At 71.3% G+C, this 56,564-nt stretch carries 51 protein-coding genes, 1 rRNA gene and 2 pseudogenes (1 of these 54 running past the window's edge); 15 read left to right on the top strand and 39 right to left on the bottom strand.

The annotated features are described in order from the left end of the window. The 6 genes and pseudogenes from ACZ7OO_RS15305 to ACZ7OO_RS15280 all read right to left on the bottom strand — a co-directional run. A protein-coding gene (locus tag ACZ7OO_RS15305) for a S1 family peptidase (protein WP_352220143.1) crosses the window boundary here: on the bottom strand, positions 1–412 show its beginning. It extends 488 nt beyond the left edge of the window; only the first 412 of its 900 coding nucleotides appear in the window; it begins with the start codon at positions 410–412; the stop codon falls past the left edge of the window. A 251-nt stretch (positions 413–663) separates the two neighbouring features. After that, positions 664–1,475: pseudogene (locus ACZ7OO_RS15300) on the bottom strand (DUF1684 domain-containing protein). A gap of 90 nt (positions 1,476–1,565) precedes the next feature. Then, positions 1,566–2,381 (bottom strand): LLM class flavin-dependent oxidoreductase, encoded by an 816-nt coding sequence (locus tag ACZ7OO_RS15295; protein ID WP_471505014.1) that lies wholly within the window; start codon positions 2,379–2,381, stop codon positions 1,566–1,568. Between the two features lie 22 nt (positions 2,382–2,403). Next, positions 2,404–3,165, bottom strand: coding sequence for an amino acid ABC transporter ATP-binding protein (locus tag ACZ7OO_RS15290; protein WP_471505012.1), 762 nt, complete (start codon positions 3,163–3,165; stop codon positions 2,404–2,406). A 39-nt stretch (positions 3,166–3,204) separates the two neighbouring features. After that, on the bottom strand, positions 3,205–4,962 hold the full coding sequence (locus ACZ7OO_RS15285) for an FAD/NAD(P)-binding protein (protein WP_471505010.1): 1,758 nt from the start codon (positions 4,960–4,962) through the stop codon (positions 3,205–3,207). Then, positions 4,959–5,816 carry an amino acid ABC transporter permease gene (locus tag ACZ7OO_RS15280; RefSeq protein WP_471505008.1) on the bottom strand — a complete coding sequence of 286 codons (858 nt, stop codon included), beginning with the start codon at positions 5,814–5,816 and terminating at the stop codon, positions 4,959–4,961. The genes ACZ7OO_RS15285 and ACZ7OO_RS15280 overlap by 4 nt, the downstream gene beginning before the upstream one ends. A gap of 445 nt (positions 5,817–6,261) precedes the next feature. On the opposite strand from ACZ7OO_RS15280, the gene ACZ7OO_RS15275 reads away from it, so the two are divergent. Beyond that, positions 6,262–7,224 (top strand): ABC transporter substrate-binding protein, encoded by a 963-nt coding sequence (locus tag ACZ7OO_RS15275; protein ID WP_471505007.1) that lies wholly within the window; start codon positions 6,262–6,264, stop codon positions 7,222–7,224. 307 nt (positions 7,225–7,531) lie between these two features. Continuing rightward, positions 7,532–7,972 (top strand): cell division protein SepF, encoded by a 441-nt coding sequence (locus ACZ7OO_RS15270; protein WP_351699550.1) that lies wholly within the window; start codon positions 7,532–7,534, stop codon positions 7,970–7,972. Between the two features lie 37 nt (positions 7,973–8,009). Here the strand turns inward: ACZ7OO_RS15270 and ACZ7OO_RS15265 are convergent, their stop codons facing one another. Both ACZ7OO_RS15265 and ACZ7OO_RS15260 read right to left on the bottom strand, forming a co-directional pair. Beyond that, positions 8,010–9,203: an acyl-CoA dehydrogenase family protein gene (locus ACZ7OO_RS15265; protein ID WP_471505005.1), complete on the bottom strand. Its 1,194-nt coding sequence runs from the start codon at positions 9,201–9,203 to the stop codon at positions 8,010–8,012. A gap of 343 nt (positions 9,204–9,546) precedes the next feature. Beyond that, positions 9,547–11,154 carry an MFS transporter gene (locus ACZ7OO_RS15260; RefSeq protein WP_471505004.1) on the bottom strand — a complete coding sequence of 536 codons (1,608 nt, stop codon included), beginning with the start codon at positions 11,152–11,154 and terminating at the stop codon, positions 9,547–9,549. Positions 11,155–11,415: 261 nt separating this feature from the next. Here ACZ7OO_RS15260 and ACZ7OO_RS15255 point away from each other — a divergent pair, with 261 nt between their 5' ends. Together ACZ7OO_RS15255 and ACZ7OO_RS15250 are read left to right on the top strand one after the other, a co-directional pair. Continuing rightward, positions 11,416–12,747 (top strand): mannosyltransferase family protein, encoded by a 1,332-nt coding sequence (locus ACZ7OO_RS15255; protein WP_471505002.1) that lies wholly within the window; start codon positions 11,416–11,418, stop codon positions 12,745–12,747. Between the two features lie 238 nt (positions 12,748–12,985). Then, positions 12,986–14,020, top strand: a complete 1,035-nt coding sequence (locus tag ACZ7OO_RS15250) for a phosphatase PAP2 family protein (protein WP_471505001.1) — start codon at positions 12,986–12,988, stop codon at positions 14,018–14,020. Positions 14,021–14,128: 108 nt separating this feature from the next. Here the strand turns inward: ACZ7OO_RS15250 and ACZ7OO_RS15245 are convergent, their stop codons facing one another. Further along, on the bottom strand, positions 14,129–14,344 hold the full coding sequence (locus tag ACZ7OO_RS15245; RefSeq protein ID WP_471504999.1) for an I78 family peptidase inhibitor: 216 nt from the start codon (positions 14,342–14,344) through the stop codon (positions 14,129–14,131). Positions 14,345–14,817: 473 nt separating this feature from the next. Then, positions 14,818–15,513, bottom strand: a complete 696-nt coding sequence (locus ACZ7OO_RS15240) for a transglycosylase family protein (protein WP_471504998.1) — start codon at positions 15,511–15,513, stop codon at positions 14,818–14,820. Positions 15,514–16,053: 540 nt separating this feature from the next. On the opposite strand from ACZ7OO_RS15240, the gene ACZ7OO_RS15235 reads away from it, so the two are divergent. Then, positions 16,054–16,839 (top strand): hypothetical protein, encoded by a 786-nt coding sequence (locus tag ACZ7OO_RS15235; RefSeq protein ID WP_471504996.1) that lies wholly within the window; start codon positions 16,054–16,056, stop codon positions 16,837–16,839. 103 nt (positions 16,840–16,942) lie between these two features. Then, a complete protein-coding gene (locus ACZ7OO_RS15230) occupies positions 16,943–17,350 on the top strand; it encodes a hypothetical protein (protein ID WP_471504995.1) in 408 nt (135 codons plus the stop codon). 52 nt (positions 17,351–17,402) lie between these two features. Here the strand turns inward: ACZ7OO_RS15230 and der are convergent, their stop codons facing one another. The 6 genes from der to ACZ7OO_RS15200 form a co-directional block, all read right to left on the bottom strand. Then, a complete protein-coding gene (gene der / locus ACZ7OO_RS15225; RefSeq protein WP_471504993.1) occupies positions 17,403–18,881 on the bottom strand; it encodes a ribosome biogenesis GTPase Der in 1,479 nt (492 codons plus the stop codon). Between the two features lie 78 nt (positions 18,882–18,959). Then, positions 18,960–19,547: a lysophospholipid acyltransferase family protein gene (locus ACZ7OO_RS15220; protein ID WP_471505553.1), complete on the bottom strand. Its 588-nt coding sequence runs from the start codon at positions 19,545–19,547 to the stop codon at positions 18,960–18,962. Between the two features lie 62 nt (positions 19,548–19,609). Beyond that, positions 19,610–20,296 carry a (d)CMP kinase gene (cmk, locus tag ACZ7OO_RS15215; protein WP_471504992.1) on the bottom strand — a complete coding sequence of 229 codons (687 nt, stop codon included), beginning with the start codon at positions 20,294–20,296 and terminating at the stop codon, positions 19,610–19,612. A 94-nt stretch (positions 20,297–20,390) separates the two neighbouring features. Then, positions 20,391–21,476: a prephenate dehydrogenase gene (locus ACZ7OO_RS15210; protein ID WP_471504990.1), complete on the bottom strand. Its 1,086-nt coding sequence runs from the start codon at positions 21,474–21,476 to the stop codon at positions 20,391–20,393. Then, entirely contained in the window at positions 21,473–21,835 is a 363-nt protein-coding gene (aroH, locus tag ACZ7OO_RS15205) for a chorismate mutase (RefSeq protein WP_471504988.1), read from the bottom strand. Before aroH ends, ACZ7OO_RS15210 begins: the two co-directional genes overlap by 4 nt. A gap of 96 nt (positions 21,836–21,931) precedes the next feature. After that, a complete protein-coding gene (locus ACZ7OO_RS15200) occupies positions 21,932–22,429 on the bottom strand; it encodes a YidB family protein (protein ID WP_471504986.1) in 498 nt (165 codons plus the stop codon). Here ACZ7OO_RS15200 and ACZ7OO_RS15195 point away from each other — a divergent pair. The 3 genes and pseudogenes from ACZ7OO_RS15195 to ACZ7OO_RS15185 form a co-directional block, all read left to right on the top strand. Further along, positions 22,329–22,565: pseudogene (locus tag ACZ7OO_RS15195) on the top strand (hypothetical protein); the annotation flags it as partial. The gene ACZ7OO_RS15200 and the pseudogene ACZ7OO_RS15195 sit on opposite strands and share 101 nt — an antisense overlap. Positions 22,566–22,646: 81 nt before the next feature. After that, positions 22,647–23,150 (top strand): Rieske (2Fe-2S) protein, encoded by a 504-nt coding sequence (locus ACZ7OO_RS15190; RefSeq protein WP_471505552.1) that lies wholly within the window; start codon positions 22,647–22,649, stop codon positions 23,148–23,150. Between the two features lie 22 nt (positions 23,151–23,172). After that, a complete protein-coding gene (locus ACZ7OO_RS15185) occupies positions 23,173–23,916 on the top strand; it encodes a nucleotidyltransferase domain-containing protein (RefSeq protein WP_471504985.1) in 744 nt (247 codons plus the stop codon). Here ACZ7OO_RS15185 and ACZ7OO_RS15180 read toward each other — a convergent pair. From ACZ7OO_RS15180 to ACZ7OO_RS15125, 12 genes are all read right to left on the bottom strand, one after another. Next, positions 23,842–24,600, bottom strand: coding sequence for a nucleotidyltransferase domain-containing protein (locus ACZ7OO_RS15180; protein ID WP_471504983.1), 759 nt, complete (start codon positions 24,598–24,600; stop codon positions 23,842–23,844). The two genes, ACZ7OO_RS15185 and ACZ7OO_RS15180, sit on opposite strands and share 75 nt — an antisense overlap. A 4-nt stretch (positions 24,601–24,604) precedes the next feature. Then, entirely contained in the window at positions 24,605–25,627 is a 1,023-nt protein-coding gene (locus tag ACZ7OO_RS15175; RefSeq protein ID WP_471504982.1) for an ADP-ribosylglycohydrolase family protein, read from the bottom strand. Further along, positions 25,624–26,343 carry an NUDIX hydrolase gene (locus ACZ7OO_RS15170; RefSeq protein WP_471505551.1) on the bottom strand — a complete coding sequence of 240 codons (720 nt, stop codon included), beginning with the start codon at positions 26,341–26,343 and terminating at the stop codon, positions 25,624–25,626. The genes ACZ7OO_RS15175 and ACZ7OO_RS15170 overlap by 4 nt, the downstream gene beginning before the upstream one ends. A gap of 180 nt (positions 26,344–26,523) precedes the next feature. Beyond that, positions 26,524–27,645, bottom strand: coding sequence for a pseudouridine synthase (locus ACZ7OO_RS15165; protein WP_471504980.1), 1,122 nt, complete (start codon positions 27,643–27,645; stop codon positions 26,524–26,526). Beyond that, positions 27,645–28,298, bottom strand: a complete 654-nt coding sequence (gene scpB, locus ACZ7OO_RS15160; protein ID WP_471504978.1) for an SMC-Scp complex subunit ScpB — start codon at positions 28,296–28,298, stop codon at positions 27,645–27,647. Before scpB ends, ACZ7OO_RS15165 begins: the two co-directional genes overlap by 1 nt. Then, positions 28,295–29,374, bottom strand: a complete 1,080-nt coding sequence (locus tag ACZ7OO_RS15155) for a segregation and condensation protein A (RefSeq protein ID WP_471504976.1) — start codon at positions 29,372–29,374, stop codon at positions 28,295–28,297. Before ACZ7OO_RS15155 ends, scpB begins: the two co-directional genes overlap by 4 nt. An 18-nt stretch (positions 29,375–29,392) precedes the next feature. Further along, positions 29,393–30,025, bottom strand: a complete 633-nt coding sequence (locus ACZ7OO_RS15150; RefSeq protein WP_471504974.1) for a hypothetical protein — start codon at positions 30,023–30,025, stop codon at positions 29,393–29,395. Beyond that, positions 30,010–31,137 carry a ParA family protein gene (locus ACZ7OO_RS15145; protein WP_352220173.1) on the bottom strand — a complete coding sequence of 376 codons (1,128 nt, stop codon included), beginning with the start codon at positions 31,135–31,137 and terminating at the stop codon, positions 30,010–30,012. Before ACZ7OO_RS15145 ends, ACZ7OO_RS15150 begins: the two co-directional genes overlap by 16 nt. Positions 31,138–31,549: 412 nt before the next feature. Further along, the gene (gene ald, locus ACZ7OO_RS15140) at positions 31,550–32,674 is read right to left on the bottom strand and encodes an alanine dehydrogenase (RefSeq protein WP_471504971.1); all 1,125 of its coding nucleotides are present in this window, start codon (positions 32,672–32,674) and stop codon (positions 31,550–31,552) included. Positions 32,675–32,809: 135 nt separating this feature from the next. Continuing rightward, positions 32,810–34,867: a tetratricopeptide repeat protein gene (locus tag ACZ7OO_RS15135; RefSeq protein WP_471504970.1), complete on the bottom strand. Its 2,058-nt coding sequence runs from the start codon at positions 34,865–34,867 to the stop codon at positions 32,810–32,812. 182 nt (positions 34,868–35,049) lie between these two features. Continuing rightward, positions 35,050–35,676, bottom strand: a complete 627-nt coding sequence (locus ACZ7OO_RS15130; protein ID WP_471504968.1) for an NUDIX domain-containing protein — start codon at positions 35,674–35,676, stop codon at positions 35,050–35,052. 112 nt (positions 35,677–35,788) lie between these two features. Beyond that, the gene (locus tag ACZ7OO_RS15125) at positions 35,789–37,459 is read right to left on the bottom strand and encodes a CTP synthase (protein ID WP_471504967.1); all 1,671 of its coding nucleotides are present in this window, start codon (positions 37,457–37,459) and stop codon (positions 35,789–35,791) included. Between the two features lie 513 nt (positions 37,460–37,972). Between ACZ7OO_RS15125 and ACZ7OO_RS15120 the strand changes: the two genes are divergently transcribed. From ACZ7OO_RS15120 to ACZ7OO_RS15110, 3 genes are all read left to right on the top strand, one after another. Continuing rightward, on the top strand, positions 37,973–39,775 hold the full coding sequence (locus ACZ7OO_RS15120) for a glycoside hydrolase family 15 protein (RefSeq protein ID WP_471505550.1): 1,803 nt from the start codon (positions 37,973–37,975) through the stop codon (positions 39,773–39,775). Between the two features lie 121 nt (positions 39,776–39,896). Next, positions 39,897–41,279 (top strand): FAD-binding oxidoreductase, encoded by a 1,383-nt coding sequence (locus ACZ7OO_RS15115; RefSeq protein WP_471504965.1) that lies wholly within the window; start codon positions 39,897–39,899, stop codon positions 41,277–41,279. A 43-nt stretch (positions 41,280–41,322) separates the two neighbouring features. Beyond that, positions 41,323–42,960 carry a PucR family transcriptional regulator gene (locus ACZ7OO_RS15110; protein WP_471504963.1) on the top strand — a complete coding sequence of 546 codons (1,638 nt, stop codon included), beginning with the start codon at positions 41,323–41,325 and terminating at the stop codon, positions 42,958–42,960. A gap of 2 nt (positions 42,961–42,962) precedes the next feature. On the opposite strand, the gene ACZ7OO_RS15105 is transcribed toward ACZ7OO_RS15110, so the two are convergent. The 5 genes from ACZ7OO_RS15105 to ACZ7OO_RS15085 form a co-directional block, all read right to left on the bottom strand. Beyond that, positions 42,963–44,096 (bottom strand): glycosyltransferase family 4 protein, encoded by a 1,134-nt coding sequence (locus ACZ7OO_RS15105; RefSeq protein WP_471504961.1) that lies wholly within the window; start codon positions 44,094–44,096, stop codon positions 42,963–42,965. 253 nt (positions 44,097–44,349) lie between these two features. Then, positions 44,350–46,068 carry a DNA repair protein RecN gene (gene recN / locus ACZ7OO_RS15100; RefSeq protein WP_471505549.1) on the bottom strand — a complete coding sequence of 573 codons (1,719 nt, stop codon included), beginning with the start codon at positions 46,066–46,068 and terminating at the stop codon, positions 44,350–44,352. A 201-nt stretch (positions 46,069–46,269) separates the two neighbouring features. Further along, the gene (locus ACZ7OO_RS15095; protein ID WP_471504960.1) at positions 46,270–47,175 is read right to left on the bottom strand and encodes an NAD kinase; all 906 of its coding nucleotides are present in this window, start codon (positions 47,173–47,175) and stop codon (positions 46,270–46,272) included. After that, positions 47,172–47,987: a TlyA family RNA methyltransferase gene (locus tag ACZ7OO_RS15090; RefSeq protein ID WP_471504958.1), complete on the bottom strand. Its 816-nt coding sequence runs from the start codon at positions 47,985–47,987 to the stop codon at positions 47,172–47,174. The genes ACZ7OO_RS15095 and ACZ7OO_RS15090 overlap by 4 nt, the downstream gene beginning before the upstream one ends. Positions 47,988–48,019: 32 nt before the next feature. Further along, positions 48,020–48,370, bottom strand: a complete 351-nt coding sequence (locus ACZ7OO_RS15085) for a hypothetical protein (RefSeq protein ID WP_471504957.1) — start codon at positions 48,368–48,370, stop codon at positions 48,020–48,022. 42 nt (positions 48,371–48,412) lie between these two features. Between ACZ7OO_RS15085 and ACZ7OO_RS15080 the strand changes: the two genes are divergently transcribed. Next, positions 48,413–48,760 carry a sterol-binding protein gene (locus ACZ7OO_RS15080; RefSeq protein ID WP_351699480.1) on the top strand — a complete coding sequence of 116 codons (348 nt, stop codon included), beginning with the start codon at positions 48,413–48,415 and terminating at the stop codon, positions 48,758–48,760. Here ACZ7OO_RS15080 and ACZ7OO_RS15075 read toward each other — a convergent pair. The 4 genes from ACZ7OO_RS15075 to ACZ7OO_RS15060 form a co-directional block, all read right to left on the bottom strand. Beyond that, positions 48,744–49,586 (bottom strand): ABC transporter ATP-binding protein, encoded by an 843-nt coding sequence (locus tag ACZ7OO_RS15075; RefSeq protein ID WP_471504955.1) that lies wholly within the window; start codon positions 49,584–49,586, stop codon positions 48,744–48,746. The genes ACZ7OO_RS15080 and ACZ7OO_RS15075 overlap by 17 nt on opposite strands. Next, the gene (locus ACZ7OO_RS15070) at positions 49,583–50,620 is read right to left on the bottom strand and encodes a FecCD family ABC transporter permease (protein WP_471504953.1); all 1,038 of its coding nucleotides are present in this window, start codon (positions 50,618–50,620) and stop codon (positions 49,583–49,585) included. The genes ACZ7OO_RS15075 and ACZ7OO_RS15070 overlap by 4 nt, the downstream gene beginning before the upstream one ends. 11 nt (positions 50,621–50,631) lie before the next feature. After that, positions 50,632–51,675 carry a FecCD family ABC transporter permease gene (locus tag ACZ7OO_RS15065; protein ID WP_471504952.1) on the bottom strand — a complete coding sequence of 348 codons (1,044 nt, stop codon included), beginning with the start codon at positions 51,673–51,675 and terminating at the stop codon, positions 50,632–50,634. 73 nt (positions 51,676–51,748) lie between these two features. Then, positions 51,749–52,777 carry an HAD-IIA family hydrolase gene (locus ACZ7OO_RS15060; protein WP_471504950.1) on the bottom strand — a complete coding sequence of 343 codons (1,029 nt, stop codon included), beginning with the start codon at positions 52,775–52,777 and terminating at the stop codon, positions 51,749–51,751. A gap of 85 nt (positions 52,778–52,862) precedes the next feature. Here ACZ7OO_RS15060 and ACZ7OO_RS15055 point away from each other — a divergent pair, with 85 nt between their 5' ends. After that, a complete protein-coding gene (locus ACZ7OO_RS15055; RefSeq protein ID WP_471504948.1) occupies positions 52,863–54,146 on the top strand; it encodes a DUF1015 domain-containing protein in 1,284 nt (427 codons plus the stop codon). Between the two features lie 67 nt (positions 54,147–54,213). Here the strand turns inward: ACZ7OO_RS15055 and ACZ7OO_RS15050 are convergent, their stop codons facing one another. Continuing rightward, entirely contained in the window at positions 54,214–55,119 is a 906-nt protein-coding gene (locus tag ACZ7OO_RS15050; protein ID WP_471505548.1) for a tetratricopeptide repeat protein, read from the bottom strand. A 207-nt stretch (positions 55,120–55,326) separates the two neighbouring features. On the opposite strand from ACZ7OO_RS15050, the gene ACZ7OO_RS15045 reads away from it, so the two are divergent. Then, a complete protein-coding gene (locus tag ACZ7OO_RS15045; protein WP_471505568.1) occupies positions 55,327–56,439 on the top strand; it encodes a hypothetical protein in 1,113 nt (370 codons plus the stop codon). A 30-nt stretch (positions 56,440–56,469) separates the two neighbouring features. Here ACZ7OO_RS15045 and rrf read toward each other — a convergent pair. Beyond that, positions 56,470–56,564, bottom strand: a 5S ribosomal RNA gene (rrf, locus tag ACZ7OO_RS15040); the annotation flags it as partial.

The raw sequence follows: 56,564 nt of genomic DNA, 5'->3' as shown, positions 1-56,564 counted from the left end.
TGCCGCTGTGCACGTTGAAGCCGAGCGAGCAGCGGTAGGCGCCGCCGTAGATGGCGTCGCCGCCGGTGATCAGCTTCTTGAAGGTGCCGTTGGTGTGCTTGATGGTGAGCGCGCCGGAGTTTGCGCCCGCCTGCCGCTTGATCTTGGCGATCTCGGCCTTGGAGACCGTGTTGTCGACGGTGACGACGACACGGTGGGTCTTGCTGTCGACGGCCCAGGCGGTGCCGGGGACGTTCGCTTTCAGAACGGAGCTGTTCACGGCCTTCAGTTCGCTTGCGCTGAAGGTGTGAGCATCACTCGCGCTCGCGGTGGGGACGGCGAACGCTGCCGCGGCCAGGAAACCGGTGCCCACGGCGATCAGCCGGGTCCGTCTCGAGATACCGCTGCGGGGGGTGGTGCGCTTGATCCTCACTTGTCGTTCCCTCCCAGGGGAAGTCAGGGGGCCCGCGTGGGGTCGGGGCCCGTGAGGCGCAGCCAGGGGCGGGCGCCCGGGTTCCGGACACGTAATGCTCCTGACAAGCGCTGAGGGGGAGTATTCGGCCGAACGACCGGTATCCGCAAGAGTGCCTTTCGGCCGCGCGACTGTGTTCGAACCATGTCGACTTTGTGTGATCTCGTTGTGATCCGGGCGAGTTGACGCCGGTCATAATTCCTGCCAAAGCGTCAGGCCACTATGCGCTCCCCCGCGTCGACCCTGAGGCCCAGCCTGTTCCCGGACGGCGGGAAGGGGCAGATGAAGTGATCCGCGAAGGCGCACGGCGGCAGCTGCGCCCGGTTGAAGTCGACGGTGGTGGAGCCGTCGGCGGCCGGGGCGGCCGAATAGAGGAACCTGAACCGGTAGCTGCTGACCCCGCTGGTGGCGTCGGCGAACACCGCCCACAGCCGGCCGTCGGCCTGCTCGGCGACCTGGAGCGTCAGGTCCTCGCCCGCCAGGGTGTAGGCGAGTTCCCCGGCGAGCACGAGCGCGCGCTCCACTCCGTCCGCGGTGTCGACGCGGACGGTGCGCCGGTCGTCGTCGTACGGGGTGAAGCGGCCCGGCACCGACCAGCGCGGGTCGTAGGGGGCGGCTTCGATGCCCAGGAAGGTGCGGCGGGTCTCGGCGGCCGGGTCGTAGTCCCGTACGCCCCAAGTGCCTTCGCGGATCAGCACGACCAGGCGGCGCTCGCCCAGCGTGACCCGGGCCGACGGTTCTCGGTCGGCGGCGAGCCGGACCTCACCGGCGAAGGGTTCGCCGTCCACGGTCAGGCCGTCGGCCTCCGTGGCGGTGAGCAGCACGGTGTCGCCGTCCACCGCCCAGACGCCGGGGACACCGGGAAGGCGCCCTTCCGGATGGTCCTCGATCATGGGGGTCCCCCCAGGCCGTTCAGGCACTGGGGGAGGGTGCCGGTCAGCGCGAGCGGCCCGTAGGGAGCCGACACGGTCTCCACCCGGTGCTCGTGCCAGCGCTTCCAGTCGCCGGCTGCGTCCGCGGTCATACGATCAGCCCTTCCACAGCTCTTAGCATGATCTCTATCATCTGTTTCATATGCGCTCAAACAGTCCATATCGGCCGGGAGCCCCGTTTTTCAGGGCGCCGCCAGCTGGCCGGCGGCCCGGGCGAGGCCGAGGTGCTCGCGCAGGGTGCTGCCCGGGTAGAAGGTGCGGAAGAGCCCGCGGTGCTGGAGGAGCGCCACGGTGCCGTTGACCAGCCGCTCCAGATCGCGGCGCGGTTCGGCGGGGACGAGGTGGAAGCCGTCGGTGGCGCCCTCGCCGTGCCAGCCGGCGATCAGCTCCGCGAGGTCCACCGGGCCGCCCCGGTACAGCGGGCCCTGCACGGTCTGCCGGGGGCCGCCGCCACCGTGCCCCGGCTCGGCCGCGCGCTCCCCGTCCCCCAGATCCACCAGCAGACTCACCAGCACCCGCAGCGCGTCCGGCTCCCGCCCGAACTCCCGCGCCTGTTCCCTCAGTTCCTCGCGTGCGGTGGCGGCCTGCGCGGAGCTCGCGGCCCGCACCAGGACGACATCGGCGTACCGGGCGGCGGTCCGCCGGGCGGCCCCCTCGGCGGCGTGGGCCACCCGGACCGGATGCCCCGGCGAGGGCCCGGGCGCGTCGCTCCACCAGCCGGCCCGGCCCCGGCTGATCTGGTCGAGGTGGGCGAGGGCGGTCTGCGGGGCGGTCACCAGCGGCACCAGCCCGATCCGCCGGGTGGCCGGGGCCACCTGCGACAGCACGGCGAGCGCGTCGGTCTCGGTCCACCCGAAACGGCCGTCGAGCGTGACGAAGTCCAGGCCCCCGCTCTCGGCGAGCCGCACCAGCTCGACGTAACTCTCCGCCTCGAACACACCGACCTGGTCCACGGCGGCGGCCAGATGCAGCAGCCCCCGGCCGTACGAGCCGGTCATGACAGACCATCCTCTCCGCACATCACAGCACCTTGGAAAGAAACGCCCGCGTCCGCTCCTCCCGCGGAGCGTCCAGCACCTCCGTCGGCGGTCCCGCCTCCACGACCCGTCCGTCGGCCATGAAGACGACCGTGTCGGCGACCTCCCGGGCGAACCCGATCTCATGGGTGACGACGATCATCGTGGTCCCCTGCCGGGCCAAGTCCCTTATGACGTCGAGGACTTCACCCACCAGCTCGGGGTCGAGCGCGGACGTCGGCTCGTCGAACAGCAGCAGTTTCGGCTCCAGCGCCAGCGCCCGCGCGATCGCCACCCGCTGCTGCTGACCACCGGAGAGCTGCCGCGGATAGGCGTCGGCCTTGTCGGCGAGCCCCACCCGCTCCAGCAGCCTCCGGGCGCTCGCCACGGCCTCGGCACGCGGGCGTTTCAGCGCGGCGACCGGCGCCTCGATGACGTTCTCCACCACGGTCAGGTGCGGAAAGAGATGGAAGTTCTGGAAGACGAACCCGATCCGGGTCCGCTGCTTCAGCACCTCCCGCTCGGGCAGCTCGTACAGCCTGTCCCCGGAGCGCCGGTAGCCGATCAGCGTGCCGTCCACGCTGATCACCCCCTGGTCGACCTTCTCCAGGTGGTTGATGGTGCGCAGCAGCGTCGACTTGCCGGATCCGGAGGGCCCGAGGACGACGGTGACCTCACCGGCCCGCACCTGGAGGTCGATGCCCTTGAGCACCTCCAGCGTGCCGAATCTCTTGTGCACGGACCTGATGTCGACCATGACGGTCATGGAGTGGATCCCTCGCAGATCTGAGTCGTTGGAGGCGGACTAGGCGGCGACCCGGCCCGTCACGTCCGCCAGGAATGCCAGCGCCGCCCGCGCCGTGGCGTCGTTCTGCCGGAACGCGGGCCCTCCGGTGCGCGGCCGGGTGAACGCACCGGGCGTACGGCCGTCAGTGAACGGCCCGAGCGCGAACCGCCGGGGATGCGGCCGCCCGTCCTCGTCGAGGATCCGCCCGTCCACGGGGTCCACCCTGAGCAGCCCGTCGGGCGTCTCGGCGGCCCCGTCGGTCCGGAGTTCGCGCAGCAGCGTGTCCCGGGCCCGCCGCACGGTCGGTTCGGGCAGCCGCGCCTCGACCAGCGCCCGCGCCTCGACAAAGGATCCGGGCACGGTGTCCGCGGACGCCCGGAATACCCCGTCCCGCGCCTCCACCGTCATCCCGGCGCCGACGAACCTGACCACCCCCGCCCGGGACAGCGCGAGCAGTTGCCGCAGCCGGGGCCCGGGCGGCCCCGAGGCGAGATAGCTGAAGAACCCGTGCCACCAGGACCCGATGTCACCGAGCCGCACCAACTGCCCGTAGACGGAGAGCAGTCCGAGGAATACCGCCAGATCGGGGCTGTACGACGGGTCATGGCGGCGGCTCAAGTCCCCCTCGATGTACTCCCGCAGCCCCTTCTGGAAGTCCTCGTGCGATCCGTACCGCACCCCGTCCAGCGGTCGGTCCAGCGCAGCGAGATCGAGCCGGTCGGCCGGGTCCGGTACGGCGGCCGCCACCAGCGCCCGCGCTTCGGCGTCGTCCTCGGCGGCGGCGTACTTCTCCTCGAAGTCCGGCCAGGCGACGGCCGTCCGCTCGGGGTGGACGGTGAACAGCCGGTGGTAGTGGGCGAAGCCCAGCTCCTTGGTGACCAGCGGCCACACGTCCCGCCGGAAGTCGAACCCGCCCGGCCGGGCGAGCAGTTCCTGGACCTCGCCGGGGCCGAAGAAGCGGGGCAGCGGCGGCCGTTCGCCGGTCCAGTCGTATCCGATCTTCGAGTGGTACGGCACTCCGCGCCGCGACCCGACGTACAGCACCGGCTCCCGCCCGGACGGCACATAGGTGTCACCGTCGTACCGGCCGCCCCGCCCCTCCGTGAGCAGCACCATCAGGTCGACGAAGGCCAGCCCGAAGCCGCGTACCAGCACCGGCTCGCCGGGCCGCAGTGCGGACAGGTCGCTGTCGGCGGTGAAGTCCGGCGGCAGGTGGACCAGGCCGTGCGTGCCGGCGTACGCGGCCAGGGCGGCCTGCTCGGGGTCGAGGTCGGCGTCCAGATGACCGAGGGCGAGAACGACGAGGTCGGCGAGGAGCGGACGCGGGCGGCCCTCCAGCCAGACCTGCTGGCGCCCCTCGCGGGGCCCACTCACCCGCAGGGCACGGCGGGGGTGGTGGTGCACCGTGACGCCCTCGGGAAGGTCGGCCACGGCTCGGTCGTAGACGTGCCGCAGGTACCGGCCCTGGATCTGCCGGTCGGCGAAGGTGCGGCCGTCCAGGCCCGCCCACTCGTGCAGGGTCGGCCCCTCCCGTACCGGGCCGGTCATCCGCACCGTCTCGTCCGTGAACATGGTGACGTCCTCGGCGTGCGAGTTCATCCACAGCAGCGGCGACTGGGCGGCCCGCCAGATGCGGCCGGCGCCCGGCGGATGCGGGTCGACCAGATGGATGTCGAGGCCCGACCCTGCGTACATCTCGGGCGCGTTGGCGGCGATGCGTTCGAGGAGACCGGTCCCCCGCGGCCCGGCCCCCACGATCACCAGCTGGGGCCTCATCGGCCCGTCTCCGTGCCGCGCGCGTAGTGCTTCTCGACGTAGTACTGGCCGATGCCGAGCACGGAGGTGACGACCGTGTACCAGAGGGTGGCGACCATCAGCAGCGGGATGACCTGATAGGTCTGGTGGTAGATCAACTGTGCTGAGAACAGCAGGTCGTTGACGGCGATGACGCTGACGATCGAGGTGCCCTTGAGGGTGCCGATCAGCATGTTGCCGGCCGGCGGCACGATCGCGCGCATCGCCTGCGGCAGCACGATGCGCCGCCAGCGACGCCACCGGCTCAGGCCGAGCGCGTTCGCGGCCTCGATCTGGCCGCGGTCCACGGAGAGGATGCCTCCGCGCACCACCTCGGCGGCGTAGGCGGCCTCGTGCAGGGTGAGGCCGACGATCGCGACGGCGACCGGGCTGAGCAGGTCGACCGTCCGGACGCCCAGTACCTGCGGGTACAGGGCGCCGATGTTGAACCAGAGCAGCAGCTGGACCAGGATCGGGATCGACCGGAACAGCCAGACGTATCCCCAGCTGACCGTCCGCAGCACGGGGTTGGCGGAGAGCCGGAACGCGGCGAGCAGGGTGCCGAGCGCGAAGCCGAGGACCATCACGACGGCGGTCAGCCACAGGGTGAGCCACAGTCCGCGAAGCACGGAGTCCGAGGTGAAGTAGTCGGCTACGACGTCCCACTGGAACGCCTTGTTGCGCACGACCGAGTCGATCGCGAGCCCGAGCAGGACGAGAACGGCGACGGCGGCCGCCCACTGCCCGTACCGGCGCTGCGGGACGATTCTCAGGTCGTCCGCGCGCTCGGGTATGTCGGGGGCGGCGGGGGCTTTGGCGAGGGTGTCGGATGACATGCGAAGACTCCGTGACGGATCAGTCGAGCACGGTGGACGCGCACACGGTGGTGCGGCGGGTGCCTTCACACGGAGCGCCGCCGGGCGGCGCTCTTACGGCCGAGCCCCTCAGCAGGGCCGTCCGTCGACTGTACGGGGCCGTTTCCCCTCTCTGTCAAGGGTGTCCGGAGTGTGAGCAGCGCGTCTCAAGTCAGTTGACGGGGAATCGGAGACCTGTTCCACTTGGCCCATGCATCCGCAGCAGTGGCTGGTCACCCGCTCCCACATCGACTTCGGTCGCGTGTGGTCCTGTTCCTGTTGAGCTGACCCACTGCACGCCCCGCCTTCGGCGGGGGCTCTCCGCGTTCTCCCTCGCGCTCCTCGCTTCGCCTTCACACGCGCACCCCTCCCCTCGCGCCACCCCCCGCGCTCCGCACGCCTGCTGATCCCAGGAGACCGCTCGACGATGCGTACGCCCACACATGCCCGTTACAGGAAATTCGCTCCCTTTATTATGATCACCTCGGCCGCGGCCCTGCTCCTCACCGCCTGCGGTTCGGGCTCCGGCGGTTCCTCGGGGACCGGCGGCACCCAGGGGGTGGCCGCCGAGAGCAACGCGATCCCCACCACGGACGTGGTCTCCGCGATTCGCAAGGACGACAAGGCCGCCGGGCTGCTGCCCTCGGGCGTCACCGGCCTCACCGTCGCGGTCACGGTCGGCGGCACCCCGCCCGGCACCGCCTATCTGCCCGACGGCAAGACCCTGACCGGCCAGGACGTCGACTTCACCAAGGCCGTGGCGAAGGTACTGGGTATCAAGCTCAAGATCGAGCAGGCCAGTTTCGAGGCGATCCTGCCCGCCCTGGACAGCGGCAAGTACGACTTCGGCGCCGCCAACTTCGGGGTGACCGACGAGCGCCGCAAGGCCATCGACTTCGTCACCTACATCAACGACGGCCAGGGCTTCGCCACCCGTGCGGACAGCACGCTGTCGAAGATCACCGACCTACGGCAGCTGTGCGGCCTGAACGTCGCCACCGGCGCGGGCACCACCTTCGAGGCGACCCTGGAGGAGAACAAGAAGGTCTGCACAGACGCCGGCAAGAAGGCGTACGGCGTGCAGACCTACGGCGAGCAGAGCGCCATCTGGTCGTCCGTCCAGCAGGGCCGAAGCGATGTCGTGATGTCCACGATCAACGGCCTGCGCTATGCCGTCGCCCACCAGCCGGGCCTGAAGTTCCTCAACGAGTACCACCGTCTCGATGTCGGCTTCGCCTTCAAGAAGGGCACGAAACTGGCGCCCGCGTTCCAGGCGGCCGTGAACAAACTCATCACCGACGGTACATACGACCGGATCCTGAAGAAGTGGGGGACGACCGCGTCGGCGATCGACGCGTCGCGGATCTCCCCGCCCGAGCTGAAGAACTGACAGTACGTCAGGGCGATACGACGCTGAGCTGGGCTGTCGTATCGACTGACTGTCGGTTCGTCACCCGCCGCCCGTTCACCCGGACGCACCGCTCATCACCCATACGCCCGGAACAATCATATTTCACTCACAGTCAGCAGCCGTGCGTGCAACGGCCCTTGGTACACCTGGGCTCTCGACGTATTCGCTCTGCACCAGTACCGTCACAAACCCCCCGCGCGGCGTCTATCCACTTGGCGCGCCATCCGCATCATGGACGACCATAGGGATGCGGAAGCATGAAAGACCGCTGTGAGAGGAGGCGTCCATGGGATCGGTACGCAAGGCGAGTGCCTGGCTTGGCCTCGTCGACGACAACGATGACGAGCGCTACTACGACGACGACTACTCCGAAGGGACCGAGCAGCCCGGGGATGCCTGGGTCACCGACCCCCGGGTCAAGGTGGCCTCGGACACCGCCGAGGAGAAGGGCCGCCGGATCGGCACGGTCACCCCGGACAGCTTCCGGGACGCCCGCGCGATCGGCGAGCTGTTCCGCGAGGGCGTGCCGGTCATCGTGAACCTCACGGCCATGGAGGCCGGCGACGCCAAGCGGGTCGTCGACTTCGCGGCCGGGCTGATCTTCGGTCTGCGGGGCTCGATCGACCGGGTGTCCAACCGGGTCTTCCTGCTGTCCCCCGCGAACACGGAGATCGTCAACGGTGAGCCGGCCTCGCGCCGGGAGGACGGCTTCTTCAACCAGAGCTGAGGCAGGGCCGCTCACCGGCCCTGCCCCCGCGTAGGGTTCACCGGAAGGCGTCGAGCCCGGTGAGCGCCTTGCCCAGCACGAGCTGATGCATCTCGACGGTGCCCTCGTAGGTGAGCACCGACTCGAGGTTGGTCGCGTGCCGCATCACGGGGTACTCCAGCGAAATCCCGTTCGCCCCCAGGATCGTCCGGGCCGTACGGCAGATCTCGATCGCCTCTCGTACGTTGTTGAGCTTGCCGAAGCTGACCTGCTCGGGACGCAGGCGTCCGGCATCCATCCGCCGCCCCAGATGATGGGCGAGCAGGATCCCCTTGTGCAGTTCGACCGCCATGTCGGCGAGTTTGGCCTGGGTGAGCTGGAAGCCGCCGATGGGCCTGCCGAACTGCTCCCGCGACTTCGCGTAGTCGACGGCCGTCTCGAAGCAGCTGCGTGCCGCGCCCATGGCGCCCCAGACGATGCCGTAGCGGGCGTGCGACAGACAGCTGAGCGGGCCCTTGAGGCCGGTCACCTCGGGCAGTACGGCATCGGCTGGGAGCCGCACGTCGTCCAGGACCAGCTCGCTGGTGACACTCGCCCGCAGCGACCACTTGTGCTTGATCTCCGGCGCGGAGAACCCGGGCGTGCCGGTGGGCACGACGAACCCCCGGATGCCGTTCTCGCTCTGCGCCCATACGACGGCCACCCCGGCCACCGACCCGTTGGTGATCCACATCTTCCGCCCGTTGAGCACCCAGTCGCCGCCGGCGTCGCGCTTGGCGTGGGTGCGCATGGCGGCCGGGTCGGAGCCGTGGTCGGGTTCGGTGAGGCCGAAGCACCCGATGACGTCACCGGCGGCCATGGACGGCAGCCAGCGCTGCTTCTGCGCCTCGCTGCCGAACCGGTGAATCGCGTACATGGCCAGTGATCCCTGCACGGACACGAGCGAGCGGATGCCCGAGTCGGCGGCCTCCAGTTCCAGACAGGCGAGCCCGTACTGCACGGCGGACGCACCGGCGCAGCCGTACCCGGTCAGCGACATCCCGAGGGCCCCGATCCCGCCGAGCTCCTTGGCGAGCTCCTTGATGCCCGGCAGCTCCCCGCTCTCGTACCACTCGGCGACATGCGGCAGCACCCGGTCCGCCGCCCAGCTCCGCACGGTCTCCCGTACGGCGAGATCCTCCGGCTCCAGAAGATCGTCGATACCGAGGGGGTCACCGGCATCGAACGGAGGCAACGTCACGGACGCGGACATGAAAACCCTCCCAAAACTAGCACCGCTAGTTACACCAGACTACGCGCAGTCTCCCTGCTCTCCCGCCTAGGGGCTGTCTGACAATTCCCGTCGTCGCCCGGAGGGCGGCCTCGCGGCGTCAGGTGCGTGCTCTCGGCGTGCCGGGCGTAGGCCCTCGTACTGGACGTACTTGGGTCTGCGCCCGGTGCGGCGAGTGGGGGTCCCCCCGGCCGAAGGCTGGGGGAGCGTGCATGGCGTCGCGAGGCAGAAGGGAATTGTCAGACAGGCCCTAGGCACCACCCCACGAGCGACGCCCCCCACCACCTGCCCACACGGGCGGTGCACGGGTGGGAGGGCGGGCGGGTCACGCTGAGACGCGGGACCTCTGGGGGCCCCTCGGGGCCGGGACCTCCACCGGTGCCTCCTCGCACTGCATCGCCCGCGGCAACCGCAGCGCCATCACCGCCCCCAGCAACAGCAGCCCCGCACTCACCAGCAACGTCACATGCAAACCGTGCACGAAGGAATCCCGCGCCGCCCGGCGCAACGCCGCGCCCGTCGGCCCGCCGAGCCGTCCGGCGACCTCGTAGGCCTCGCCCAGTGAATGCCCCGCCGCGGCGGACGCCGACTCCGGCACGCCGGACACCCGGGACAGCCCCGGCGCGTACGCCGCGTTCATCACACTGCCGAGGAGCGCGATCCCGATGCCCGCCCCCAGCTGGTAGGAGGTCTCGCCGATCGCCGCCGCCCCGCCGGCCTGCGCCGCAGGCGCCTCGCTCAGCATCGACTCGTACGCCCCGAAGAGCGTGATCTCCAGGCCGAAGCCGAGCAGGACGAAGCCGAACAGCAGCAGACCCGCGTTGTCCACCCCGCCCATCGCCGTCAGCGTCAGCACGGCCGCCGCGGTCAGGCAGAAACCGAAGCACACCATCCGGCGCGGCCCGAAGCGCCGCAGCAGCCGCGCCCCGGCCAGCCCGGCCGCCATCGCGGCGAGCGTCAGCGGCAGCAGTCGTAGCCCCGTCTGCAAAGGGGAGAGGCCCAGCACCAGTTGCAGATACTGCGCGGCGATCAGTTCGAGACCCACCAGCGCGAGCATCGCCAGAACGATGCAGCCCACCGCCGTACTGAAGGCCGGCCGAGCGAACATCTTCAGGTCCACCAGCGGGAACGCACGCCGCCGTTGCCTTCGCACGAAGAGGAACAGCAGCAGTGCGCCCAGCAGAAGCGGGGCCACCGTGAGCACACTGGCCGCCGGCTCGCCGCCGCCCAGCCGCTTCACGGCGAACACCACGCCGAACAGACCGGCCGCCGCCATCAGGGCGCCCACGACGTCCCAGGGGCCGTTGCGGTCGCCGCGGGACTCGGGGAGGAGAAGCCGCCCCACCGGCAGACTGACGAGCATCAGCGGGATGTTGACCAGGAAGACCGAGCCCCACCAGAAGCGTTCGAGCAGGAAGCCGCCCAACAGCGGCCCGACGGCCGCGCCGACCGCCGCCACCGCGCTCCAGATGCCGATGGCGAGGGCCCGTTCGCGGCGGTCGGGGAAGACCTGCCGGAGGATCGAAAGCGTCGCCGGCATGATCATCGCTCCGCCGACGCCGAGCAGCGCCCTGGCCCCGATCAATGCCTCGGCACTGGGTGCGACGGCCGCCACCGCGGAGGCGACCCCGAACAGGGCGTACCCGAGCAGCAGGACGCGCCGCCGGCCCACGCGGTCGCCGAGCGTGCCGAAGAGGATCAGCAGCGAGGCGCAGACCAGCGGATAGACGTCGACGATCCAGAGCAGTTGCATGGCGCCGGGCTTGAGGTCCTCGGTGACGGCCGGCACCGCGACATGCAGCACGGTCGCGTCGAGGGCGACCAGCAGCAGGCTGACGCAGAGGACGACGAGGACGACCCAGCGGTTGGCACCGGCACCGGCCCCGGTCGCCCGACGGCGCGGCCGTACGGCTGCCGTGGTCGTCCCGGACATGTACGTACCTCCCAGATGATCCCTCGCGCGCGGCGGATCGGCGGGGCGGGGACTCCCCGTCGTACGGCCGGAGAGGAGCGGGGTCTCCCGGCCCGCGCATACGAACGCGAGTGACACGTCAGCGTACGCGAGTTCGTTCCGGGGGCACGTGGCGGACCTCTCACACGCTCGACAGAACTCATGTGGCGTACGCCACTGACCCCGCTGTGCACCACGTCCGGGCGCGCCCGGACGTTCCGCGTCCCGTCGATAATCGAGCCCGTGACCGATCTTGAAGCGCCCGTGACGGCACCGGGTGGCCCGGCCCTGCGCCGAGCGGCGCCGGCCCTGCTCGGGTACGTGGGCGTGCGCGCCCTCGGCCTGCTCGCGCTGGCCGTGTGGAGCGGGGCGCGCGGCAAGAGCGCGTACACCTTGTTGACGGCGCGCTGGGACTCGCTGTGGTACACGCGGGTCGCCGAGCTGGGGTACGGCTACGAGGTGCGGCTGCCGAACGGCGACGTCCACTCCAACCTGGCCTTCTTCCCGCTGCTGCCCTGGCTGGAGCGCCTGCTGCACGCGCTCACGCCCCTGTCGTACGCCGGTGCGGGCTTCACAGTCGGCCTGCTCGCCTCGCTCGCCGCGGCCTGGGGGATCTTCGCGGTCGCCGACTTGGTGTACGGCCCCCGGGTGGGCATCTGCGCGGTGCTTCTGTGGGCCGTCCTGCCGGTCGGGATCGTGCAGTCGATGGCGTACAGCGAGTCGCTGTTCACGGCGCTGGCCGCATGGTCGCTGTACGCCGTGCTGACCGGTCGCTGGGTGACCGCGGGCGTACTGGCCGCGCTGGCGGGGCTGACCCGGCCGGTGGGGCTCGCCGTGGTGGTGGCGGTGTGGACGGCGGGGGTGGTCTCGTTCGTGCGGGATCGGAGCGGGGGCGTGCGGGACCGTAGCGAGAACCATGCACACGGCGCGTGGGACGACGGACGCGCCCCCGAGCCGTCCACCGCCGCTCGCACCCGGCGCGTTCCGCGAACAACCGGCGCACCCCACACAACAGGCGCCCCTCATACGACACGCACCACTGGCACCACAAGCAGCGCACCAGCCTCCGGTGCACCTCCCTGGCGCCGCGTCCTCGGTATGCTCCTCGCCCCCGCCGGGGCCGCCGCGTACGTCCTGTGGGTCGGCCACCGAACCGGCAAGGGCCCGCTCGGCTATCTGGACGTCCAGGCGGGCTGGCGCAACGGCTTCGACGGCGGCTATGCGTTCGCACACTTCGTCGCCGACAAGTTCACGTCATTTCCGTCCGCTCTGGCCGGAGTGGGTTTGATCGCCGGCGTCGGCCTGCTGTTGTGGCTCTACGTGGTCGGGATCCGCCAGCGGCAGCCGCTTCCCCTGCTGGTCTACACGGGTGTCGTCGTCGTGCTCGCGCTGTGCGCGTCGAGCTACTTCGGCTCCAAGCCGCGCCTGCTGATGCCGGCCTTCCCGGTGCTGCTGCCCCTCGCCCGGGCTCTCGCCCGGCCGCGCACCAGCAGATCGGTGCTGGTCACGGCAGTGGTGGCGGTGGCCTCGGCGGTGTATGGCGCGTTCTGGCTGAACGGCTCCGGACCACCATGATCATCACCGTCGGCAGGGTGAGCAGTCGGAGAATTCCACCCCACGCCTTGGTTAACGAATTCATAAGTGCCATAAAACGGTCGCCCGGCATGATCAAAGGAATTGAAGGGCAGGCGCGCCACCTATTACCGAATCCTTAGAATTCAGGAACCTCCTGAGAGGTTTCCCACATCACATCGTCATCACAAAGCCGCAGTTTCGACCGGGAACAGAGCTCACTCGCTGTAACGTCGATTGGGTGCGTACCGAACGAAACCTCACCCGTCTGGACCGGGTGTTCGCCAGGCTGGACCGTGAGCCGGAACGGCCGGCCCACATTGATGTGCCGAAGATGAGCCGGCACCGGGTCGTGTTGTTCACCGCGACCCTCGCCTTCTACCTGGCGATCGTGTGGGCCGTCGTGATCACGTCCTGGCTGGTCCGGCTCGACTGGCAGGTCATGTTCTTCCGGCCGTACCAGCAGTGGTCGGGAATCCACTGGTTCGTCGATTACTACGTGGTCCTCGGACAGCGCGGCCCGACCGCCGTGATGGTCGCGGCCTGGCTGGGCTGGCGCTCCTGGCGGCAGCACACCCTGCGCCCGCTGCTGACGCTCGGCGCCTCCCTGCTGCTGCTCAACATCACGGTCGGCGCCGCCAAGCTCGGCATGGGGCGCCTCGGACCGCACTACGCGACCGTGATCGGCTCCAACGAGATGGGCCTCGGCGGCGATATATTCCCCAGCGGCCACACCGCCAACGCGGTGGTGACCTGGGGAATTCTGGCATATCTGGCCTCCACTCCCAGAGCCCGCCGCTGGCTTTCCGCGGCCTCCGCGGTCACCTCGCTCGGCGTCGGCATGTCCACCGTCTACCTCGGTACGCACTGGCTGAGCGACGTGTTGCTGGGCTGGGCCGCGGGGCTGCTGATCCTGCTGGCGCTGCCGTGGTGCGAGCCGTTCATAGCCCGTGCCGAGACCTGGCTCTTCGACCTGCGCGACCGCTGGCGCGCCCGCCGCAGCGGTACGGTCCCTCTTCCCACGCCCGTCCCGGTCGCGCCGGTGGTGCTCAAGCCGCGTACGGCGCCCGCCGACGACGCCCCGGCACCGGAGCGCGAGCCGGTCTCCTCGGGCCGCTCGCCCCGGGCCCCGATCCATCTGGCACCCGGCCCGCACACGGCCCGCTCGGAGCGCACGCCGGTGACCCCGGCAGGCAGCCGTCGCCCGCAGCACCCCGAGCGTCAGCCGCGCGGCGGCGGCGCCCCCCAGCCCGCCCGCCCGCTGACGGGCGGCTGACGGCCGTACGGACGCGGCAGCGCAGGAGCCCGGTACGCACAGCCGGCCCCCGCGCCGAAGGCCCCGGGTTCCCCACTGCGGGAACCCGGGGCCTTCGCCGTCGTACGGTCAGCCCTTCCAGGCGCGTGCCACGACGCCGTCCCTCACCTCGAAGTTGAGCCGTCCCACCCGGTACTCCATGGTGATGATCGCGCCCGGCGGCAGCGACCGCACCGTCGGCCACCCCCGCTGCCGGGCGAGCCGTTCCGCGTCGCGCGCGTCGAGGCCTACGTACCCTTGCGGGCTGTCCTGGGGCTCCTTCGGCGGAGCCGGATTCGGTGCCATGCGGCCACGCTAGGCCGCTTCCGGCGGGGACGGAAGTCGAGAACGGCCGGCGAAGTCCCCTTCCGTCTCCGGTCACGCTTCTGTCACAGAATCACGACACGCGTTTCGGTCGAACTCTGTCACACGTACGAGCGGTTCAGTACGCCTTCCTGGCGCATTCCAGTGCAATTCTCTGATGCCGGTAGGGTCTTCCGAAAAGCCAGCCGGAAAGAATCGGAAGTAAGGACCAGGGACGCGCACGGGAGCCCATTCCATTCCGAATCCACGGGCCGCCGGGGAACCTGACACCGCATAAGAGATTCACCGCTTCGACACAGAACCCCCGTACACCCCGGGCCGGGGCCGGCCTGCGGCAGTGTGATGCGGCGCGAACCGGAAGCCCCGCACACCCGCCTGAATCAGCCTCAGAATGCACCGGGCCCCACCCGGTCGGGACCGGGCGGGGCGTGACGGTGGTGGGGCAGGGGCGCGCGTCAGAGCGCGAGGCGCTGCCCGGGCACGATGAGGTTCGGGTCGGCGCCGATGACGTCCTCGTTGGCGGCGTACAGGCGCTGCCAGGTGGTGCCGTGGCGCTCGGCGATCTCGCTCAGGGTGTCGCCCTCGCGGACGGTGTAGTCGCCCCGGGCGGAGTCACGGCCGGTGTGGGCCGTCGGGCGCTGCGGCTTCTTCGCCGCGGGGGCCGACTTGGTGGTGGTCGAGCTGGTGACCGACTCACCGGTCGACCTGGTGGCCGACTCGGTGCTGCTCTTCGTGGTCGCCGAGGCGCCCTCGGGCGCCGAACCGGTCGCGCCGGCCCGCCCGGAGCAGACCGGCCACGCGCCCCAGCCCTGGGCGTTCTGAACCTTGGTGGCGACGGCTATCTGAGCTTCCCTGGAGGCCTGGTCGGCCGTCGACGCGTAGGCGGTGCCGCCGTACGCGCGCCAGGTGGAGGCGGAGAACTGGAGTCCGCCGTAGTAGCCGTTGCCGGTGTTGATGTGCCAGTTGCCGCCGCTCTCGCACTGGGCGATACGGTCCCACACTCCGTTGTCCGCCGCCTCGGCGTTGCCGGTCGCGGCCAGCAGGCCCAGCGGGGCGAGCAGGGCCACTCCGGCCAGGGCCGCCGTCGTACGGCCCTTGCGGGAGCCGTTCTTGGCGACGGTCTCACGGGTGGTATCGGCACACTCGGACATGTATTTCCCTCTCCACATACCCGGGCTCCCCCAAGCGGGACGCGGTCCCCGCGCGATGGACGCGGTTCGTCGCGCTCGCCCGTCCGCCGCGGCCGGTACTGCGATGGTGCTCTGCCTGGTGCCGGTCGGCGGACGTACCCGAGCGGTGCTCGTTGCACACGGCGGAGGAATCTAGGGATCGGGAACGCCCGAAATCAACCAACTAGGCGTCGGACCAGGCCAGTTGGGCGTTACCGGAGGTAGCGGCGATTTCAGGCCACCCACTACATCCATTGATTTCATGATTTATCTACCATGTGATCGGTGGATCTGTGATTCACTTCACCGCGTCAAATTCCTTTGGCTGGCGAAGAGTTGACGGTGAGTGCCGAATTCCGCACCACGAGTGACCCTGCGCAGTGGATGGTTGGATTCCGATCCCCCCGATGCGTGACCACCACCACAGATCGCCCGTTGTCTTCTTCATGAGCCCGCAACCCCCTGGGGCTCATGGACCGGGATCCACCCGGGCCTTCACGCACGCATCCCGAGGGAGCCACCGTGCCGCGCATGCTCGACGTCAGCGACGAGGTACGCGCCGAGATCGGCGACGAAGAAGCCGACCGGCTGCTCGCCGGAGACAACGCCCCCGGCAGTTACGACTGCACCTCCTGCCGCACCCCGGGCGACTCCGAACAGGAGCGCACCAGCACCGTCCTGTTCATCGGGGACGAGACCGCCGTCCTCGCCTTCGCTCACGCCGGCTGCCTGCCCTCGCAGGTCGTCCAGGTCACCGAGGAGCAGTTGCAGGGCGCGGTCCGCTCCATCAGCGGTGAGAGCGCGCCCGGCGGCGGCCCGCAGAAGTCCCTGCCCCAGCAGGCGGTGCTCGGGGTGACCAGCGGACTCGTGCTGATCGCCGGGGAGCTTCACCCCGCGCTCGTCGTCGAGCCGACCTCGCCGATCGTGCGGCCGGGCACGGACGGGGTGGGTGACGACTTCCTGCCGCTCCTCATCGAGCAGGGCTTCATGCCGGTGACGGAGCTGGCCGCGGTACCGCCGGTGCTGCACGGGTGGTCGGTGCTGCTGGCGGTGGGCCAGTTGCACGCGGTGCTGCAGCCGGGAAGCAACGGCGGGCAGCCGATGGCCTGGTGGCAGGCGCACCAGCCGCTGCAGGTGACCGACGGATGGCGGGCGGCCGCCAACAAGCACCAGCAGGTGCTGATGTTCGCGGCGCCGGTGGGGTCGATCGGGCGGCAGCCTCGCGAGGATCTGCTGCGCGATGCGCTCGACAAGGCCGCCGCGAACGGGAAGCTGGTGACGGCAGCGCTTCCACTTGCGGGTGTCTGAGGGGCGCCCAAGGAGCGGGGAGCTCCGCTGAGCCGGCGGGTGCGCGTTGTTAAAGCAAGTCGGTGAGCCGCATCTCTTGAACTGTCCGGTCGTTTGGACATACGTGCACGCATACGACTTTTCGCCCCGGCGCCCGTCCTTTGCCACCGTTCCGTCCGCTCGGGTGGGACAGGAAGCCCCAGGCGGGCACTCGGCCACGCCGATCTACGACTCGCTCTACGCGGAGTGGGTCAAGAGCTTCCGTACGCTGCCGGGCGACCGCAGCGGGGAGGAGTCGATGGGGTTCGTCGCCTTCGGGACGACCCCGTTCAGCACCGGCACCTACGGGCTGGGGTCGTACGGGGGGAACTCGTACAGCGCGTACAGTGCGGGCGCCTACAGCGCCCGGCACGGCAGCGAACCGCCGCAGCCGCCGCAGTGGCAGCGGATCGGGACGCTCGGGCGCTCCCCCGACACCGGGATGATCCCCGTACCGGCGGCGCTTCCGCCGGGGCCGCGCCGGGGTCAGTGACCTATGCGGGAGGGGCGGCCACCGATGACGGTGGCCGCCCCTCCGCGTGCGTCTACTTCTTCTTGCCGCGCTTCTCGCGCACCCGTACGGAGATATGGATCGGGGTGCCCTCGAAGCCGAACTCCTCGCGCAGCCGGCGTTCGATGAAGCGCCGGTAGCCCGCCTCGATGAAGCCGGAGGCGAAGAGGACGAACCGCGGGGGCTTGGTGCCGGCCTGGGTGCCGAACAGGATGCGCGGCTGCTTGCCGCCCCGGACCGGGTGCGGGTGGGCCGAGACCAGCTCGCCGAGGAAGGCGTTGAGGCGGCCGGTGGGGACGCGGGTCTCCCAGCCGGCGAGGGCGGTCTCGATGGCGGGGACCAGCTTCTCCATGTGCCGGCCGGTCTGCGCGGAGACATTGACCCGGGGCGCCCAGGCGACCTGGGCGAACTCGGTCTCGATCTCCCGCTCCAGGTAGTAGCGGCGCTCCTCGTCGAGGGTGTCCCACTTGTTGTAGGCGATGACCATCGCCCGGCCCGCCTCGACGGCCATGGTGACGATCCGCTGGTCCTGCACGGAGATGGACTCGGAGGCGTCGATCAGGATGACCGCCACCTCGGCCTTCTCGACGGCGGCCGCGGTGCGCAGCGAGGCGTAGTAGTCGGCGCCCTGCTGGAGGTGGACACGCTTGCGGATACCGGCGGTGTCGACGAACTTCCAGGTGATACCGCCGAGTTCGATCAGCTCGTCGACCGGGTCGCGGGTGGTGCCGGCGATCTCGTTGACGACCACGCGCTCTTCCCCGGCCACCTTGTTCAGCAGCGAGGACTTGCCGACGTTCGGGCGGCCGATGAGAGCGATCCGGCGCGGGCCGCCGACCGCCGTGCCGAAGGTCTGCACGGGCGCCTCCGGCAGCGCCTCCAGGACGGCGTCGAGCATGTCGCCGGTGCCGCGGCCGTGCAGGGCCGAGACCGGGTGCGGCTCGCCGAGGCCGAGGGACCAGAGGTAGGCCGCGTCGGCCTCGCCGCTGGGGCCGTCGACCTTGTTGGCGGCCAGCACGACGGGCTTGCCGGCCTTGCGCAGCAGTCGTACGACCGCCTCGTCGGTGTCGGTCGCGCCGACCTTCGCGTCGACGACGAAGACGACCGCGTCGGCCGCCTCGATCGCGTACTCGGCCTGCGCGGCGACGGAGGCGTCGATGCCGAGGACGTCCTGCTCCCAGCCGCCGGTGTCGACGACCTTGAAGCGGCGGCCGGCCCACTCGGCCTCGTAGGTCACACGGTCGCGGGTGACGCCGGGCTTGTCCTCGACGACGGCCTCGCGGCGGCCGATGATGCGGTTCACCAGCGTCGACTTACCGACATTCGGGCGGCCGACCACGGCGAGCACGGGCAGCGGGCCGTGGCCCGCCGCCTCGATGGCACCCTCGACGTCCTCGATCTCGAAGCCCTCTTCGGCGGCGAGCTCCATGAACTCCGCGTACTCGGCGTCGCCGAGCGCCCCGTGGTCGTACTCGTGCTCAGCCGAGTCGCCGGGCTGGATGTGGTCGCTCATGAAGTCCGTACCTCGTCGTTCATCGTGGTGGTCGGTGGACCAGTATCCGTTATGGGCTGATCCACTACTTAGTGTCGCCTAGCGTCCGGTCAGACGCCTGGCGTTTTCCAGGTGGCTGGTGAGCTGCTTCTGGATGCGCTCGGTGGCCTGGTCCAGGGCGCTTCGAGTGCGTCGGCCGCTGCCGTCGGCCGCCTCGAAGGGGTCGCCGAAGACGACGTCGACGCGGGCGCGCAGTGGGGGCAGCCCCTTGACCAACCGTCCGCGGCGCTCGGAGCTTCCCAGGACGGCCACCGGCACGATCGGCGCCCCGGAGCGCACCGCGAAGTAGGCGAGGCCCGCGCGCAGCGAGGCGAAGTCGCCCTCGCCCCGGCTGCCCTCGGGGAATATGCCGAGCACTCCCCCGGCCGCCAGCACGCCGAGCGCGCGGGTGACCGCCGTGCGGTCGGTGGACTGCCGGTCCACCTTCAGCTGGCCGATCCGGGTCAGGAACGGGTCCAGCGGCCCGATGAACGCCTCCTTCTTGATGAGGAAGTGCGTCGGCCGGGGCGACACGCCCATGACCATCGGGCCGTCGATGTTGTGGGAGTGGTTCACGGCGAGGATCGCCGGGCCGTGCGCCGGCATCCTCCAGGCACCGAGCACGCGCGGCTTCCACAGCCCGTACATGAGGCCGACACCGATGCGCCGCCCCACCTCGGCGCTCCGCTGCGACGGAATCGACGGAAGGCTCACTTGCCCGCCCGCTTCTGCTCGACGAGGGTGACCACACACTCGATGACCTGGGTCAGCGTCAGCTCGGTGGTGTCCACCTCGACCGCGTCGTCCGCCTTGGCGAGCGGCGAGGTCTTGCGGGTGGAGTCGGCCGCGTCCCGCTTGATCAGGGCCTCGCGGGTGGCGTTGACGTCGACGCCCTTGAGTTCACCGCTGCGCCGGGCCGCGCGGGCCTCGGCGGAGGCGGTGAGGAAGATCTTCAGGTCGGCGTCGGGCAGTACGGTCGTGCCGATGTCCCGGCCCTCGACGACGATGCCCGCCTCGGTGCCGTGGGCCAGCGACCGCTGCAGCTCGCTGATCCGCGTCCGGACCTCCGGTACGGCGCTGACCGCGCTGACCTTGGAGGTGACCTCCTCGGTGCGGATCGGGCCGGCGACGTCCACGCCGTCGACGGTGATCGTCGGGTGGGCCGGATCGGTCCCGGAGACGATCTCCGGCTTGCCGGCGACCGCGGCGATGGCGGTCGGGTCGGTGAGGTCGATGCCGTTGTTCACCATCCACCAGGTGATCGCCCGGTACTGGGCGCCGGTGTCCAGGTAGCTCAGGCCGAGCTTGGCGGCCACGGCCTTGGACGTGCTCGACTTGCCGGTGCCCGAGGGGCCGTCGATCGCGACAATCACGGGCTTTACGGCGCCGTTTTCCACGGGGGGACACCTTCCGGGTGCAGGGTGGTGGGTGGTGTGCGGGGCCATCGCGCCCCGCACAAGGTTACCGGCCCCCGCGACCGCCGGATTCAGCCTATTGCCGCAGTGCCCAGCCGCGGTCCCGCAGCGCGGACGTCAGCACCGGCACCGCCTTCGGCTCCACCCAGATCTGCACGTGACCGGCCTGCTGTCCGGTGGCGTGCTCGATGCGGACGTCCTCGATGTTGACCCCGGCCGCGCCGGCATCCGCGAAGATCCGGGCCAGCTGGCCGGGCTGGTCGTCGATGAGCACCGCCACGACCTCGTAGGCGCGGGGCGCGGACCCGTGCTTGCCGGGTACCCGGACCTGTCCCGCGTTGCCGCGCCTCAGCAGGTCCTCGATGCCGGAGCCGCCCTCGAGCCGCTTGGCGTCGTCGGAGGACTGAAGGGCCCGCAGCGCGCGCACGGTCTCGTCGAGGTCGGCGGAGACGTCCGCGAGCAGGTCGGCGACCGGGCCGGGGTTCGCGGAGAGGATGTCGATCCACATCCGGGGGTCGGAGGCGGCGATCCGGGTCACGTCCCGGATGCCCTGCCCGCACAGTCGTACGGCCGCCTCCTCGGCATGCTCCAGACGGGCCGCGACCATGCTGGAGACCAGGTGGGGCATGTGGGAGACCAGGGCGACCGCGCGGTCGTGGGCGTCGGCGTCCATGACGACCGGGACGGCACGGCAGTGCGAGACCAGCTCCAGGACGAGGTTCAGAACCTCGGTGTCGGTGTCCCGGGTGGGGGTGAGCACCCAGGGGCGGCCCTCGAAGAGATCGGCGGTGGCCGCCAGCGGCCCGGACTTCTCCCGGCCGGACATGGGGTGCGTCCCGATGTACGACGTCAGGTCCAGGCCCCGCGCCTCCAGCTCACGGCGCGGGCCGCCCTTGACGCTGGCCACGTCGGCGTAGCCGCGGGCCACGCCCCTGCTCATCGCGTCGGCGAGGACCGCGGCCACATGCGCGGGCGGGGCGGCGACGATCGCCAGGTCGACGGGACCGTCCGGGGTCTCGTCGGTGCCGGCGCCGAGCGCGGCCGCCGTACGGGCCTGCTCGGGGTCGTGGTCGGCGAGGTGGACGACGACGCCCCGCCGGGAGAGGGCGAGCGCGGCGGACGTACCGATGAGACCGGTACCGATGACGAGCGCGGTTCTCACTGGGCGATGTCCTTGCGCAGGGCGGCCGCGGCGCCGAGGTAGACATGGTTGATCTCGGTGCGGGACCGGTCGGACTCGATGTGCGCCAGTATCCGTACGACCCGGGGCATGGCGCCCTCGATGTTCAGCTCCTGGGCGCAGATCAGGGGTACGTCGACGATGCCGAGCTTGCGCGCCGCGGCTGCCGGGAAGTCGCTGCGCAGGTCGGGTGTGGCAGTGAACCAGATGCTGATCAGGTCGTCGGCGGTCAGCCCGTTCCGCTCCAGGACGGCGGTGAGCAGCGCTCCGACCTGCTCGTCCATGTGCCCGGCCTCGTCCCGCTCCAGTTGGACCGCCCCCCGGACCGCTCGTACCGCCACGGCGCTGCTCCTGTTCTGACGTCGGCGTCTTGGTCCGTCCAGCCTAGTCAGACCGCCGCGGGGCCCGTTTGCGGTGCCCGCCCGCTGAGACGCGGCTCACCGGGACTCCTGCCGGACCAGGTCCTCGGTCGAGGCCCGCGGCACCTCGCCCTCGGCGGTGAGACCGTCGACGGCCTCGGGCAGTTCCCGGGCGATCCGGTCCGCCGCCTTCCGCGGGCTCACGCCGGCCTGCTCGGCGACCTGCTGGAGGGTGTCGTCGGGCGGGGCCTGCTGGAGGGTGTCGTCGGGCGGGGCCTGCTGGATCTGGTCGCCGGTGACGGGCTGGTTGGTGCCGGTGCCGACCCGGGAGTCCTTCTGTGTGGTGAGACCGGACCTGGCCAGGGTGTCCAGGAGGCCGTCCAGCGAACCGCCGCCCTGGCCCTGGCTGAGCGCGCCGATCAGCGCGAACAGCAGTCCGGCATCCTTCCCGTCGCCGCCGAGCAGGCTGCCGAGCATGCTGTCGAGATCGTTGCCTGCCATGGTCGTGCCTTTCAAAGGCTTCGAGGGGGCGTCAGCGGACGCCCGCGGACCCCTGGTCAATGTCGTCCGAATCACCGCGTCCCGCTACTCGGGGGCGGCCCGTCATGAAACGCCGGTGCCGCGTCGTCCAGACGTCGTGTTGAGCTATCGGACTTACGAAACAAGGCTTTTGTGGCGCTCTATCCCGAGTTGCTTCTTCTTCGGCGTTTTCAGTGCCAAGATGCTGCTGCTCCGCTCGGAGCGAATCCCTGGCGTCCGCCTTCTGGTTCTTCCGCACGTTCGGAGTGACGACATGACCGACGGATCCACCCGGCGCACAGTGCTCACGACGGGCGCGTCGGCGCTCGCCGTGTGCTGTGCGGGATGCAGCAACAAAAACGGAAGCAGCTCCTCCAGCTCCTCCGAGTCACCCGCCGCCTCGGCGTCGGGCTCGGCAACCGCCTCCACACCCGCCTCAGCGTCGGCTTCCGCCGGAGCGTCCTCCTCCGGATCGGCGAGCGCGTCCGCAGGGAAGGCACTGGCCCAGACCAGTGACATCCCGGAGGGCGGCGGCATGGTCTTCAAGGACCAGAAGATCGTGGTGACCCAGCCGAAGAAGGGCGAGTTCAAGGCCTTCTCGGCGATCTGCACCCACCAGGGCTGCACGGTGAACCAGGTGGCGGACGGCACCATCGACTGCCCCTGCCACGGCAGCAAGTACCACATCGCCGACGGCTCGGTCGCCCACGGCCCGGCGACGAGGCCGCTGCCGGCCGAGTCCATCACGGTGAACGGAAACTCGATCACCCTGACGTGACCGGCCGCGTACGCTCCTGGGCATGCAGCCCGAGGACCTGGTACGCGACCACACGATCTATGCCTGTGTCATGGGGTCGAGGGCCTTCGGTCTGGCCACGCGGGACAGCGACACCGACCGCCGGGGCGTGTTCCTCGCCCCCACGCCCCTCTTCTGGCGCTTCGAAAAGCCGCCGACACATGTGGAGGGCCCCGGAGAGGAACGGTTCTCCTGGGAGCTGGAGCGGTTCTGCGAGCTGGCGCTGCGGGCCAACCCGAACATCCTGGAGTGCCTGCACTCGCCCCTGGTCGAGCACATCGACGACACGGGCCGCGAGCTGCGCGACCTGCGGGGCGCCTTCCTCTCCCGGCAGGCGTACGGCACCTTCACCCGCTACGCCCTCGGCCAGCGCCGCAAGCTAGACGCCGACGTCCGCACCCACGGCGCCCCGCGCTGGAAGCACGCGATGCATTTGCTGCGGCTGCTGACGAGCGCCCGCGACCTGCTGCGCACGGGTGAGCTGACGATCGACGTCGGTGACGCGCGCGAATCGCTCCTGGCGGTGAAGCGGGGCGAGCTCCCCTGGGCGGAGGTCGAGTCCCGGATGGCCCGGCTCGCCGAGGAGACCGAGCGGGCGCTGCCCGGCACCCCGCTCCCGGCGGAGCCGGGCCACGCGCGCGTGGCGGACTTCCTGCTCCGGGTCCGCCGCGCCTCAGCCCTGCAGCCGTACCCGGACCAGGAGGTCGTGCAGGGCGTCGTGGGCCCAGGGCGCGTCGGGCAGCGCTGACGCGTTCTGCGCCGCGTCGAGCAGCTCGTGCAGCCGCTCCACGTCGGCCTGCACGCGCGCGTGCTCGACATCGGCGCCGCCGTGCTCGTGCGCGGCCTTGGCGGCGATCAGCTCGGGCAGGTAGGCGGGGGCCGCGGTCACCTCGTCCAGGAGCGTGGGCAGATGGGCCTGCACCTCGCCGCTGCGCATCAGATGGATCCCGGTCAGCAGCGCCCGGAACGTGTAGAGCAGCGGCTTGAGTTCCCCGGTCTTCTCGAACAGCCGCCACTGGGTGATGCCGAATCCCCGGTAGTGGTGCGCGTGGTGGCTGGTGAGGACGTCCGGGGCGAGGGCGACCAGCTCCCGATGGGTGTCGCTGGTGTGCGCGACCAGCGGCGACAGGAGCTGCTCCAGCACATAGCCGTTGCGGCGCAGCATCAGCCGGACGAACTTGCGCAGGTCGTGGGTGACGAGGTCCATCTCGACGCCGTCGCGGACCCACATCCGTGAGCGGGTCTCCTCCGGCTCGCGCAGCCCGACCAGGTCGGCCGCGGGCAGCAGATGGGCTCCCCGCAGGTCCACGTCGGAGTCCCGGGACGGGAAGCCGTACAGATGCGCCCCGGAGACGGTCGCGAACAGCAGGGGATGGGGCTGCTCCGCGACGACGGGTGCCAGGTCGAGGTCCGGGTCCAGGTCGCCGATCATGTGGTCAAGCGTCCCAGAGCGCGCCGAGCGTCAGCAGGTCGCCCTGGTACTCGATCCGGTCGGCCCACTCCGCCGGCCAGGCGTCCGCGCCCAGCCAGGCCCCCGCGAAGGCCCCGGTCAGGCAGGCGATCGAGTCCGAGTCGCCGGAGGAGCAGGCGGCCCGGCGCAGGGCCGTCACCGGCTCGTCGGGGAAGAGCAGGAAGCACAGCAGACCGGTGGCCAGGGCCTCCTCGGCGATCCAGCCGGCGCCGGTGGCCAGGCACGGGTCGGTCTCCGGGGAGGCGGTCCGCACGGCCTCCCGGAGGCGGTCGAGGACCGCCAGGCACTCGTCCCAGCCGCGCGCGATGAACTCCTCCGGGGTCGCCTCCTGGCTCCGGGTCCACAGGTCGCCCAGCCAGGTGTGGTGGTAATGGGTGCGGTTGTCGAGGGCGTACGACCGCAACTGCCCGACCAGACCGGCCGGTTCGGTCCCCGTCGCCAGCAGCCTTACGGCACGCGCGGTGAGGTCGGAGGCGGCCAGGGCGGTGGGGTGACCATGAGTGAGGGCCGCCTGCAACTGGGCGGCACCGGCCCGCTGTTCGTCGCTCAGCCCGGGCGCGAGCCCGACCGGCGCGACCCGCATGTTGGCCCCGCACCCCTTGGAGTCGATCTGGCTGGCGTCCTGCCAGATGCGCCCCTCCTCCTTCAGAAGATTGCAGGCCCGCAGGCAAGTCCGTCCGGGCGCCCGGTTGTTCTCGGGCGACTGGTACCAGTTCACGAACTCCTCCCGCAACGGCCGCTCCAGCCGCTTGGGCGCGAGTACTCCCCGGTCCATGGCGGTGCGCAACCCGTGCCCGACCGCGAGCGTCATCTGCGTGTCGTCGGAGACGACGGCCGGCTTCGGCAGCGCCATCTCCCGCCACGGCCCGTACTTGGCGAGAATGGAGGGCACGTCGTTGAACTCGGTCGGAAAGCCGAGCGCGTCCCCGAGGGCGAGACCTGTCAGAGAGCCGCTGGCGGCGCGCTTGTACGCGTGGGTCGAGGTCATGCGGGGCGTCCTTCCCGGGACGGGCGGAGCAGGGGTGGATGCAGCGTGGTGGCGGTGCCCGCGCGGTAGAGCGCGGCGGGCTTGCCACGGCCGCCGGTCAGCCGGGCGGCGCCGGGGACCGGTTCGACGAACCCGGGCGTGGCGAGCACCTTGCGGCGGAAGTTGGGGCGGTCCAGCTCTACGCCCCACACGGTCTCGTAGACGTTCTGCAGCTCGCCGAGCGTGAACTCGGACGGGCAGAAGGCGGTGGCCAGGCAGCTGTACTCCAGCTTCGCGCCGACGCGGTCATGGGCGTCGGCCAGGATCCGGTCGTGGTCGAACGCGAGCGGCCGGCCCGCGGCGTACGGCAGCCAGCGCGCCTGGGCCGCGTCGCCGCCGCCGTGCGGCTCGGGCGCGTCGGGCAGCAGTGCGGTGAAGGCGACGGAGACGACCCGCATCCGCGGGTCGCGGTCCGGCTCGCTGTAGGTGCGCAGCTGCTCCAGGTGCAGCCCCGACACGTCCGACAGTCCGGTCTCCTCGGCGAGTTCCCGCCGAGCCGCCGTCTCGGCCGACTCCCGGGGCAGCAGGAAGCCACCCGGCAGCGCCCACTGTCCGGCGTGGGGTTCCTGTCCGCGCTCGACGAGCAGCACGTGCAGAGCACCCGCGCGGAGGGTGAGGACGGCGAGGTCGACGGTGACGGCGAAGGGTTCGTAGGCGTACTTGTCGTAGCCCTGCACGCGCCCGTCCACCCCCTCAGAAGTCGATCCCACTAATAGTCCTAGCGACTATAAAGAACCGTCGATCACCGCGCAAGCCCTCAGTGGCCGCTGGAGCCCTGTTCGCGGATACGGCGACGGCCGGTTCCGGGCTACCCGGAACCGGCCGTCAGAAAGCCGCGCAAGCCCCTCTACGGGGGTTTAGAGGTCGACTTCCTGCATGAGCATCCCGACCTCGGTGTTGGACAGGCGGCGCAGCCAGCCCGACTTCTGGTCGCCCAGGGTGATCGGCCCGAAGGCGACCCGCACCAGCTTGTCCACCGGGAAGCCCGCCTCGGCCAGCATGCGCCGCACGATGTGCTTGCGGCCCTCGTGCAGGGTGACCTCGACGAGGTAGTTCTTGCCGGTCTGCTCGACGACCCGGAAGTGGTCGGCGCGCGCGTAGCCGTCCTCCAGCTGGATGCCGTCCTTGAGCTGCTTGCCGAGGTCGCGCGGGATCGGGCCCACGATGTGCGCGAGGTAGGTCTTCTTCACCCCGTACTTGGGGTGGGTCAGCCGGTGCGCCAGCTCTCCGTGGTTGGTGAGCAGGATGACGCCCTCGGTCTCGGTGTCCAGGCGCCCCACGTGGAAGAGCCGGGTCTCCCGGTTGGTGACGTAGTCACCGAGGCACTGCCGCCCGTCGGGGTCCTCCATGGTGGACACCACACCGGCCGGCTTGTTCAGCGAGAAGAACTGGTAGGACTGTGTGGCGACGGTCAGCCCGTCGACCCTGACCTCGTCCTTCTCCGGGTCGACCCGCTTGCCCTGCTCGGTCACGATCTCGCCGTTGACCTCCACCCGGGACTGCTCGATCAGCTCCTCGCAGGCGCGCCGGGAGCCGAAGCCCGCGCGGGCGAGGACCTTCTGCAGCCGCTCGCCCTCCTGCTCGGCGCCCGGGAAGGTCTTGGGGAGCTTCACGTCCGGCTTGCCGGCGTACCGCTCGCGGTTGCGCTCCTCGGCCCGGGCGTCGTACTCACGGGAGCTCGCCGGAGCCGTGCGGCCGCGCCCGGTGCCCTGGCTCTGCCGGGGGCCGCCCTTGGCGCCGCCGCGCGCCGAGGCGCCGCGCCCGGACTTCGGGCCGTCCTGGGTGGCGCCGGGGCCCACGTCGTAGCGCCGCTCCTCCGGGCGCGGCTTCTTCGGCCGGCCGCCCTGCTTGTCGTCGCGGGCGTTCCCGGCACCGCGGTAACCACCGCGGCCACCACTGCTCCCGCCGCGGCCGCCGCTGTTGCCACCACGGCTCCCGCCGTTGTTTCCGCTGCTGTTCCTGCCGCTGCTGCTTCGCATCAAAGTTCCGTCTTGTCGTCTGCGTCCTCGGAATCCGGAGCGTCCGGATCGAACGACGGCACGCCCTCCTGGGTCTCGGCCTCGATCGCCTCCGCCTCCGGGAGGAAGGGCGCGAGTTCCGGAAGCTCGTCCAGGCCACGCAGGCCCATCCGCTCCAGGAAGTAGTTCGTCGTCCTGTACAGGATCGCACCTGTTTCGGGTTCCGCGCCCGCCTCCTCGACCAGACCGCGCTGGAGCAGGGTGCGCATCACACCGTCGCAGTTGACTCCTCGTACGACTGAGACGCGGCTGCGGCTCACCGGCTGGCGGTACGCGACGACCGCGAGGGTCTCCAGCGCGGCCTGGGTGAGCCGGGCGGTCTGGCCCTCCAGGACCAGCCGTTCGACGGCGGGCGCGTACTCGCCTCGGGTGTAGAAGCGCCAGCCGCCCGCGACGAAGCGCAGCTCGAAGCCGCGGCCCTGGACGGTGTACTCCTCCGCCAGTGCCCGCAGCGCCTTCGTGATCGTCTGCTTCGGCCGCTCAAGGATCTTGGCGAGGTGCTCGACGGTGGCGGGCTCGTCCACCACCATGAGGACCGCCTCCAGGGCCGGCTTGAGGTCGAGTTCGGCGACCGGGCGCAGCCCGGCCGGCAGCTGTGTGGTGTCCTCGCTCACGCCTTGTCCTCCTTGGGCGGCTCGGGCGGCCGGTCGAACTCGTCGGTCACCATCGGCTGGGTCTCACCGTCCCCGCCGGTCCACCGCACGATCAGATCGCCGAGCGCGGTCTCCTGGTCCAGGGCGACGGCCTTCTCGCGGTACAGCTCGAGCAGGGCCAGGAAACGGGCGACGACGGTGAGGGTGTCGTCGGTGTCCTCGATGAGCGCCTGGAAGCTGACCTCGCCCAGCTCCCGCAGCCGCGCCACCACGATCCCGGCCTGTTCCTGCACGCTGACCAGCGGGGCGTGGATGTGGTCGACGTAGACCTGCGGCCTGGGCTTGGGCTGCATCGCCTTGACCGCGAGCTTGGCGAACCCTTCCGGTCCGATGCTGATGACGACCTCGGGCAGCAGCTCGGCCAGATGCGGCTCCAGGCCGACGGTACGGGGCCAGCGGCGGGCCTCGTCGTCCAGGCGCCGGTTGAAGATGTCGGCGATCTGTTTGTACGCGCGGTACTGCAGCAGCCGCGCGAACAGGAGGTCCCGGGCCTCGAGGAGGGCCAGGTCGGCCTCGTCCTCGACCTCGGCGGCGGGCAGCAGCCGGGCGGCCTTGAGGTCGAGCAGGGTGGCGGCGACGACGAGGAACTCGGTCGTCTGGTCCAGGTCCCAGTCCGGCCCCATGGCCCGGATGTGCGCCATGAACTCGTCGGTGACCTTGGAGAGCGCGACCTCGGTGACGTCCAGCTTGTGCTTGGAGATCAGCTGGAGGAGGAGGTCGAAGGGACCCTCGAAGTTGGCGAGCCGGACCTTGAAGACACCGTCGGGGACGGGTTCCCGCTCCGTGACCTCGGCAGGAGCTTCGCCGGCCTCGGCCGGAGCGGCCTCCGGCTCGGGCTCGGGTTCCGGCGTCTGTACGACGGCTTCGGCCTCGAACTCGGGTTCCGGCGTCAGTTTCGGCTCCGGTACGACGGCCTCGGCCTCGAACTCGGGTTCCGGCTCCACGGGAACGGCCGGAGCCGCCCCGCCCGGCCCCCGTCCCAGCGCACGCCGACGGCCGCCGGAGGGGCCGGAAGCGGGAGCGTCGGTCGAGGTCATGGCCCCCGCAGGCTACCTCTACCGCCCGCGCAGCCGTCGTACGAGGATGCTCGCGTCCCCTCGGGACTCCAGGTCGGCCAGCACCACGGCGACCGCCTCGCGGACGATCCGGCCCCGGTCGACGGCCAGTCCGTGTTCGCCGCGGAGCACCAGACGGGCGTGCTCCAGGTCCATCAGCTCCTCGGCGGAGACATAGACGGTGATCTTCTCGTCGTGCCGTTCACGGCCGCTGGGCCGCCGCGCGGCCGCCCGGCTGCCGCGCTTGCGGGGCTGGGCCTGCTCGGCGGAAGCGCCAGAACCTTCCTGCGCCGCCTGCTGCCGCCCGGACCGGTTGACTGACGGCGTGACCGTAGTCGTGGCCGAGGACCCGGACGGCGCCGAGGCGTGGTTGCGGGACTCCCCGGCGTCGGCCGGCTCGGCCTCCGCCGCCACGTGCTCCGCGCCCTCGCCGTCGCCGCCCTGCACGGGCACCGAGTGCGGCGCGTCGTCGGCGGCCTCGGCCGCCGTGTCGTCGCTCTCCGCGGGACTCGCGGGAGCCGGCACCCGGGCCTCGCCGTTGGCCGGGCGCCTGGGAGTGGACGGCTGCAGCGCCATCCCCCCGGTCGTGCGGAACAGTTCGTCGGCCCCCGGCAGACTCACTCGGCGTGACACCGGGCGAGCACCTCCCTGGCGAGCTGGCGATATGCGGCGGCACCGACGGAGTTGGAGGCGTACGTGGTGATCGGCTCACCGGCGACCGTGGTCTCCGGGAAGCGGACCGTGCGGCCGATGACCGTGTGGTAGACGTGGTCGTCGAAGGCCTCGACGACACGCGCGAGCACCTCACGGCTGTGCACGGTGCGGGAGTCGTACATGGTGGCGAGGATGCCGTCGAGCTCCAGTTCCGGGTTGAGCCGCTCCTGGACCTTCTCGATGGTCTCGGTCAGCAGGGCGACACCACGCAGGGCGAAGAACTCGCACTCCAGCGGCACGATCACCTTGTGAGCGGCCGTCAGCGCGTTGACCGTGAGCAGGCCGAGCGAGGGCTGACAGTCGATCACGACGTAGTCGTAGTCGGGCAGCAGCGGCTTCAGGGCGCGCTGCAGCGTCGACTCTCGGGCGACCTCGGAGACCAGCTGGACCTCGGCGGCCGACAGGTCGATGTTGGAGGGCAGCAGGTCCATGTTCGGGACCGCCGTCTTGAGGAGCACCTCGTCCGCCGACATGCCCCGCTCCATGAGCAGGTTGTAGACGGTGAGGTCGAGCTCCATCGGGTTGACACCGAGACCGACCGACAGCGCGCCCTGCGGGTCGAAGTCCACGAGCAGCACACGCCGGCCGTACTCCGCGAGCGCGGCACCCAGGTTGATGGTCGACGTCGTCTTGCCGACGCCGCCCTTCTGGTTGCACATCGCGATGATCTTCGCGGGGCCGTGGTCGGTCAGCGGGCCCGGGATCGGGAAGTACGGCAGCGGGCGACCGGTCGGGCCGATGCGCTCGCGGCGCTGGCGGGCCGCGTCCGGCGCGAGCGTGGCCGCGTACTCCGGATCGGGCTCGTACTCGGCGTCGGGGTCGTAGAAGTGCCCGTCGGGCAGTTCGTCGTAGTCGGCGAACTGGCTGTGGGGCGCGCCACTTCCGTCGCCGGCCATGGCGTTCACGTGATGGCCATCCATGCTCTGGTGTGCTGTCCGCGTGGTCAGCGAACTCTGATGGGCTGCGAAGGTGCGCACCGCGACGGAGCCGACAGCCTCGAACCCCGCGGGACCCTGGTCCCTCACCGGCATTCCTGGTTGACCACCCCCGGGAGAAAATGTCGACTCATTCACAAGTCGTCTTACCTCCTTGGTGACCAGGAAACTTCTAGACAGGTCAGCGTGGCACCATGCCGACAGTCGGCGACTCTATGGCGTGTCGGGCGTCCGCAGCAACACAATCCGCCGGACCCGGCCGGATGTGTCGGCAATGAAACATCCCGCTGTCAAGGGCGTACGGCCGTCGCACAGCAGGTTTCACCGGTGTGCGAATCGGTCGAAGGGTTACGTTCGAGGCGAGTTGACCGAGCTTCGCAAAGTGACCATACACACATCCGGCCGGACCTTGTCGGGCAAGGTCCGGCCGGGTGTGCGCGATTGACGCGGCTTGTTGACGTATCGCCTTTACGAAAAGGTGACTTAGTCACCGCCTCGGCGGAACGGCTCAGTCCAGCAGCGTGTCGAGCTCCACGTGCTCCAGACCGTGTGCCTCGGCGACCTCGCGGTAAACAACCTTGCCGTCATGGGTGTTGAGGCCCCTGGCGAGCGCGGCGTCGCGGCGCAGCGCCTCCACCCAGCCGTTGTTCGCGAGCGACACGATGTACGGCAGCGTGGCGTTGGTGAGCGCGTAGGTGGAGGTGTTGGGCACCGCGCCGGGCATGTTGGCGACGCAGTAGAAGACCGACTCGTGGACCCGGAAGGCCGGATCGGCGTGCGTGGTGGGGCGGGAGTCCTCGAAGCAGCCGCCCTGGTCGATCGCGATGTCGACAAGAACACTTCCCGGCTTCATGCGGGAGACCAGCTCGTTGGTGACCAGCTTGGGGGCCTTGGCGCCCGGGATGAGCACCGCGCCGATCACGAGGTCGGCCTCCAGACAGGCCTTCTCCAGCTCGAAGGCGTTGGACATGACGGCCTTGACCTTGGTGCCGAAGATCTTGTCGGCCTCGCGCAGCTTGTTGATGTCGCGGTCGAGCAGGGTCACGTCGAAGCCCATACCGATGGCGATCTGCACGGCGTTCCAGCCGGAGACACCGCCGCCGATGACGACGGCCTTGGCGGGCAGCACACCCGGCACGCCGCCGGGCAGGACGCCACGGCCGCCGGCCGCGCGCATCAGGTGGTAGGCGCCGACCTGGGGGCCCAGCCGGCCCGCGACCTCGGACATCGGGGCGAGCAGCGGCAGGGCGCGGTTCGGGAGCTCGACGGTCTCGTAGGCGATGGCCGTGGTGCCGGACTCCAGGAGGGCGTCGGTGCACTCCTTGGACGCGGCCAGGTGCAGGTAGGTGAAGAGGGTCTGGTCCTTGCGGAGGCGGTGGTACTCCTCCGCGATGGGCTCCTTGACCTTCAGCAGCAGGTCGGCTGCGGCCCACACCTCGTCGGCGGTGTCCAGGATCTGCGCTCCGGCGGCGATGTACTCGTCGTCCGGGATCGACGAGCCGACACCGGCGCCGCGCTCGATGACGACCTGGTGGCCGTGGCGCACCAGCTCGTGCACGCCGGCGGGGGTGATGGCCACCCGGAACTCGTTGTTCTTGACCTCGCGGGGGATGCCGACCTTCACGTCGATCACGGTCCTTGGCTCAGTGGGTGTGGGGGCATAGCTGCACATACCCGGCATGCAGGAACACACCAGGAGACACCGCAGGAGAACCGGCGGCAGAGCCAGTTTAATGAAGGCGTTCTGGCTGTCTAGCCTTTCATTGCATCAATCTTCGCCGGACGTACTACGGATTTCGCAGGTGTTATCTCCCTGTTCCGGGCTGGAGTCCTGGTCGAGGGGCTCCTCGCCCAGCATGCGCTCGGCGGCGGAGCGGTGCAGGCTCGCGGCGGCGGAGTCGCCGAGGCGCTCCAGCGTGTCGGCGAGCCGCAGCTGGAGCGCGGCCTGGAGCCGGGCGTCCTCGGCGCGGCGCGCCCACTCGACCGCGTCATGACAGGTGCGCAGCGACTCCTCGGGCCGGCCGGCGTACTCCTGGACCCGTGCCAGCTCACTCAACGCCCGTGCCTGCGCGGCCACATCGCCGTTCTTGCGATGTCCGGAAACGGCCGCCCGCCAGGCCCGCAGCGCCTCGCCGTAGCGGCCCGCGTAGGTGTGCGCGCCGGCGATGCGGCCGTAGAGGCGGGCGGCCTCGGCGCGCTCGTCGCGCGCGAGACGCTGGGCGAGGGCGCGGCCGAACCAGTCGGCGGCCCGGTCGTAGTCCGCCAGCTCCTGGTACGCGCCGCCTACGGATTCCATCGCGCGACCGGTCGCGTAGGAGTCATTTGCTCTGCGTCCCGCCTCCAATGCAGACCGATAACGCCGCAGCGCGTCCGTCGTGCGCCCGGTCTGAGCGTCCAGGTCGGCCAGGTTCAGCAGTGCCGCGGCCTGCTCACGGGGCAGGTGGCGACGCTCGGCGACATCGAGGACGAGCCGGTGGATCCCGTACAGGTCGGGGGCGGCCGCCTGGGTGCCGAGGTGTGCCGCCATGGCCTTGACCAGCTGGGACATCAGCCGGCGGGCCAGGGTGTCGAGCTCACCGTCGGCGACCGCCGCACGGGCCGCGGCGAGCAGGGCCGGGCGCCGGATCTGCAGCCATTCGGCGGCGGCCCGGGGGGTGGGGAAACGCAGCTCGCGGGGCAGCGCCTGGAGTTTCTCGCGGGCCTGCAAGTTGTCGGTCTCGGTGATCGCCCGGCAGGACTGCAGCAGCCGTACCGTGCGCTCCAGCATCCGGGCACGGGCCAGCTGGAGCTCCCCGGCGCGTTCCTGGGTCTCGGCCAGCCCCCGGAGCAGGGGGTGCAGACAGCCGGGCACCTCGTACTGCGGCAGCGCGGAGCCCACGGGATGCAGCAGGCCGAGGCGGACCAGCTCGTCCAGGGTGGTGCGGGCGGTGTCGACCGTGCAGCCGGCGAGGGACGAGGCGGTGTGCGGGTCGACCAGGCCGGCCGGGGCCAGCGAGAGAAGCCGCAGTATCCGGGCGGCCTGGCCGGGCAGGTCGTCGTGGACGAACCGGAAGACCCGGGCGAGGGCCGTGCCGTCCTCGGGGTCGGCGTGCAGACGCTTGGCGAGCTCGGAGACGGCCACCTTGGGGTGCGCCGCGAGCCAGCCGCCCGCCAGGGTGAGCGCCGCGGGCTGCCCTTGGCACACCTCGGCCAGCGCCTCGGCGGACCGCGGATCGACGGTGACACGGACCGAGCCGGTGTACCGGGCGAGGAGCTCCACGGCCGACTTGGTGTCGAGGCCGCCCAGGGTGCACGGGCGGACGTCCGAGATCCCGGTGAGCGGGCCGCCGGAGACGGCGACGGCCAGGCAGTCGGGGGTGTCCGGGAGCAGCGCGTCCACGTGTTCGGCGCCGGGCGCGTCGTCGAGGAGCAACAGCATCCGGCGCCCGGCGAGGGCGGTGCGCAGGGCGTGGGTCAGGTCGTCCTCGGCGGCGCCGGCCGGGGTGGGCAGCCGCAGGGCGGTGAGGAGTTCGCGGGCGGTGCGCTCGACGGGGACGGGGGTGCCGTCGGGCTCGGCGAGGCGGGCGCGGAGCACCCCGTCGGGGTAGTCGGCGGCGACCCGCCGTACGAGTTCCCCGGCGAGGGCGGTGCGGCCGGAGCCAGGTCTGCCCGCGATGAGCAGGACCCGGGCGCGGGGGGCCTTGCGGCCGGCGATGGTGTCCAGGCCCGCGCGCTCGATGTCGGCGCGCAGTTCCTTCAACTCCCTTGTACGGCCCAGGAACTGGTCGTCCGTGGCCGCGGGCGCCGACAGTCGTGCGCCGCCTGTGTCCACCGCCTGATCCGCCACGGGCCACACTCCCGTCCACCGCACACGCATGCCCGCCGGGACTCCGGTTCGGGCGTTTCGGCTCAATCGCGTCGAGCCTAGTTCACGTGCGAGGACGTTCCGGGTGGAGCACGGCGGGCACATCGCCCGATCGGATCAGGCGATCGTCACACCGGATCGCCGATGGAGGGTCAGGACTCGGGTCAGGACTCGAAGGGGCGGGCCGGCCAGGGCGCGTCGGCCGGGCGCAGTGCGTCGAGGCCGTCGCCGGTGCGGGCGGCGACCAGGGAGAGGACGCCCGTCACCAGGCAGTTGTTGTGCACGTCGCCGGCCAGCGCCAGGCGCACCAGTTCGTCGACCGGCGCGCGCGCGTACTCCAGGTCGGTCTCCTCGTGCTCCGTCTCGAAACGCGCGCCCTCGGCCTCGGACAGATCGCGGGCGAGGAAGATCCGTACGGCCTCGTCGCAGCCGCCGGGGGTGGTGTAGAGATCGATCAGCACCCGCCAGTCCCCGGCCTTGACGTGCGCCTCCTCGTACAGCTCGCGCTGGGCCGCGTGCAGCGGGTTCTCGCCGGGGATGTCGAGCAGCCCGGCCGGGATCTCCCAGAGCTTCTGCCGGACCGGGTGCCGGTACTGGCGGATGAGCAGCACGCGGTCCTCCTCGTCGAGGGCGACGACGGCGACCGAGCCGGGGTGGACCTGGTAGTCGCGGCGGACCACCGAGCCGTCGGGCATGACCACCTCGTCCGTGCGGACGGAGGTCTTGTTGCCCACGAAGGGGGTCTCGGTCGCCCGGATCTCCCACTCCTCGGGGGTGTCCTTGATCGTCATGCCCTGCCCTTCCACACACGCTCTTGAAAGACCGGCCGAGAAGACCGGCCGGACGAAACCGGGGTGCCCACCCTTTGAAGGTACGCACCCCGGCCACCGTACAACCGGTGTGTCACTTCGAATTCGACTGCTCGACCTCGGCCTGCTGACGAGCGACCGCGGCCTTCACCAGGCCCGCGAACAGCGGGTGCGGGCGGGTCGGACGGGAGCGCAGCTCCGGGTGGGCCTGGGTGGCGACCAGGTAGGGGTGGACGTCACGGGGATACTCGACGTACTCGACGAGCTTGCCGTCCGGGGAGGTGCCGGAGAACAGGATGCCGGCCTTCTTCTCCAGCTCCGCACGGTAGGCGTTGTTGACCTCGTAGCGGTGGCGGTGCCGCTCCTCGACGTACTCCTTGCCGTCGTACACCTCACGCACGATCGAGCCCTCGGCCAGCTTGGCCGGGTACATGCCCAGGCGCATGGTGCCGCCCATGTCGCCCTCGCCGGCGACGATGTCCAGCTGCTCGGCCATGGTGGAGATGACCGGGTGGCCGGTGGCGGAGTCGAACTCGGTGGAGTTGGCGTCCGGGATGTCGGCCAGGTTGCGGGCCGCCTCGATCACGATGCACTGGAGTCCCAGGCAGAGGCCGAGCAGCGGGATCCGGTTCTCGCGGGCGAAGCGGATGGCGCCGACCTTGCCGAGCACGCCGCGGTCGCCGAAGCCGCCCGGGATGCAGATGCCGTCGACGTCGGCGAGCTGCGCGGCCGCGCCGGCCTGGGTCTTGCAGTCGTCGGAGGTGACCCACTTGATCTTCACGCGGGCCTTGTTGGCGAAGCCGCCCGCGCGCAGCGCCTCGGTGACCGAGAGATAGGCGTCGGGCAGGTCGATGTACTTGCCGACCAGGGCGAGGGTGATCTCGTGGTCGGGGTTGTGGACGCGGTCGAGCAGGTCGTCCCAGGTCCGCCAGTCCACATCGCGGAACGGCAGGTCCAGCTTGCGGACGACATAGGCGTCCAGGCCCTCGCCGTGCACGGTCTTCGGGATGTCGTAGATCGAGCGGGCGTCCGGGCAGGCCACGACCGCGGCCTCGTCGACGTCGCACATCAGCGAGATCTTGCGCTTGATGGCGGTCGGCACCTCGCGGTCCGAGCGCAGGACGATCGCGTCCGGCTGGATACCGATGTTGCGCAGGGCGGCCACGGAGTGCTGGGTGGGCTTGGTCTTCAGCTCGCCGGAGGGCCCGATGTAGGGCAGGAGCGAGATGTGGACCACGAAGACGTTGTCCCGGCCGACCTCGTGGCGGACCTGGCGGACGGTCTCCAGGAAGGGCAGCGACTCGATGTCGCCGACCGTGCCGCCGACCTCGGTGATGACGACGTCCACCTCGTCGGTGGCCATCCGGCGGATGCGGTGCTTGATCTCGTTGGTGATGTGCGGGATGACCTGGACCGTGTCGCCCAGGTACTCGCCACGCCGCTCCTTGGCGATCACCGTCGAATAGACCTGACCGGTGGTGACATTGGCGGAGCCGTCCAGGTCGCGGTCGAGGAAGCGCTCGTAGTGGCCGATGTCCAGGTCGGTCTCGGCACCGTCGTTGGTGACGAACACCTCACCGTGCTGGAAGGGGTTCATCGTGCCCGGGTCGACGTTCAGGTACGGGTCGAGCTTCTGCATCACGACGCGCAGGCCACGGGCCTTGAGCAGCATGCCCAGGCTGGAGGCGGTGAGGCCCTTGCCGAGCGAGGAGGCGACACCCCCGGTGACGAAGATGTGCTTGGTCGTCGTAGATTTCGGCGGCATGGCCAAGAGGGTGCTCCCGTGGTCGCGGTCTGTCATGCGGTACGGCCGCCCTCCGGAGGCTTCCGGAGGTGCCGTCGCTGCGGTTCGGGGGGTTTCGTGCCCACCGGTCCACGGGCTACCAGGGTATCAGCGCCGCGGGGAGATGGCTTCCGGCCACGGTCCGTACACACATCGGCACAGACGTGGGGCCTGGCTTACCGGGTTTTCACTCAGGGCTCACCCATTCGGCCCACACGGGTTGCCCGGAGCGGCACGCAGATCATCTACGTGCGTCGTATCCTGCTCGGACACTCGCTGCCGAGCCGACCGGAAAACACGGCACACCCCCGCCCGTCACCCCCGGAACACAAGAGCTTGGCAGTTCGTTGAGCTATGACTGTCGTTTTGCCTCCGGGCACGGCGGGCTGCTTTGCTTCACCGCTCAACGACGAACAACAACCACCCCTTGACCGCACTAGCGACAGCCCCCTGCCTTCCATGGGGGGTGACGTGGCCGTTCGACTGGAGTTGCACGTGGCCGGGCGCATCGAAGACTACGCACTCATCGGAGACATGCAGACCGCCGCATTGGTCTGCCGGGACGGCACAGTGGACTGGCTGTGCCTGCCCCGCTTCGACTCGCATGCCATCTTCGCCGGTCTGCTCGGCACCGAGGAACACGGCTTCTGGCGGCTCGGCCCGGCCCACGCGGCCGACTCCGAGCCGCCGACCGCGAACCGCCGCACCTACCGTGGCGACTCGCTGATCCTGGAGTCGGAGTGGGACACCCCGCGCGGCACCGTCCGGGTCACCGACTTCATGCCCCCGCGTGACGGCGCGCCCCAGCTGATCCGCATCGTCGAAGGCGTCACCGGCCGGGTGCCGATGCGCTCGGTGCTGCGAATGCGGTTCTCCTACGGCCGTGTCGTGCCCTGGGTGCACAAGCACGAGGGCCGCACGGTGGCCGTCGCCGGACCCGACTCCGTGTGGTTCGACGCAGAGGCCGAGACCTACGGAAAGTCCCTGACGACGTACGCGGACTTCACTGTCGCCCCGGGGGACCGGATCGCGTTCACCATCTCCTGGGAGCCCTCGCACAAGCAGCCGCCGCCGCTGCCGGAGCCGGAGCAGGCGCTGGAGGCGACCGAGGAGTTCTGGCGCGACTGGGTCGAGCACTGCACGTACCACGGCCCGTACCGGGAGGCGGTGATCCGCTCGCTGATCACGCTGAAGGCCCTGACGTACGCACCCACGGGCGGCATCGTCGCCGCGCCCACCACCTCCCTCCCGGAGGACATCGGCGGCGTCCGCAACTGGGACTACCGCTACACCTGGCTGCGCGACGCGGCGATCACCCTGTCCTCGCTGCTGCGCACCGGCTACCGCGAGGAGGCACGCGCCTGGCGCGAGTGGCTGCTGCGCGCGGTGGCCGGCGACCCGGAGAACCTGCAGATCATGTACGGCATCGCGGGCGAGCGTGAGCTGGGCGAGGCCGAGCTGGACTGGCTGCCCGGCTACGAGCACTCCGCGCCGGTCCGGGTCGGCAACGGCGCGGCGCACCAGCTTCAGCTGGACGTCTACGGCGAGGTCACCGAGGCCCTGCACCTGGCCCATATGACCGGCCTCGCCCGCAATGACTACGCCTCCCTCCTCCAGCTGAAGCTCATCCGCTACCTGGAGGACCACTGGGACGAGCCGGACGAGGGCATCTGGGAGGTGCGCGGCCCGCGCCGGCACTTCGTGCACTCGAAGGTGATGGCCTGGGTCGCGGTGGACCGCACGATCAAGCTGATCGAGTCCGGGGACGCGGACGGCCCGCTGGAGCGCTGGAAGGAACTGCGCGACGACATCCACCGCGACGTCTGCGAGCGGGGCTACGACAAGGAACGCAACACCTTCACGCAGTCGTACGGCTCTCAGGAGCTGGACGCCTCGCTGCTGCTGATCCCCCAGATGGGTTTCCTGCCGCCGGACGACAAGCGGGTCATCGGCACCATCGAGGCGATCCAGCGCGAGCTGTCCACGTCGGACGGTTTCATCCTGCGCTACCCCACCGAGGGCGAGAGCAAGGGCGTCGACGGTCTTCCCGGCGACGAGGGGGCCTTCCTGGCCTGCTCGTTCTGGATGGCCGACGACCTCGCGATGATCGGCCGCGTCGACGAGGCCCGCAAGCTCTTCGAGAAGCTCCTCGCGCTGCGCAACGATCTCGGTCTGCTCGCGGAGGAGTGGGACCCGCGGCTGAAGCGGCAGGTGGGGAACTTCCCGCAGGCGTTCAGTCATGTGCCGCTGATCGACACGGCGCTGCGGCTTACCGCTTCGGGAGCCTACGGAGGGTAGTAGCGGGGCGGCGGCCGTCTGCGGGTGCGTTGTGGCTGGTCGCGCGGTTCCCCGCGCCCCTGCGGGGCGCTTCCGCTTAGGGTGGGATGGAGCGGCTCCCCCTTTCCGGAAAGGGACGGCCATGGCTTCCCCGTCCAAGGCCCACACGGCCCTCGCCGCACTCCGTGAGGATCTTGCCGGCGAGGTGTTCGCGCCGGGGGACGTCGGTTACGACGAGGCGCGGGCCGTCTTCAACGCGATGATCGACCGGCGGCCGGCCGTGATCGCCCAGTGCGCCGACGACGCCGACGTGGTCCGCGCGGTGCGGTTCGGGCGGGAGCTCGACCTGGCGATCGCGGTGCGCGGCGGCGGTCACAGCGTGGCGGGCTCGGCCAGTGGCGACGGCGCGCTCGTCGTGGACCTGCGCCGGATGCACGCGGTGACCGTCGACCCGGCAGCGGAGGCGGTACGGGTCCAGGGCGGCGCCACGATGAGCGATCTGGACCGGGCGACCGAGCCGTACGGCCTCGCCACCACCGGCGGCCGGGCCTCCACCACCGGCGTCGGCGGCTTTGTGCTGGGCGGCGGCACGGGCTGGCTGGACCGCGCCTTCGGCCTGGCCGTCGACAACCTGCTCGGCGTCGAGCTGGTCACCGCCGACGGCGAGCGTGTGCACGCCAACGCCGACGAGAACCCGGAGCTTTTCTGGGCCCTGCACGGGGGCGGCGGGAACTTCGGGGTCGCCACCGCGCTCACCCTCGAACTGCACGAACTGCCGGTGTTCTCGGTCGCGCTGCTGCTGTATCCGCCGCGGTCCGGCCCGGACGCGGTGCGCACCTTCCGCGAGGTGATCCGCACCGGCCCCGACGAGGCGGGCGGTGCGGTGCTGTACCTCACCGGCCCGCCGCTGCCGTTCGTACCCGAGCATCTGGTGGGCAAGCCGGTGTGCGCCGCCCTGGTGACCTGTGCCGGCGGCGAGGAGGACCTGCGGAAGGTCGCCGAGCCGATGCTGGCGCTGCCGCACGAGGCGGAGGTGGTCGGCCCGATCCCGTACACCGAGGTGCAGCGGATGCTCGACCTGCCGTCCGGGCTGCGGAACTACTGGTCGGCCGAGTACCTGGCCGCGCTGCCCGACGAGGCGGTGGACGCCTGGTGCGCCTGCGCGGACGGCATGCCGGTGCCGACCGGCACCCAGCATGTGCTGTTCCCGCAGGGCGGCGCGATCGCGGCCGGGCCGGCCGAGTACCCGGTGCCGTACCGGGACGCGCCCTGGGCCGTGCACCCCTTCGGGATCTGGGCGGAGCCCGCCGACGACGAGCGGGCGGTCGCCTGGGTGCGGGGCGTCCGTGCCGGTGTGCGGCCCTGGTCCACCGGCGCGGTCTATCTCAACTTCATCGGCGACGAGGGCCCCGACCGGGTGCGAGCCGGCCTGGGCGTGGGGAACGCGCTGCGGCTCGGGAAGGTGAAGCGGACGTGGGATCCCGACAACGTCTTCCGCTTCAACCACAACATCAAACCGCTCTAGCGGAAGGTGCCGCGAAGGCGTTCGCCCAGGTAGCGTCCGCTCCATGGACAGCGGTACGGGCAGCGGATTCGACACCCAGGGCGGGATCACCGTGCAGCGGGCGCTGGAGCTGCCCGGGCTGCGCAGCGGGCTCCCGGAGATCCTGGCGGGCGCCGACCGGCTGGGCCGGACCGTGCGCTGGGTGCACGCCGGCGAGGTGCCGAACATCGCCTCGCTGCTGAAGGGCGGCGAGCTGCTGCTCACCACCGGCTACGGCCTGGGCACCCGGCCGACCGACCAGCGGGCGTTCGTGCGCACGCTCGCCGAGCGGGGCATCGCCGCCCTGGTGGTGGAGCTGGGCCCGCGTTTCTCCCGGTTGCCGGCCACCCTCGTCGACACCGCCGGGGCGACCGGGCTGCCGCTGGTCGTGCTGCACCGCGAGGTGCCCTTCGTGGCGGTGACGGAGGAGATCCACACCGAGATCGTCAACCACCACTACGCGCTCCTCCAGCGCGCCGAGGAGGTGCACCGCCGCTGCACCGAGGCCCTGCTGGGCGGTGGCGGGGTCCCCCAGGTCCTCGCGATCCTCGCCGGCTTCAGCGGCAACCCGGTCTTCCTGGAGACCACCGACGGCCAACTGCTGTACGCCGCCGGATCGGGGCCCGAGGGCGCGGATCCGCTCCAGGTGTGGGAGGGGCTGCGGGGCCAGCACAAGGACGCGCCGCCGCCGACCGGGGCGGTCCTGGTGGATGTGCCGGGCGGCGGGCCGGGGGCGGGCTCGGTCCGCGCCCGGCTGGTCCTGCTCCCGGTACGCGGGCCGCTCGCCCCCGTGCACCGCATCGCCGCCGAGCGGGCCGCCGGCATCCTGGCCGTCGTCCTGATGCAGGCCCGCCAGGAGGAGGAGCTGGCGGCCCGCGGCCGCGGCGACTTCCTGACCGACCTCGCCGAGGGACGTATCACCACTCAGGACGCCCCGGCCCAGGCCCGTGTCCTCGGCTTCAAGCCCGGCAACAGCCCGCTGCTGCCGGTGGTCATGCGGGTCGGCGACTCCCTTCCGGGCGGGGGTTGGGCGGTGCTGGCCCGGGCGGTCGGTGAGGAGCTGGCGGCCGTGGGCGTACCCGTGCTCCTGGGCGTACGACCGGTCGAGGGCCGTGTCCCGCTCCTGCTCGGCCTGCGCTCGGAGGCGGAGCGGGCGACGGTCGCGGACCGGGTCGCGGCGGCGCTGCGGGCGGGAGTGGAGCGCGCGGGGACGCAGCGCCCCGGGGCCGCTCCCCCGGTCGTGGTGGTCGGGGTGGCCGGTGGCTGGGCGGCCGCGTCGGCGGGCCTGCGGCACGCGGCCGAGACGGCGACAGCCGCGCAGGGCCTCTCCGACCGCCCCTGGTACGACGCCCGCCGTCTCGACATCGACCTGCTCCTGTGGCGGCTGCGCGACCACCCCGACCTGGCGGCCTTCGTCGACCGTGCGATCGGCCCGCTCCGGGAGCACGACAGCCGCTCCAGGCCGCCCCTGCTGCCCACCCTGGAGACCTACCTTGCGCATGCCGGCCGCAAGGCGGAGACGGCCCGCGAACTCCACCTCAACCGGCAGACCCTCTACAACCGCCTGGCCCGCATCGGCGAGTTGCTGGGCACGGACCTCGACGACCCGCAGGTGGTGCTGGCCTTGAGCCTCGCCCTGCGGGCCCGCCGGCACGTCCTCTAGGGCTACAGCGGCCTGGGCTGGGTCAACTCGTCGTACACGCTGAGCACTTGGGTCACCGTCTCGTCCTCCGTCGGCCAGCTCGCCGCCTGCCGGGCGCCCTTCTCCCGCAGTTCCTCGCAGCGCCCGGGGTCGCCGAGCAGTCGTACAACGGTGTCGGCGAGGGCGGTCGCGTCGCCGTAGGTGACGAGTTCGGCCGCGTCGCCGACCAGGTCGGGGATACCGCCGACGGCGGTCGCGACGAGGGGCACGCGTGCGTGCAGGGCCTCCTGGGCGAGGATCGAGCGCGACTCCCAACTGCTGGGCAGCAGGGCCAGATCGGCGGCGGCGAGGAGTTCGGCGACGTCGTCGCGGCGGCCGATGAGCCGGGCGGGCAGCTCCTCGTCCTCGATCCGCCGCTGCAACACCGTACGCAGCGGCCCCTCTCCCGCGATGACGAGCAGCGGTACCGGATCGAGCCGGCCCCAGACGCGCGCGGCGTCCAGCAGGACGTCATAGCCGCGGTGCTGGTCGAGGGAACCGACGGCGATCAGCAACGGCCGCCCCATGGCGCCGAGTTCGGCCCGCACCTTGGGCCGCAGCCGCTCCGCCTCCTCCTGCTCCCCGGGCCGTCGCAGACCCGGCAGCGCCACAGCGGCGAGCCGCGCGTCGCGGGCGCCGGTACGGCGGGCCCGGTCCACCAGGTCGGAGGTTGTTCCCAGCACCACGGCGGCCGTCCGTACCACCCGCCGCTCCAGCATGCGCAGCAGATGCGCCCGGGCTCCTTCGGCCTCCGCCCGGTTGTGCCAGGTGACGATGAGCGGGGTACGGCGGCCGCTCAGCGCCAGCACGGCGCGGAAGGAGGCGTGCAGGCCGTGTGCGTGCACCAGGTCGGCGTCGGTGCAGGCCGCGCGGAGCGCGGCGACCGACCCGGGGTCACTGCTGCGCGGTACATGGACATGATCCGCACCGACGCCGGAGAAGTCGTAGGCGCGGTCGGCCTCGACGGGGGCGCACACCGTGACCCGCACGCCCCGTGCGACAAGACCGGCGGCGAGCGAACGCACGTGCGCACTGCTGCCGGCGTTGCCACCGCCCAGCACCTGCACGGTGCGCAGCGGCGACTGACCGTGCGATGCGTTGCTGCTCACGGGGCTCACGCAGCCGGGCTCCTGTGTTCGGCGTCGGGGCGGTCACGAGGATACGTACAGAAGGTATCGGGCCGAGGGGGGCGCTGCGGGGCTCCGGGTAGGGGCATACCGGGGCGGGGCGGGACATGCGCCGGAGTGTGTCACCCGTGAGAGTGACAGTACGGGATGCCGAGGGGGGGCGGGCGCGGATGAGCGGGCGCCGGTCGCGTCCACGCGGCGGAGCCCGCCCGTCGACACCGCCCCGCGCCCCCGAAGGGGCGCGTCAGGCGTCCGCTCGCGCGGTGGCGAGCAGCTCCTCCGCGTGCGCCCGTGCCGTTTCCGAGTCCTCCTGGCCGGCGAGCATGCGGGAGAGTTCCCGGACCCTCTCCTCGCCCTCCAGGACCTTCACGCCCGAGCGGGTGACCGAGCCGTCGTTCGTCTTCTCGACCAGCAACTGCCGGTCGGCGAAGGCGGCGACCTGAGGAAGGTGGGTGACCACGACCACCTGTGCCGACTTGGCGAGCTTGGCCAGACGCCGCCCGATCTCGACCGCCGCCTTGCCACCGACCCCCGCGTCGACCTCGTCGAAGAGGTACGTCGGGACCGGGTCGGTGCCCGCGAAGACGACCTCCACCGCGAGCATCACGCGCGACAGCTCACCGCCGGAGGCGCCCTTGGCGATCGGGCGGGGCGGGGCGCCGGGGTGCGGGGCGAGGAGCAGTTCGACCTCGTCGGCGCCCGAGGGGCCGTACGCGACCGTACGGCCGCCCACCTCCACACCCTCCGGGTCCTCGGTCTGGCGGATCGCGAAGGACACGCGTGCGTGCGGCATCGCCAGGGAGCCCAGCTCGGCGGTGACGGCGGCCGCGAAGCGCTCGGCGGCCTCCGTGCGCGCGTCGGTCAACGCCTGGGCGAGACCACCCAGCTCGGTGCGGAGCGCGTCCCTTTCGGCGGTCAGCTCGTCGATCCGCTCGTCGTCGCCGTCGAGTTCGGTCAGCCGCGCGGCGCCCTGCTCGGCCCACGCCAGCACCGCGCTGACGTCCTCGCCGTACTTGCGGGTGAGCGCGGTGAGCGCGGCGCGCCGCTCCTCCACGGCCGCGAGCCGCAGCGGGTCGGCGTCGAGGTCGTCGGCGTACCCGGCCAGCTCCCCCGCCACATCCCCCAGCAGGATCCCGATCTCGCCGATCCGGTCGGCGAGCGCGGCCAGCGCCGGGTCGTGCGACCGTACGGCCTCCAGGGCCCGGTGGGCGCCCGCGACGAGGGTGGCCGCGTCGATGCCCTCGGGATCCTCGGGGTTGCCCGCGAGGGCGGAGTGCGCGGCGGTCGCGGCCGACGACAGCGCCTCGGCGTGCCCGAGCCGCTCGGCCTCCTCGGCGAGTTCGACGTCCTCGCCGGCCCGCGGATCCACGCCCGCGACCTCGTCGAGCCCGTAGCGCAGCATGTCGGCTTCCTGAGCCCGTTCACGCGCCCGGGTGACGATCTCCTCCAGCTCCACCACGACGGCCCGCAGCCGCCGATAGGCCTCGCCGTACTTGGCGAGCGGCACGGCGACCCCGTCGCCCGCATACCGGTCCAGCGCCTGCCGCTGCCGGGACAGCTTCAGCAGGCCCTGCTGGTCGGTCTGCCCGTGCACGGCCACCAGGTCGTCGGCGAGTTCGGCGAGCAGTCCCACGGGCACGCTCCGCCCGCCCAGGTGCGCCCGGGAGCGCCCCTCGGCGGAAACGGTACGGCTGATCAGCAGCGCCCCGTCGTCCAGCTCGGCGCCGGCCTCCTCGGCCCGTACGACCGCGGAGGTGCCCGGGGCCACGGTGAGCCGCCCCTCGACGACCGCCTTCTCGGAGCCGATCCGCACGAGCGCGGGATCGGCCCGCCCACCGAGCAGCAGCCCCAGGCTGGTGACCACCATGGTCTTGCCCGCACCGGTCTCACCGGTGACGGCGGTGAACCCCGGCGACAACTCGACGACAGCGTCGTCGATGACCCCGAGCGACCGTATCCGCATTTCTTCCAGCACGGTGAAGACCTTACGAGGTCCGGGCCGAGAAGTGCGAGGTGCCCTTGTCACTCGGGCGGGTGTCCCTACCCGAAGGGGCGCGGGGCCGTATCGATCTGCGGCTGCCGCCGCGCGGGCGCGACTGGTCCCCTCGACACCCGCCCCCGCCCACGCCCACGCCCACGCACCGAAACCGGCCCCCACGAACCGCTACTGCGGCGCCCCACGCCATCCAGAGACCGGCAGCGCGAACTTCGCCACCAACCGGTCCGTGAAGGACGCGTGATGAAGCCGGGCCAGCCGCACCGGCACAGCCCCCCGCCGCACCTCCACCCGCGCCCCCGGTGGCAACTCGACCGTCCGCCGTCCGTCACACCACAGCACCCCGGGCTGGATGTGCGGCAGCACCTCCACCGCGAGCACCGAATCCGGCGACGTCACCAACGGCTTCGCGAACAGCGCATGCGCGGAGATCGGCACCATCAGCAGCGCCTCCACCTCCGGCCACACCACCGGCCCGCCCGCGGAGAACGCGTACGCCGTGGACCCGGTCGGCGTCGACAGCACGATCCCGTCGCAGCCGAACCCCGTCACCGGCCGACCGTCGATCTCCAGCACCACTTCGAGGAGCTTCTCGGCGCCCGCCTTCTGCACGGCCGCCTCGTTCAGCGCCCAGTCGGTGTGCACGATGTCCCCGTTGCGGTGCACGACGACGTCCACGGTCATCCGCTCCTCGACCTCGTACGACTTGCTCACCACCCGGTCGACGACCTTGTCGAGGTCGTCCCGCTCGGCCTCCGCGAGGAACCCGACACTGCCGAGGTTGACGCCCAGCATCGGCACCCCGGAAGCCCGTGCGAACTCGGCGCCGCGCAGCAGCGTCCCGTCACCGCCGAGCACGATCAGCAGCTCGCAGCCGTCGAGACTGTGCGGCGAGGCCTCCTCGACGAGCTCGACCTCCTCGGGGAGAGGCAGGTCGCGGGCCTCGAAATCCAGGACCCGTACGCCGACTCCGGCCGCCAGCAGCCCCTTGACCACGAGTTCGGCACTGCGGATCGCCGCAGGCCGCCCGGTGTGGGCCAGCAGGAAAACAGTACGAGCTCGGTTCTGTGTCAACGCGGCCCCTCCGCCACTGCACGGTCAACATCGGCCGGGTCGAGTTCGGGTGCGCCGGCCCGCAGCCACAGAAAGTACTCGACGTTGCCGGACGGCCCGGGCAGCGGGCTGGCGGTGACACCGTTCACCCCGAGCCCCAGCTCCCACGCCTTCTCGGCAACCCCCCGCACGGCCTCCGCCCGCAGCTGCGGACTCCGTACGACTCCCCCGCTGCCCAGTCGCTCCTTGCCCACCTCGAACTGCGGCTTGACCATCATCACCAGGTCGGCGTCCGGCTTCACGCACCGCGCCAGGGCCGGCAGCACCAGCCCGAGCGGGATGAAGGACAGATCACCCACGACAAGATCCACAGGTTCCCCATCGATCGCTTCAAGCGTCAACTCGCGTACGTTCGTACGGTCCTTGACGGTGACGCGTTCATCGCTCTGCAGAGACCACGCGAGTTGGCCGTATCCGACGTCGACGGCGACGACATGCGCGGCGCCCGCGCGCAGCAGCACATCGGTGAAGCCTCCGGTGGACGCACCCGCGTCCAGCGCCCGCCGTCCTTCGACCACGAGCCCCTGCGGGACGAACGCCGCCAGCGCCCCCGCCAGCTTGTGGCCGCCCCGGGACACGTACTCGGGGTCGCTGTCGTCGGACTGCACCACGATGGCCGCGGCGGTCTCCACCTGGGTGGCCGGCTTGGTCGCGAGGGTCTTGCCGACGGTGACCCGCCCGGCGGCGATCAGCTGGCTGGCGTGCTCGCGCGAGCGCGCCAGCTTCCGGCGGACCAGCTCCGCGTCCAGACGGCGGCGTGCGACTCCTGCCACGTTCGGTTCAGCTCCTGCTCTGGTGGTACGGACTAGAAGGTGTGGCCCGAAGGGCCTCGTTGAGGGGTGGTGGTCGGGTGACGGGTGGGCGACGGCACCGCTCCGCCGTACAGCGGAGCGGGCGCCGGAGGACCGGGGCGGGCGTCGAGCGCGGTGAGCGCGTCGCGCAGCCCCCGGTGTACATCCTCGTACACCTCCAGATGCCCGTCCGTGGCGAGGTGGTCGGCGTCGCCCAGCCGGTCGAGCTGGGCGTCGACCTCGGCGTTGCCGGTGGGGGTGCGGGGGACGTTCAGCGGGGCGGGGGCGGCGGGGTCGTACTCGGGCTCGGCCGGTACCGCTTCCGGCGCCTCCGCCACCCGGCCCTCGGGCACAGAGTCGGTCATGCCCCGACGCTACCTCGAACCGCTGGGGTACCGTCGATCGCGATGGCCACGATCGAGGAGTGCCGCGCCGCACTCGACAAGCTCTCCCACACCATGGGCGGCGCCGAGGGCGACGTCCGCGCGGCCGCCGCCATGGACCGCACCGTGAGCTGCCACATCACCGACCTGGACGTCACCTTCGCCGGCCGGCTCACCGGCGGCCGGATCGAGGTGGAGGAGACGTTTCCCGGGCCGCCTCGTGAGAAGGCGCAGATCGGACTGGCCATGGCCGGCGACGACCTGGTAGCCCTGGTCGACGGCGAGCTGAACTTCGCCGGGGCCTGGGGCTCGGGGCGGGTGAAGCTGGACGCGAACCTGCTGGACCTGTTCCGGCTCAGGAAGTTGCTGTGACCCGTGCCTTCCGGGCCGCCGGCACCACCAGCGGGGTGCCCGTCTCCGGGTCGTCGATGATCTGACAGCGCAGCCCGAAGACCTCCTCGACCAGCTCCGCGGTGACGATGTCGTTCGGGGCGCCCTCGGCGACCACCTCGCCGCCGCGCAGGGCGATGAGGTGGGTGGCGTACCGGGCCGCGTGGTTGAGGTCGTGCAGCACGGCGACCAGCGTGCGCCCCTGTTCCTCGTGGAGTTCGGCGCACAGGTCGAGGATGTCGATCTGGTGCTGGATGTCCAGGTAGGTGGTCGGCTCGTCGAGGAGCAGCAGCGGGGTCTGCTGGGCGAGCGCCATGGCGATCCACACGCGCTGCCGCTGACCCCCGGACAGCTCGTCGACGTAGCGGTCGGCGAGTTCGGCGACACCCGTCCGGGCCATCGACTCCTGGACGACCCGCTCGTCCTCGGCGGACCACTGGCGCAGCAGGCCCTGGTGCGGGTAGCGGCCGCGGCCGACCAGGTCGCCGACGGTGATGCCGTCGGGCGCGACGGACGACTGGGGCAGCAGGCCGAGGGTTCGGGCGACCTTTTTCGCCGGCATGGACTGGATGACATCGCCGTCGAGCAGCACCCGGCCCTGGCTGGGCCTGAGCATCCGGGACAGCGCGCGCAGGAGCGTCGACTTGCCGCAGGCGTTGGGACCCACGATCACCGTGAAGGAGTTGTCGGGGATCTCCACCGACAGCTGCTCGGCGATGACACGCCGGTCGTAGGCGAGGGTGACGTTCTCGGCGGACAGGCGGTTCACGGTGCTCCTTTTGCTGTCTGACTCGGTGTTCGCGCTCATATCCGGCCCGCCCTGCGTTCGGTGACAAGGAGCCACAGCAGGTAGACCCCGCCCAGGACACCGGTGACCACGCCCACGGGCAGTTGGTCGGCGCCGAAGGCGCGCTGGGAGGCCCAGTCCGCGGTGACCAGCAGGGTGGCGCCCATGCAGAGGGACGGCAGCAGGTTGGGGCCGGGCGAGCGGGTGAGACGGCGGGCGAGCTGCGGGGCGGTGAGCGCCACGAAGCTGACCGGGCCCGCGGCGGCGGTGGCGGCCGCGGTCAGCAGGACGGCCGACACCATCAGCAGCAGCCGTACCCGCTCCACGCGCACCCCGAGGGCGTTGGACACGTCGTCGCCCATCTCCATCATCCTGAGGCCGCGCGCGTTGGCGAGGGTCAGCGGGACGAGGACGGCGCACAGCGCGAGCAGCGGCCAGACCTGGTTCCAGTCACGGCCGTTGAGGGAGCCGGTCATCCAGACGACCGCGCGGGTCGCGTCGACGAAGTCGGCCTTGGTGAGCAGATAGCCGTTGACCGCGGTGACGACCGCGGAGACACCGATACCGACCAGGACCAGCCGGTAGCCGTGCACGCCCTGCTTCCAGGCGAGCAGATAGATGGCGAGGCCGGTCAGCAGACCGCCGATCAGCGCGCCGACCGTGACCTGGGTGGCGCTCCCGGACATCAGCACGATGACGACGAGCGCCCCGGACGTCGAGCCCTGGGAGAGACCGAGGACGTCCGGGCTGCCGAGCGGGTTGCGGGAGACGGACTGGAACAGCGCGCCGCCGAGGCCGAGCGAGGCACCGACCAGCAGACCCACCAGAACGCGCGGCAGCCGCAACTCGTTGACGATGAAGTCCTGGCCGGCGGTGCCGTTGCCGGACAGTGTCTTCACCACGTCGCCGAAGGAGATCGGGAAGTCACCGGTGCCGATCAGCACCACACTCGCGGCACACGCGGCCAGCAGCAGCGCGGTCACGACGATCAGCGCGCGCAGGTCCGCCCGCAGGGAGAGCCCGCCGGGGGTGCGCAGGGTACGTGTGTTCTTCACAGCGGTGTTCCTCACAGCTGGGCCGTCCTCCGCCGTCGTACGAGAAGAATGAACACCGGGCCGCCGATGATCGCGGTGACAATGCCCACCTGGAGCTCCGAGGGGCGCGCGACGACCCGGCCGATGACATCGGCGCCGAGCAGCAGCACGGGCGACAGGAACGTCGCGTACGGCAGGATCCAGCGCAGGTCGGGGCCGGTGAAGGAGCGCACCACGTGCGGGACCATCAGGCCGACGAAGGCGATCGGACCGCAGGCCGCGGTGGCCGCGCCGCACAGCACTGTGGCGGCGAGCATGGCGAGGGCCCGGGTCCGGCCCAGGTTCGCGCCGAGGGCACGGGCGGTGTCGTCGCCCATCGCCACCGCGTTCAGCGGCCGGGCGAGGCCGAGGGCGAGCAGGGTGCCGGCCGCGAGGAACGGCAGCACCTGCACGATCGTCGAGTCGTCGGCCGACGCCAGCGAACCGACCGTCCAGAAACGCCACTTGTTCAGCGCCGCACCGTCCGTGATCATCACGGCCTGGAGGTAGCCGTAGAGCGCGGCGCTGATCGCCGTACCGGCCAGCGCGAGCCGGACCGGGGTGGCGCCGCGGCTGCCGCCCAGGAACCACACCAGGGCGCCCACCGCGGCCGCCCCGAAGAAGGCGAACCACACATAGCCGTTGAGGCTGCTGACGCCGAAATAGGTGATGGCGGTGACGACCGCGGCCGACGCGCCCGCGTTGATGCCGAGCAGTCCGGGGTCGGCGAGCGGGTTGCGGGTGAGCGCCTGGAGCACCGCCCCGGACAGCCCGAGGGCGGCACCGGCCAGCAGGCCGAGGACGGTCCGCGACAGCCGCTCGTCGACGACCACGTCGCCATACGTCCCCGTGTCGTGGAACAGGCCGTGCCAGACCTGGTCCAACGGGAGCTCTTTGGCTCCGATCGCGATGCTCGCCAGGGCGACGAGCACCAGTATCACGACGGAGACAAGGAGCCCAAGGACCCGTATCGCCCGGCGGGTTGGGGGCGCGGGGGCGCTCTCCGCGCGCTGTTCGGGAGGACTGTCGACCAACACCCAGTTAGGTTAGCCTACCCTCTCATCGGATCTCGAGATCCGGTCCCTGTGAACAGCCTCGCCCGGCCTCGGTTCAGAGCCCCAGCCGCGCCAGCGCCTTGCCTTCGTGCAACTCGCAGGAACCCTCCCCGGCCGCCGTCCACGCCGCCGCGCACAACGCCCGCAGCCCGTCGAGAGCCTCGCCGTCCCCCTCCAGTTCCAGCTGGTCCGACCCCGCCGTGGCCGTCCAGCCGCCGCACCGGAAGCCGTCGCCGTCCGCCGTGACCTCCGGCTGCCCGGTGAGCAGGCCCCGCAGATCGGCGTCGACGTAGGTCGGCCGGTGCTGCGGCGGCGCGGCGAGCAGCTGACGTCCGTCGGTGACGCCGGTCAGGACGAGCAGCGAGTCGACCCCGCCGTTGAACGCGCCCTCGATGTCGGTGTCCAGCCGGTCCCCGACCACCAACGGACGCCGTGCACCCGTCCGCAGGACCGTCTCCCGGTGCATCGGCGGCAGCGGCTTGCCGGCCACCTGCGGCTCGGCACCCGTCGCGATCCGGACAACTTCCACCGCCGCGCCGTTGCCCGGCGCGATCCCGCGCCCACTGGGAATCGTCAGATCGGTGTTGGACGCGAACCAGGGCACCCCGCGCGCGACGGCGTACGACGCCTCGGCGAACCGCCCCCACGCCAGATCGGGACCGCCGTACCCCTGCGCCACCGCCGCCGGATCGTCGTCGGCCGAGTCAACCGGCTCAAGGCCCCGCTCCCGCAGGGCGACCCGCAGCCCCTCCCCGCCGATCACCAACACCCGCGCACCCGCAGGCACCTGCTCGCTGATCAGCCGCGCGACCGCCTGCGCCGAGGTGATGACGTCCTCGGCGCCGGTCGGGATCCCCAGCTCGGTGAGGTGGTCGGCCACCGAGTCCGGTGTGCGCAGCGCGTTGTTGGTGACGTATGCCAGCCGCATCCCGCCCTCGCGAGCCGCCGCAAGCGCCTCCACCGCGTGCGCGATCGCGCTGCCGCCCACGTACACCACGCCGTCCAGATCGAGCAGCGCCGTGTCATACGCCGTGCTCAGAGCCTGTCCGCTGCCCTCGGGACCAGTCCTGACACCCTGGCTCATTCCCCATCGCTCCTCGTCACGCGTCGTTGTCCGGCCTTTCCTCACCGATCATCCCGCACGCCACTGACACACGTACGATGCCGGGATGAACACTGCAGGTCACCCGGAAGCAACGGGGCGCCGAGGCCTGGAACTCACCCCGTTCCGAGGCCTTCGCTACGACCCCGACCGGGTCGGCAGCCTGGCCGCCGTCACCTCTCCGCCGTACGACGTCGTCGTACGCCCGGACGGCGTGCACCATCTACAGTCCGCCGACCCTTACAACATCGTCCGCCTGATCCTTCCCCAGGCCGGCACCCCCAGCGCCGGCACCGAACAGGCGGCCGACACCCTGCACCGCTGGCAGGCCGAGGGCATCCTGACCACGGATCCCGAACCCGGCCTGTACGTCTACGAGCAGCACGACGGCAACGGCATGCTCCAGCGCGGCGTCATCGGCGCCCTGCGGGTCTCGGAACCGTCGGAGGGCGTGGTGCTGCCGCACGAGGAGGTCATGCCCCCGGTCGTCGCCGACCGCGCGGCCCTGATGCGGGCGACCTCCGCGAACCTCGAACCCCTTCTGCTTACCTACCGGGGCAACGGCACGGCCGCCGAGGTCGTCGAGAAGGCCGCCGACCGCCCCCCGCTCCTCGCCACCACCACGGAGGACGGTTTCCACCATCGCCTCTGGTCGATCACCGACCCCGCGGAGGTGGCCCTCGTCCAGTCCGACCTGGCCCACCACCAGGCCCTGATCGCCGACGGCCACCACCGCTGGGCCACCTACTTGCGTCTACGCGCGGAGCACGCCTCCCCCAGCCCCTGGGACTACGGCCTGGTCCTCCTAGTGGACACCGCCCGCTACCCGCTGCGCGTCCGCGCCATCCACCGCCTGCTGCACGGCCTGCCGGTGGCGGACGCCCTGGCGGCCGTACAGGACCATTTCCGGGTACGACGGCTCGACGTCCCCCTGTCGCAGGCCCAGGAGGCGCTCGCGGACGCGGCCCGCCACGGCAACGCGTTCCTGCTGGCCGGTGACGGCACCTTCCACCTCATCGACCGCCCGGACCCGGATCTTCTGGCCCGGACGATCCCCGCGGACCGTCCGGCCGCCTGGCGCACGCTCGACGCCACCGTCCTGCACGCCACGCTCCTCGCCCACGTCTGGCACATCCCCGACGACTCGAACGCGCATATCGCCTACATCCACGACACGGCAGCGACGGTCGCCAAGGCCGAACATGCCGGCAGTACGGCCGTCCTCCTGCACCCGGTCCGCGAGGAGGTCGTCCGCGACCTGGCCCGCCAGGGCGTGACGATGCCCCGCAAGTCGACGTCCTTCGGCCCGAAACCGGCGTCGGGGCTGGTGCTGCGCGCGCTCGACACCTGAGAACGGCGACGGCAACGAGAGAGGGCAGGCCCCGGTCGGAGCCTGCCCTCTGCGTCTGTCGCCGTGATCAGTCCTTGTCGGCCTCGGTCTCGGGCTCGGTTTCGGTTTCGGTTTCGGTCTCGGGCTTGGACTCCGCCTGGGGCTCGGCCTCGGCGGGGGTCTCCTCGGACTCGTCCACGTCGTCGTCAACCTCCGTGGTCTCGTCCACGTCGACGTCAACGTCCGTGGTCTCGTCCACGTCGACGTCAACGTCCGTGGTCTCGTCCACGTCGACGTCCGTGTCCTCTTCCTCGTCGTTCAGGGCGTCGAGGAACTCGACACCGTCCAGCTCGGCCAGCCGGTCGGAGGCGTCCGTGCTGCCCTCCCGGTCGGCCTCGACGGCCTTGGCGAACCACTCGCGCGCCTCATCGACACGGCCCGCCGCGAGCAGGGCGTCGGCGTAGGCGTACCGCAGTCGCGCGGTCCACGGCTGTACGGAGTTGGACGCCAGCTCGGGGCTCTGCAGCGTCACGATCGCCGCGTCCAGCTGCCCCATGTCACGCCGGGCACCGGCGGCGACGAGCCGCATCTCGACCTGGCCGGCCTTGTCGAGCTTGTGCACCTCGGGGGCGCCGGCCATGTCCAGCGCCTTCTCCGGCCGGCCGAGCCCACGTTCACAGTCGGCCATCACCGGCCACAGGTCCACGTTGCCGGTCATCCGACGCGCGGCCCGGAACTCGGCGAGCGCCTCGCTGTACTTCTGGTTCGCGTAGGCGGCGAACCCGGCGGCCTCACGTACGGCGGCGACACGGGACGCAAGGCGCAGGGCCACCCTGGAGTAGCCGTAGGCGCCCTCGGGGTCCTCGTCGATGAGCCGCGCGACCATCACCAGGTTCTTGGCGACGTCCTCCGCGAGCGTCTTGGGCAGGCTCTGCAGCTCCTGCCGTACGTCCTTGTCGATCTCGTCGCCGGTGACGTCCTCCGGGATCGGCAGCCGCTTGATCGGCTCCCGGTCCCGGTCACGCTCGCGCTCGTCACGGCGTCCGTAACCACCGCCGCCACGCCGGTCGTCGCCACGCCGGTCATCCCGGCGGTCGTCACGTCGGTCGTCGCGGCCGCGGTAGCCACCGCCACCTCGGTTCTCGTCCCGCCGGAAGCCGCCTCGGTCGTCACGGCGGTCATCACGCCGGGGGCCACGGCCTTGGTCGTCGCTGCGGCCTCGGAAGCCACCACGGTCCCGGTTGTCATCGCGCCGGTCATCACGGCGATCGTCACGTCGGTCGTCGCGGCCGCGGTAGCCACCGCCGCCACGGTTGTCGTCCCGCCGGAAGTCACCGCGGTCACCACGGTCACTACGACCGCCACGGTCATCGCGGTCATCACGGCGGAAGGCGGGACGGTCACCACGGTCGTCCCGGCGGAAGCCGCCTCGGTCCCCGCGGTCGTCGCGACGGACGTAACCGCCCCGGTCGTCCCCACGGCGCTCGTCACGGCGGTTGTCGTCACGCCGGTCGTCCCGACGGGCGTAACCGCCACCGCCGCGGTTGTCGTCACGGCGAGCACCGTAGCCACCACCGCCACCACGGTTGTCGTCGCGCCGGTCGTCCCGGCCGCGGTAGCCACCTCCGCCACGGTTGTCGTCCCGCCGGAAGGCAGGACGATCACCACGGTCACTACGACCGCCACGGTCATCGCGGTCATCACGACGGAACGCGGGACGGTCACCACGGTCATCACGCCGGTCGTCCCGGCCCCGGTAACCGCCACCACCGCGGTTGTCGTCACGGCGGAAGCCACCCCGGTCGCCACGGTCGTCCCGCTGGAACGCCGGGCGGGAGCCGCGGTTGTCATCGCGCCGGGCGTATCCGCCGCCACGGTGGTCACCACCGCGGTTGTCACCACCGCGGTTGTCACCACCGCGGTTGTCGTCACGGCGACCGTACCCGCCCCTGTCATCGCCGCGGCGCTCGTCAGCCCGGCGGTCGTCGCGCCGACCGTATCCGCCACCGCGGTTGCCACCGCCACGGTTGTCACTACCGCGGTTGTCGTCGCGGCGATTGTCGTCACGCCGACCGTAGCCACCGCCACCGCCACCGCCACCGCCACCGCGATTGTCGTCGCGACGGCCGTAACTGCCGCGATCTCCACGGTCGTTGCGGTCCCCGCGGTATCCGCCACGGTCACCGCGGTCACCACTGTCCCGTCGCCGCGGGTCGCGCTCCGGTCGCTCGTCGGGAGAGTTGGTGGACATGGTGACTCCTGTCTTCGGTACCGCAAGCATTGTAAAAACAAAAGGACCCTTGGTCCCAGCTGAACGCTGGGACCAAGGGTCCTTCCAAAGATTGTTCGGCGGTGTCCTACTCTCCCACAGGGTCCCCCCTGCAGTACCATCGGCGCTGTAAGGCTTAGCTTCCGGGTTCGGAATGTAACCGGGCGTTT

Source organism: Streptomyces sp. NPDC111744, assembly GCF_055634995.1.
This window is presented reverse-complemented; position numbering and strand designations above follow the sequence as displayed.

Excerpts from the sequence above, each read along its gene's own strand:
- ACZ7OO_RS15190 (WP_471505552.1), top strand. The coding sequence starts at position 22,647 with ATGACCGACGGATCCACCCGGCGCACAGTGCTCACGACGGGCGCGTCG.
- recN (WP_471505549.1), bottom strand. The coding sequence starts at position 46,068 with ATGCGGATACGGTCGCTCGGGGTCATCGACGACGCTGTCGTCGAGTTG.
- ACZ7OO_RS15055 (WP_471504948.1), top strand. The coding sequence starts at position 52,863 with ATGAACACTGCAGGTCACCCGGAAGCAACGGGGCGCCGAGGCCTGGAA.
- ACZ7OO_RS15265 (WP_471505005.1), bottom strand. The coding sequence starts at position 9,203 with ATGTCCGCGTCCGTGACGTTGCCTCCGTTCGATGCCGGTGACCCCCTC.
- ACZ7OO_RS15060 (WP_471504950.1), bottom strand. The coding sequence starts at position 52,777 with ATGAGCCAGGGTGTCAGGACTGGTCCCGAGGGCAGCGGACAGGCTCTG.
- ACZ7OO_RS15290 (WP_471505012.1), bottom strand. The coding sequence starts at position 3,165 with ATGACCGTCATGGTCGACATCAGGTCCGTGCACAAGAGATTCGGCACG.
- ACZ7OO_RS15125 (WP_471504967.1), bottom strand. The coding sequence starts at position 37,459 with ATGCCGCCGAAATCTACGACGACCAAGCACATCTTCGTCACCGGGGGT.
- ACZ7OO_RS15220 (WP_471505553.1), bottom strand. The coding sequence starts at position 19,547 with ATGTACGGGCTGTGGAAGCCGCGCGTGCTCGGTGCCTGGAGGATGCCG.
- ACZ7OO_RS15175 (WP_471504982.1), bottom strand. The coding sequence starts at position 25,627 with ATGACCTCGACCCACGCGTACAAGCGCGCCGCCAGCGGCTCTCTGACA.
- ACZ7OO_RS15085 (WP_471504957.1), bottom strand. The coding sequence starts at position 48,370 with ATGACCGACTCTGTGCCCGAGGGCCGGGTGGCGGAGGCGCCGGAAGCG.
- ACZ7OO_RS15275 (WP_471505007.1), top strand. The coding sequence starts at position 6,262 with ATGCGTACGCCCACACATGCCCGTTACAGGAAATTCGCTCCCTTTATT.
- ACZ7OO_RS15280 (WP_471505008.1), bottom strand. The coding sequence starts at position 5,816 with ATGTCATCCGACACCCTCGCCAAAGCCCCCGCCGCCCCCGACATACCC.
- ACZ7OO_RS15080 (WP_351699480.1), top strand. The coding sequence starts at position 48,413 with ATGGCCACGATCGAGGAGTGCCGCGCCGCACTCGACAAGCTCTCCCAC.
- ACZ7OO_RS15185 (WP_471504985.1), top strand. The coding sequence starts at position 23,173 with ATGCAGCCCGAGGACCTGGTACGCGACCACACGATCTATGCCTGTGTC.
- ACZ7OO_RS15285 (WP_471505010.1), bottom strand. The coding sequence starts at position 4,962 with ATGAGGCCCCAGCTGGTGATCGTGGGGGCCGGGCCGCGGGGGACCGGT.
- ACZ7OO_RS15165 (WP_471504980.1), bottom strand. The coding sequence starts at position 27,645 with ATGCGAAGCAGCAGCGGCAGGAACAGCAGCGGAAACAACGGCGGGAGC.
- ACZ7OO_RS15270 (WP_351699550.1), top strand. The coding sequence starts at position 7,532 with ATGGGATCGGTACGCAAGGCGAGTGCCTGGCTTGGCCTCGTCGACGAC.
- ACZ7OO_RS15180 (WP_471504983.1), bottom strand. The coding sequence starts at position 24,600 with ATGATCGGCGACCTGGACCCGGACCTCGACCTGGCACCCGTCGTCGCG.
- ACZ7OO_RS15075 (WP_471504955.1), bottom strand. The coding sequence starts at position 49,586 with ATGAGCGCGAACACCGAGTCAGACAGCAAAAGGAGCACCGTGAACCGC.
- ACZ7OO_RS15115 (WP_471504965.1), top strand. The coding sequence starts at position 39,897 with ATGGCTTCCCCGTCCAAGGCCCACACGGCCCTCGCCGCACTCCGTGAG.
- ACZ7OO_RS15295 (WP_471505014.1), bottom strand. The coding sequence starts at position 2,381 with ATGACCGGCTCGTACGGCCGGGGGCTGCTGCATCTGGCCGCCGCCGTG.
- ACZ7OO_RS15145 (WP_352220173.1), bottom strand. The coding sequence starts at position 31,137 with ATGCCGGTGAGGGACCAGGGTCCCGCGGGGTTCGAGGCTGTCGGCTCC.
- ACZ7OO_RS15260 (WP_471505004.1), bottom strand. The coding sequence starts at position 11,154 with ATGTCCGGGACGACCACGGCAGCCGTACGGCCGCGCCGTCGGGCGACC.
- ACZ7OO_RS15245 (WP_471504999.1), bottom strand. The coding sequence starts at position 14,344 with ATGGCACCGAATCCGGCTCCGCCGAAGGAGCCCCAGGACAGCCCGCAA.
- der (WP_471504993.1), bottom strand. The coding sequence starts at position 18,881 with ATGAGCGACCACATCCAGCCCGGCGACTCGGCTGAGCACGAGTACGAC.
- ACZ7OO_RS15110 (WP_471504963.1), top strand. The coding sequence starts at position 41,323 with ATGGACAGCGGTACGGGCAGCGGATTCGACACCCAGGGCGGGATCACC.
- ACZ7OO_RS15155 (WP_471504976.1), bottom strand. The coding sequence starts at position 29,374 with ATGACCTCGACCGACGCTCCCGCTTCCGGCCCCTCCGGCGGCCGTCGG.
- ACZ7OO_RS15130 (WP_471504968.1), bottom strand. The coding sequence starts at position 35,676 with ATGACGATCAAGGACACCCCCGAGGAGTGGGAGATCCGGGCGACCGAG.
- ACZ7OO_RS15240 (WP_471504998.1), bottom strand. The coding sequence starts at position 15,513 with ATGTCCGAGTGTGCCGATACCACCCGTGAGACCGTCGCCAAGAACGGC.